A 53,572-nucleotide genomic window follows, 5' to 3' on the forward strand; every position below is an offset into this window, starting at 1 on the left:
ACGGCTTCGAGGAGCAGCGCGTTGATCAGGCGGATGACGGGCGCGTCGTCGCGCGTGTCGAGCAGGTCGTCCACGCTGGCGGCGCTGTCGGCAAGCGCGGCCAGGTCCATGTCGCCGAGATCGATGTCGGCGGCGGCGCCGGCACCCGAATAGGCGGCACTCAGCGCCGCGTCGAACTGGTCGTCGGCCACCGAGACGAAGCGCGCGGCGGGGGCGAGGCGCTGGACTTCGAGCAGGCCGTCGAGCGCGGCGCCCGCCTTGTGGACGCACTCCAGGCCGGCATCGGTGACGCGCAGCAGCACGCCGTTCCGGCGCGCAAAGCCATAGGGCAGCGTCGCGGGGGATTCGTCGGTGAGGATCAGCATCTCGTTCATCCGCCGAAATCCACGGTGGCGCTGACCCGGCCCGGCTCCGGGCGGCGCTGGAGGTCGACCCGCCGGATGCGCAGAGTGCTGGTCGCGGAAAGATCGGCGAGCCAGGCCATGACCGAATCATAGCTGCCATCGGCGATCGTCGCACGCGCACCGTCCGGGATCGGCGCGACGGTCGCGGCAAGGCCGAAGCCCCCCACGGAGCCGTTGATCACCTCGGCCGGCGAGCCCTGGCGGCGCTGGGGCTGGCTCGGCGAAAGCGTGCCCGCGGCGCGGATGCGCGCGGTGAGCGTCTCATAGGTGCGGATATCCTGCAGCGCCGAGGCTCGGGCGGCCTGGAGCGGCTTGACCACGCCATAGACCAGCACCAGCGCGGCGAGGAACAGGGCCAGGACGCCGAGCATGGCCTGCTCGCGGCGGCTGCGGCCGGTCCACCAGCCGTCGAAGCGGATCAGCGCGGCGTCGAGCGCCGGCATGCGGGCGAGAATCAGTCTCATGCGGCGCTCGCCGTAATGCGGATCGCGCCTTCGGGCGAGCGGACGACGCGTGCCCCTATCCCGGCAGCCTTGAGCGTCGCCTCGATCCGCGATGCCAGCTCCGTATCGGGCGAGGCGTCGAGATCGAGCGTGAGCAGCTTGCCCTCGAAGGTCATGGCCCGCACCGCGAACGCGCCGGCCAGCGGCCCGAGCGCCCCCGATACGCGCGTGACGAGCGGCACGAACGGCTGCGGCACCCGCGCACCGCCACCGGCCGGCAGCATGCCGGTGATCGAATTGGCGAGATCGTCGCCCAGCGCCACGCCGGGCGCGGCGAGCGAGGCCGTGGCGCGCGCCTCCGCCTCGCGCCGATCCGCGATGTTGCGCAGCATGATCACGTCGCCCAGCGCGATCACGGCATGCGCGGCGGCGCCGATCGCGGCGACCCAGACGAACTTGCGCCACAGGCCCGAGCGCGCGGTCTTGCGCACCGCATAGGCGCCCTGGCGCAGGTCGAGCGTGGCGACGGCCGCGCCCGCGCCGGGCCCGACGGCGGAAGGATCGAGCGTGGCCGCGCCCTTCTGCATGTCGTCGGGCAGGCGCTCGCCATAGCTGGTGACGCCCGGACGCCCGGCAGCTTCCCAGGCGGGGCGGAGCAAGTCGGCGGGAACTTCGAAGCCGGTTCCTTCCGCATCGCGCACCGCGGCGCGGCCGCCGGCCTGCGACACTGCCCAGCCTTCGGCCGGACGCGGCAGGGTCAGCACCTCGGGAACCATCGCGGCATGGCCGATGCCGGCCTCTTCGGCCTGGGCGATCCAGCGCGCCATCGCTTCGTGGCGGACCACGCCGACCAGATAGCGGCCCGGCGCGATCTGGCCGCCAAGCGCGAGATGCACCGAATCGACCGGCTCGGCGATTCGATCCTCGATAGCAAAGGGCAGGGCCGCGACGCGGCGCGCATGGCTGGGCAGCGGCAGATCGACCGCCAGCAGCCGCACCTGCCCGGTGGGGACGAGAATGGTTGCGGGCCAGTCCCGCGCGGCTATGATCAGGCGGTCACCCGCCAGCGTCCACACGCCCGCGGCGGGCGGCTCTGATGGGTCGGACGCACCCCTGGTGTTTGGGCTCATTGTCACATTTGCTTCATGGGCAGGACGCATGGGGCGGGGATGCGCATAGTTTTGAAACAGTTCCATGACATCGCACCTAAGGTGCATGACCGCAAGCACGCCGTTCCCGATGGCGAGGCCGGCCTGACGCTCATCGAGATGATGATCGTGCTGGTGATCATCGCGATCGTCGCCGGGCTCGTCGCCGCGAACGTGATGGGCCGGCCCGACGAGGCGAAGGTCACCGCCACCAAGAGCAACATCGCCACCATCTCGGGCGCGCTCAAGATGTACCGGCTCGACAATGGCGACTATCCCACCACCGAGCAGGGCCTGAAGGCGCTGGTCGAGAAGACCACCACGCCCCCGCTGCCCGCGAGCTTCCCGCAGGGCGGCTATCTCTCCGCGCCCGCGCTCGACGCCTGGGGCAAGCCGTACGAATATCGTTCGGAGGGCGGCACCTTCACGATCCGCTCGCTCGGCAAGGACGGCAAGCCGGGCGGCGAAGGCGTGGACGCCGATATCGAAGGCAAGGGCTGAACCGCATGCGGGGGGCCGACATCGCGATGCGTCGTCGCCCCTCCGACGAGGGCATGACGCTGATCGAGATGATGATCGTGCTGGCCATCATCGGCGTGATGGCGGGCGCCGTGGCGCTCGGCATGGGATCGGTGACGCGCGCGCCGAGCGTGGAGACCGAGGCGCGCCGGCTGGCGACGCGGCTCCAGGCCGCCGCGGACGACGCGATGCTCGCCGACAGGACGATCGCCTTCACCGTGCAGAAGAACGGCTATGGCTTCGCGGTGGTGAGCGCCGACGGCAAGGCCGTGCCGCGCACCGACGACGCGTTCGGCTTCCACAAGCTGCCGGGCGGCATGGTGATGACGCTCAACGTGAAGCCGCCGGTGGTGCTCGGCGTCGACGGCGCGGGCAAGCCGATGCAGGCGGTGATCGAGAGCGGGCAGCGGCGCTGGACCGTCGTCTATGACGGGATGACCGTGCGCGCGTTCCCGGTGGGGGCTTCGTGATGGCCGGGGCTGCGGAGCATGACGGGGATGCCGGCTTCTCCCTCATCGAAGCGCTGGTCGCGCTGGCCGTGCTCGCCATCGCCACGGTGGGCCTGATGCGCACGGTGGAATCGCACATCGATTCCACGCGGGCGATGGAGCGCCGCACCACTGCCATGTGGGTCGCCGAGAACCGGCTCGCCGAACTGGAGGCGCACGCGCCGGGCCGGGAGCAGGTGGAGATGATGGGCCAGCAATGGCGCGTCGCGGTCGCGCGGCGGCGGACCGACGATCCGGAGATCGAGCGCGTCCGCATCGAGGTATTCGCCGGCGCCGAGAAGAGCGCGCTTGCATCGCTCGACGGCTTCGTGGACGGACGCAAGCTGTAATGGCCGCCCTCACCCTCACGCCGCGCCAGGCGCGCATCGGGCTCAGCCTGTTCACCGGCGCGATGGTCGTCTCGGTGGCGGTGGCGCTCGCCGGCCTCACCTGGCGGATCGCCGGCCATGCCGGCACCGGGGCCATCACCGTGCCGACCGGCAGCAACGGCCCGGCCATGGCGCCGGACATCGCTGCGGCGGTGGCGCTCGCGCCGTTCGGCAAGGCGCCGGCTTCCGAGGCCGGCCAGGCGACCGGCCTGCCCCTGGAGCTGAAGGGCGTGATCGCGGCGAGCCCCAGCGCGCTTTCGACTGCCTTCATCTCGGTGAGCGGGCAGCCGCCCAAGACCTACAGGCCGGGCGACGCCATTGAAGGCGCGACGATCCAGGCGATCCTGCCCGACCGGGTGATCCTGGCCAGTGGCGGGCGGAGCGAATTCCTCGCCTTCCCCGATCCGACGCTGACGCCCGAACAGCGCCAGGCCGCCGCCGCCGGCCGGCCGCCGGCGCCAGCCGCCAACCCGGTGACCGCACCGGGCACGCCGCCGCCGGCCCGCATGCCGGGCGCCCCGCCCGCCCCCGCCGCCGCGCCGCCCCAGGCAACGGTGGCCGGCATCCTCCAGCGCTTCGACGCGACGCCCGTATCGGGCGGCTATCGCATCGGCGACAATGGCCCGCCGGGCATGGTGGCGGGCGACGTCATCCAGTCCGTCAACGGCACCTCGCTTTCCGACCCCACTGCCGCACAGGGCGCCTTCGCGGCGGCCCAGGCGAGCGGCTCCGCCCAGATCCAGGTCCTGCGCGACGGGAAGCGGCTGACGCTTACCCTGCCGCTCCGCTAGAAAGACTCCCCGTGAAGATTCGCTCCGCCATCGCCGCCCTCGCGCTCGCCGGGATCGCCCTCGACACGGTCGCCGTCGCCCAGACCGCACCCGGCTCCGCGCCCGCCCCGCAGGATGCCGGCACCGGCGACGTTGTGGTGAACATGCGCGGCGTCGAGATTTCCGACGTCGCCGACCAGATCTCGCGCATCACCGGCCGCACGCTGATCCTCGACCCGGCCGTGAAGGGCGTGGTGACCGTCACTTCCTCGACGCCGCTGTCGCCGTCGGGCGTGTGGGAATTGTTCCAGTCGGTGCTGCGCGCCAACGGCTTCGCGGCGGTGCGCTCGGGCCGGGCCTGGCGGATCGTGCCGGCCGCCAATGCGGTGCGCGACGGCGGCATCCCGAGCCGGGGCGTATCGGGCCAGGAACTGGTGACGCGGATGGTGCGGCTGCAGAACGTGCCGGCGGCGGACGTCGCCCGCGTGGTGCGCCCGCTGGTCGCGACCTTCGGCAGCGTCGAGCCGCTGAGCACGCCCAATGCCGTGGTGATCACCGACTATGCCGACAATGTCCGCCGCGTGGAGGCGATCGCCCGCCAGCTCGACGGCGGCAGCGGCGCGACCTTCTTCACGCTGGCGATGAAGAACGGCAACGCGGCCGACGTGGCCCAGTCGCTCCAGACGGTGCTGGGCGAAGGCACGCGCGTGGCGGCCGATGCGCGCAGCAACACGGTGATCGTGCGCGGCACGCCCGCCTCGGTCGCCGAGGCGCGCAAGATGCTGATCTCGCTCGACCAGCCGGGCGGCGCGACGCCGATCACCCGCATGTTCCGCCTGAACTATGCCGATGCCGAGACCGTGACCAACGTGCTGCGCGGCGTGCTCGGCCAGGGCGACAGCGCCGACAATCCGATCGCCACCAGCCTGGGCAATGGCAATGCCAATCCATTCGCGCGCCTGAGCCAGAACAGCCAGAACCTCTCGGCACTGCCCAACAGCGCGGCCTCGACCGGCGGCGGCATCGGCAGCGCGATGCAGAGCGCCAATACCAGCGGCACGACGATGCAGAGCGTGCAGACGCAGACGCCCAAGGGCTTCTCCACGCCGGACCTGACCGTGCAGCCGGCCCCCGAACTCAACGCGGTGGTGATCCGCGGCACGCCGGCGGCGATCGCCTCGATCGAGCCGCTGATCACCGATCTCGACGTGCGCCGCCCCCAGGTGCTGATCGAGGCGGCGATCGCGGAGATCACCGGCGACGATGCGGAAGCGCTGGGCGTGCAGATCGGCACCAGCGGCGCGGTGATCAACCAAGTCAAGGGCGTGGCGACGTCGTTCGACAAGGCGGGCGTGTCGCTCGGCCAGATCCTGACCGCGCTCAAGGTGCCGGCCGCCGGGGCGATCGGCACTGGCCTCAACGCCAATTTCGCGATCGGCAACGATTTCTCGGTGCTGGTCCAGGCGCTCGGCAGTTCGACCCGCGCGAATCTGCTCTCCACTCCGCAGCTCACCGTGCTCGACAATGTCGCCGGCGAGTTCGTCTCCGGCCAGAACGTGCCGTTCCTCACCGGCTCGATCCTGACCAATTCCTCGACCGTGAACCCGTACACCACGATCGAGCGCAAGGACGTGGGCATCACGCTGCGGGTGCTGCCGCGGATCAATGCCGGCGACACGATCCGGCTTCAGGTGAACCAGGAAGCGTCGTCGATCGCCGAGGCGCAGACCCAGGCGGCATCCGATCTCGTCACCAACCGCCGCGCGATCACCACCACGGTGCTCGCCGACAATGGCCAGACGATCGTGCTCGGCGGGCTGACCGCCGACGACTATACCGATGCGCGCCAGCAAGTACCGATCCTGGGCGACATCCCGATCGTGGGCGAGTTGTTCAAGAGCCGACGGGAATCGCACCAGAAGCGCACGCTGTTCATCTTCCTGAAGCCGACGATCCTGCGCGACGGCGCCGATGCGACGGCCGCGTCGAAGGACCGCTACAACCGGCTGCGGGCGGACGAGATCGCCAATTCCAAGCGCGGCAGCCTGTTGCTCGCGCCGCCGGCGCCGCGGCTGACGGTGGAGATCGACGGGATTTATTGAGGGGCCGCCGCCGCCGCACGGCAGCGCCCTGTCGGATCACTCTCTTCGTCCGCAAAAGGGGCAGCCTTCCCGATGATTCGCATCCTGATGCTTGCCCTGGCGCTTCCGATTTCGGCGGCCCCGAGGGGCGCGCCCCTGGCCGCCACGCCGGAGCGGGAGGGCGCGGTGCTACTGCGCGAGTTCATCTATCAGGCCGCGCCCTATCCGCAGAGCCATGCCTCGACGATCGTGCAGACCCCGGACGGCACGCTTGCCGCCGCCTGGTTCGGCGGCACGCACGAACGGAGTCCGGACGTCGAGATCTGGTTCGCGCGGCGCGGCGCAGGGGGCTGGGAAACGCCGAAATCGGTCGCCAACGGCATCCAGCCGGACGGCACCCGCCTGCCGACCTGGAACCCCGTCCTCTTCCAGGATCCGGCCGGGCCGCTGCACCTCTATTACAAGGCCGGCCCAAGCCCGCAGCGCTGGTGGGGCATGGTGATCACCTCCACCGACGGCGGGCGCAGCTGGGGCAAGGCGCAGCGGCTGCCGGCAGGCATCCTTGGCCCGATCAAGAACAAGCCGGTCATACTGGAGGACGGCGCCTGGCTTTCGCCGTCGAGCACCGAGGATGAAGGCAGCGGGCGCTGGAAGCTGCATTTCGAGCGCAGCGAGGACGCGGGCAAGCGCTGGTCGGCAACCGCCTCCGTCGACCCCGAGGCGCGTTTCGACGCCATCCAGCCCAGCATCCTGTTCCTGCCCGGCGGCAGGCTGGAGGCGATCGCCCGCACGCGCGAGGGCGTGCTGGCGGCGACCCAATCGGCCGACAACGGGAAGAGTTGGGGCAAGCTGTTCGCCGTCGACCTTCCCAATCCCAATTCGGGCACCGATGCCGTGACGCTCAAGGACGGGCGCCAGCTGATCGTCTATAATCACGCCGCCCAACGGCCCGAGACGCCCGGCTCCGGCAGGCGCTATCCGCTCAACATCGCGATATCGCGCGACGGCGTGCACTGGCGCCCGGCACTGACGCTGGAAACCGAGCCGCTGCCCGATGGCTATGCCTATCCGGCGGTGATCCAGTCGGCCGACGGGCTGGTGCACATCACCTATACCTGGAACCGGCAGCGGATCCGTCACGTCGTCGTCGATCCGGCGCGCCTGACGGACTAGGATGGAAACCCAAGCAAATATCTGATCTTTCGACGTCACCCCCGCCTGCGCAGGGATGACGGGGTTTGCCGATGAGCCTGGGCCCAGGGCGTGCTGGCGAGGCGCCCCCAGCCTCTCCCTTGCCGGGAGGGGAGCGGAAAGGGGATGGCCGCGGAATCTGCCCCGGTTCGCCACCGGGGCAGCACGCTTCATTCGTCGTCGCAACGCGGGTCCCATCGGCGGTCGACGCCGGAAAGGTCCTCCCGCAACGCCCCGGTATCGGTAAAGCGCCACGCACAATAGCCATATTGGAACCAGCGCCTGAAAGGAACCGCGCGGAACCCGGCCAGCTCCTCCCTGCTATGATGCCAGCGCGGGGGCAAAATCGCGAAGAACAGGTCATTGGCGACAAGCCCGCTTCGCATCTTCAGCGAAAGCCAGGCATGGCCAAGGCTGCCACGTTCCGCCACGCGATCCACCCTGGGATGCGTCAGCAGATATCGAAGCCCCTGTAATGCCTGGCCGAAGTTAAGCGTGGCGTGCTTGGCGTATTCCTCGATCCATTCGAACATCCGTCACCTCAAAGCCGAAATCGGAAAATCGCAGATTCGGGTTCGTGGCTCGGGACATGTTGCGGATCCTCGGCAATCGTCGATGCCATATTCTGCCGCAAAGCAGGCTGGCTGGAAACCACCGTTTCGCGCATTTCACGGCTCCGCCGCGCGGGGCGGCGATCGGGCGCTACGGGCCCGTTTCGCTCGGCGCGGCATCGCCCCCGCCCGGCTCGATCGGCAGGGGCACGCGCACCCGCTCGCTGCCGCGCGTGAAGAAGGCCGCGTCGATCGCCAGGCTGGCCAGGCTCCAGCCGTCGACGCTTTCCCCGATCCCGAGCGTGCGGGTCGCCCCGTCGCTCGCCTTGACCAGCGCCACCGCATCGACATTGAGCCGGCCGACGATGCCGACGAGCCGCGGCGCGTCGGCGGGCGCTTCGGCGGGCTCGGCAGCGCCGAACAGCGGCCGCTCATAGACGCGCGCCAGCGCCGGCATCGTGCCGGCCCCGATCGGCGCAGGGACGGGCGCGGCCCTGGGCGCTCTGCCGGCCTCGCCGGGCAGCAGCAGAACGGGCATGGCGATCGCCAACGCACCGGCGACGGCGAGCAGGATCCCCTCGGGGCGCAGCTTCATTGCCATGCCGCCACCACCTCTCCGATCAGTCGGATGCCGCCGCCCTCGGGGATCGGCTCGATCCGCCAGTTGCGCATCCGCATCAGCGGCCTGCCCCGCTCCAGCGCGTCGGCAAGCGCGATCACTGCCTTCTCCGCACCCGAGACGCGGATGCGCAGCGCGGCCACGCCGGCGGGGGCCTGGGCGACGCTCGCTTCCTCCACCAACACGCCGCCCGATCGGGCAAGGGCGCGGACCCGCGACAGGATCGCCCCCCGCCCCGCCGCCGCGTCTGCAGCGCGCAGGCCCAGCCCGGGCGCCAGCAGGGGCGGCGGGGATGCCGGCCGGGCCGCGAGCGCGGCGAGCCGGGCATGCTCGGCCCGCGCCGCGGCGAGATCGCCCAGCGCGCTGCCGGTGGCCGGCGCGAGCAGCAGCGCCACGCCCAGGCCGGCGATGCCGCCGACCGCCATCGGAGGCAGACGCCACCTCATTGCGCGTCCTCGCGCATCGAAACGATCATCGCCGCGTCGGTCCGCCGCTGGCTGGTGTTGCGCATGCCGGCGAGTTCGGGCGCACGGCGGATCGCGGCGCGCAGCGTATCGGGATCGGAGCCGGCGACGTCGAGTTCCAGCCCGCCATCGCGGGTCCGCTCGACTCGCGTGAGCCCGGCATCGGCGGGAAGCGCGCCGGCCAGCACCTCGAGCACCTGCCCCGGCGCGGCGCGGCCGGCGGCATTGGCGAGCGCGGTGCGCGCCGCCCGCGCGGTGGCTTCCGCCCCGAGCCGCGGCGCAAGTTGCGCCTGCAACCGGACTGTCGCGTTTCTTTCATGTTGCGCGAGCAAGGTGGCGCCCGCCAGGGTCAGCAGCGGCCCGGCGGCAAGCAACGCGCCGAATGCCGCCGCGGCATGCCAGCCGCGGGGCAGCGGCATCGCGCCAAGCGCCGCGGAAAGCCGATGCGACAGGCTTTGTGCCGGCGCGGGCGGCGGTGCGGGATCGGGCTCGGCGGGGTCCATGTCGCGTGCCTGCCTAGACGCTGCCGCCGGCCCGCGCAAAGCGTCATGGATCGGAAACATAAAAGTCACGCCTGCGAAACCGCAATCGCATGCTGGCGTCATGTCACGCTTCCAAGGACCGGCCAACCGGGTCGCCAGTGACTCGGCTGCTTGGGGGTTTCCATGACCAATCTGACCGAGACGGGCTTCGGCTATACCGATGGTGACGTCGACACCAACATTCACAACAACGGCCCGACGCTGAACGACCTCGCGGCCCAGCGCTACTCGCGTCGCGCGACGCTTCAGCGCGGCGGTGCGGCGATCGTCGCGGCCACCATGGGCGGCTCGGTCCTCGCCGCCTGCGACAGCAAGGTCACGGACACCGGTGCGGGCCCGACCGTGAACGCGGGCGCCGACGCGGCGACCACTTCGGGCCGCGTCGTCACCCTCACCGGCACCGCGACGGGCGGCAACGGCCTCACCACCGCCTGGAGCCAGATCAGCGGCCCGACCGTGACGCTGAACAGCGCCGCGAGCAACACCGCCAACTTCATCGCGCCGAGCGTGAGCGCCGCCACCCCGCTGGTGTTCCAGTTCGCCGCCGCCGACGCCGCCGGCAAGCCGACGACCGCGCGCACCACGATCACCGTCAGCCCGGCCGCGCTCGGCTTCACCGCCGTCGCGAAGAACAAGAACGACGTCGTCACCGTTCCGGCCGGCTACACCGTGCAGATCGGCGCCCGCCTGGGCGACCCGATCGTCGGCGGCGCCGCGGCCTACAAGAATGACGGCACCGACACCGGGTACGCGAACCGCATCGGCGACCATGGCGACGCGCTGTTCTGGTTCGGCCTGGGCACTTCGGGCGCCCGCGACGACACCAGCTCGACCCGCGGCCTGATCGTGCAGAACCACGAGAACATCAACCAGCAATATCTCCATCCGAACGGCCCGACCTCCACCGGCGGTGTCCGTCCCGAGGCGGAGGCGATCAAGGAGATCGAGTGCCACGGCGTTTCGGTCGTCGAATATTCGCAGGCCGCCAACGGCACCTGGTCGTTCTCCGCCACTTCGACTCTCAACCGCCGCGTCACGCCGAACACCCCCATGGTGTTCAACGGCCCGGTCAAGGGTTCGGACCTGCTCAAGACCCCCTATTCGCCGACCGGCGTGGCGGGCCGCGGCACGATCAACAACTGCGCCAATGGCTACACGCCCTGGGCGACGCTGCTGACCTGCGAAGAGAATTGGGCCGGCTATTTCCGCCGTTCGGGCGACAATGCCGCCCGCACCGCCAAGGAAGTCACTTCGCTCAGCCGCTATGGCGTGACGAGCAGCTCGGGCAGCTATGGCTGGTCGACAGTGACCGCCGCCGACACGGCGAACACCACTTTCCGCCGCTGGGATGCCCGCGCGACCGCAGCGGATGCGCTTACCGACTATCGCAACGAGCCGAACCAGTTCGGCTGGGTGGTCGAGATCGATCCGTACAACCCGTCGGCCGCGCCTCGCAAGCGCACCGCGCTGGGCCGCATGGGCCATGAGGGCTGCTGGCCGGGCGCGTTCGTCGCCGGCCGCAAGCCGGCCTGGTACATGGGCGACGACGCGCGCCGCGAATATCTGTACAAGTTCGTCTCCAGCACCGCCTGGGCGGCCGCGGATGCGAATGCGACCGATCGTCTGGCGATCGGCGACAAGTATCTCGATGCCGGCACGCTCTATGTCGCCAAGTTCAACGCGGACGGCACCGGCACCTGGCTGCCGCTGGTGTTCGGCCAGAACGGCATCGATGCGTCGAGCACCGTCTATCCGTTCGCGAACCAGGCGGACGTACTGGTCAACACCCGTCTGGCCGCGGACGTGGCCGGCGCCACGCCGATGGACCGCCCGGAATGGACCGCGGTGAACCCGGTGACCGGCGAAGTCTATCTGACCCTGACCAACAACAACGCCGCCAACCGTCCGCTCAACGGCACCGACGCCGCCAATCCGCGCCACTATAACGACCCCTATGGCGCGGCGCAGACGGCGCAGTACGGCAACCCCAACGGCCACATCATCCGCCTGAAGGAAGCCAATACCGAAGCCGCCAGCTTCACCTGGGACATCTATGCCTTTGGTGCGGGCGCGGACCTCAATGCGACCAACATCAACCTGTCGGGCCTGACCGCGGACAACGACTTCTCGAGCCCGGACGGCCTGTGGTTCGGCCGCGCGAGCAACGCCTCGGGCCTGGTGAAGCCGCTGATGTGGATCCAGACCGACGACGGCGCCTATACCGACGTCACCAACTGCATGATGCTGGCGGCCCAGCCGGGCACCGTCGGCGACGGCGGCGCGCGTACGATCACCAATACGGGCTCCGGCGGCGCCACGGCGACCCAGGCGACCCGCATCGGCGCGGCGCCGGGCGCGAACCTGAAGCGCTTCCTGGTCGGCCCGGTCGAGTGCGAGATCACCGGCGTGGACACCACGCCGGACGGCCGCACCATGTTCGTCGGCATCCAGCATCCCGGCGAGAATGGCGCGCCTGCGACGCCGTCGAGCCATTGGCCGGACAGCCAGGCGACCGGCACTGCCGGCGCCACGATCCGCCCGCGCTCGGCGATCGTGATCATCACCAAGAATGACGGCGGCCTAGTGGGCCTCTGATCTTCACGGATCGGTGAAACAGAGAGGGAGGCTCCCGCGAGGGGGCCTCCCTTCTTGCTGCCGGCGCCGGCGCGATCCGGCGCACCCTATCCGCTCGGGGCCGTATCCGCCGCGCCCGAAAGAATCCGGTCGCAAAGCGGCAGCAGCAGCGCACACACCGCCGCGCCGTCACGCTGTTCGTTGCGCAGGCTGGAAAAGGTCGCAAAGCTGGTGAGCGTGAACAGCAGGTCGACCATATCCGCCTTCGCCTGCCCCGCGGCCACGCCCTGGCGATCGACCAGAACGCCCAGCAAGGCACGCCGCCGCGCGTTGCGGGCGGCCAGGGCAGCGCCCAGCTCGGCATCCTGGGCCGCCGCCGCGAAGATGCCGCCAAGCCCGTCGTGCGCCATCCAGAAATCGCAGAAGGTGCGAACCACCCCGGCGAGCGCCCCGCGCGGCTCCGGCATCGCCATCGCATCGGCCAGGCTGGCCAGATTGCCTTGCTCGGCAACCGCATCGAACGCGGCCTCGAGCAACCCGTTGCGCGAGCCGAACTGGTTATAGACCGTCAGCCGGGTGACCCCCGCCGCCTTGGCTACGGCGTCGAGCGACAACATGTGCCCACCGGGCTCGCGCAGGATGGCCAGCGCGGCCGCCACCAGGCGCGCACGAGTCTCCGCCGCCTTCGCGTCGCGTTTCTCGGTCGCATAGGGCCTTGACGATTTGCCGGGAATATTCACTATACATCCTGTATATCTAATCTGAGTCGAGCCCCCCGCTCCGGAGCTTCGCACATGCAAATCTTGCTGATCCTGACCATCGCTGTCCATGTCCTGTCGTCGATCTTCTGGGCAGGATCGACGTTCGTCCTCGCCAGGAATGGCGGCCAGGGCGCTACCGGGCTGATCCGCCCGCAAACCGGTGCCGCAAGCGCCTCGATCCTGTCGGGGCTGCTGCTCTGGCATCTGCTCCACCAGGGAAGCTTCCAACGGGTCGAACAGGTCCTCGCGACGGGCGCGGCCGCCGCCATCCTCGCCTTTCTCATCCAGCTCGCCCTGGTCCGGCCGGCGTTGCGATCCGGAGAAGCGCCACGGCGCATCGCCGGCGGCTATCGCGCATCCGCCGCGCTGCTCGTCGTCACCATCGTCTGCATGGCCGTGTCCCGTTACGTCTGAAGGAAGCCGCAATGCCCGATATTCCCCTTTTCCCCGACCTCGCCGGCAAGACCGCGCTGATCACCGGCGGCTCCGGCGGGATCGGCGCCGAGACGGCGCGCTGGTTCGCGCACAACGGCGCCCGGGTTACGATCGCGGGGCGCGACCGGGCGCGGCTCGACGGCGTCCATGCCTCGCTCGCCGCCATTTCGCCGGGGCACGCGGCGATCGCGCTCGATTGCACCAGTGCCGACCAGCTCGAGGCGGCCCGCGCCGCGCTGATCGCGCGACAAGGCGGCCTCGACATCCTGGTCGCCTTCGCCGGCGGCGGCACGAGCCGGCCCGCGCCCATCGAGCAGGTGACCGAGAGCGACTGGCAGTCGAGCCTGGACCATAATGTCACCGCGACGTTCCTGACATTGCGCACCTTCGCGCCGGACCTGCGGAAGAGCGGGCGCGGTGCCGCGGTGACGATGGCTTCCACTGCCGGCCGGGCACCGTCCGCGGCGCCGCTCGGTTATGGCGTCGCGAAGGCGGGGATTATCCTGCTCACCCGGCAACTCGCCCAGGACCTGGGTCCCGATGGCGTGCGGGTGAACTGCATATCCCCGTCGGCAGTGCTGACTGATCGCACGGCGGAACGGATGCCGCCTGCCGTGCGCCAGGAAATCGCCGATGCCCATCCGCTGCGGCGGCTCGGCACGCCCGCCGACGTCGCCGCGGCGACGCTGTTCCTGGCATCGGAAAGCGCCGGCTGGCTGACCGGCGCGACGCTCGACATCGCCGGCGGCCGGCTGATGCACTGATCGCCGGTCCTCCCCACCGAAAGGCATTTGCGACATGGGCTTCGAACTCAACCACGCCATCGTCCGCTGCACCGACAAGGCCGGGGCGGCGCAATTCTTCGCCGACCTGATCGGCGCTGCGCCCGCATACCCTCTGGGACCGTTCGCGGCCGTACGAGTCAACGACCGGTTGACGCTCGACTTCCATGACGAGGGCGCCTTCGTGTTCGGCCATTTCGCCTTCATGGTCGAGGACCCGGACCTCGACGCGATCCTGGAGCGCGTCCTGGCGCGTGACGTGCCGTTCGGATCCGGGCCGTTCGCCCGCGACCGGAGGATCAACCGCCACAATCGCGGACGCGGCGTCTATGTCTGGGACGGCGACGGCAACAGCTACGAATTCTTCACCACCGATCCGCTGGGCTGACGGTTCGAGCCCGACGACCGGTGGACACCTTCAACCGCAAGCACGGCGGCCGGCGGCCCTTGCGTCCGGGGAGTGCATGCTTGCCTGGGCAAGCAATGGCAGAAGCGGCGCGCACACTAGGGTCAAACCTCGATCAAGACTTTGATTTCTTTCGTCATCCCCGCCTACGCGGGGATGACGGGTTCGCTGATGAGTCCTGACCCCAGGCGCCGCCCCATCCGGCGCGCCGCGGCTGCGGCCCCCTCGCCCTCACCGATCCGTGCGGCTGATGATCTTCGCGACGCCGTTCTTCGGAATGCCGATCATATAGTTCAGCCCGCCCTTGCAGGTGACGCGCCAGGTCGGCACGCCGTCCTGGTCGGCGATGCGGGTCGCGCCGTCGACATGCTCGCAGGGCAAGGGCGCATCCTGGAGCGCGCGGATGAAGGTGGCCCCGCGCTGGGCGTCGTTCTGGGCCAGCACCGCGGCGCTGTAGTTGGTCTCGGCGGCATTGCCGGCAGCAACCTCGTCCGCCGCATTGAGCGGTTCGGCATTCACGGCATCCTTGGCGGTGAGATTGACGCTGCTCGAGCCGCCCCCGCAACCGGCAAGCGCAAGCGCGGCGAGCATCGGTACGATAATCCGCATCGCGGTTTCTCCCAGAAAAAGCGGTCCCGCAATCAATGCGGGACCGTAACCAAGGTTCCTAGCGCTGATATGCCTTGGGCAGTGCGCCGTCCTTCGGATCGAGATAGCGCTGGCGCAGGCGCGTCCAGCGATTCTCCAGCGGCTGCTCGACGCCGTCGATGAACACGTTCACCGCCGACGTACCGATCTCGAGCGGATCGCCGTCCCAGATCACCACGTCGCCGCGACGGCCGGGCTTGAGCGAGCCGAATTCGCCGCCCAGGCCAAGCGCCTCGGCCGGCCGGGAGCTGATCGCCGCAAAGGCCGCGCCCCAATCGAGACCGGTGGCGCCCGGCACCCTGGTCAGCGCGACGAGGTTGCCGGCATATTGCTTTTCCCAGCGCGCCTGCCGGGCCTCGTCCTGGTTGATCGTACCGATCGCCACGACCACGCCCGCCGCCGCCATGCGGCCGATGTTCGACTGGCTCGCGGCGAGTTGCTCGAAGCTTTCGGGCAAATCGTTGAGCGCGGTGGCGATCACCGGAACGCCGGCCGCCGCGATCTGCGGCGCGACGGTCCAGCCCTCGGTCGCGCCGACGAACACCAGCTTGAGCCCCGGCATTTCCTTGCGGAGCTGGAGGAGCACCAGCATGTCGGACGCGCGCTCGACATGGACGAGCAGCGGCATGCGGCCCTGCACCACCGGCACCAGCGCCTCGGCATCGGCGCGGGTGAGGAAGGCATCCTTGCCGCGATCGACATAGCTGCCGGGCGCGCGGATATAGTCGCGCACTTCGAACAGCACGTTCCTGAGCGCGGCATAGGCCGCCGGCCGGCTGCCGCCCGCGGCACGCGCGCCGCTCTCGCCCCATTCCATGAACTGGAAGGCGCGCGGCTTGCTGACCGCGTCCATGTCCGCCCCCAGGTCGATGATCGCGCCCTGGCCTGCGAAGATCGAGCCGGAATTGTCGGGCGCGACCACGGCGCGGGTGATGCCCTCGGCCCGGTTGATCGCGATCGGGCTCGACTTGGGGTTCACCGCCGGAGCCACGTCGATCGCGGCGTGGAAGCCGACATTGCCGGGACCGGTGTCGTTCGTCTGGTCGACGCCGTCGACCTCGACGATGCCCAGGCGCGTGAAGCCGGCGAAGATGCCGGGCGAGACCCATTTGCCGCCCGCATCGATCACCCGGATGCCGGCGGGCACGGCGACGCCGGTGCCGGCGGCGACGACCTTGCCGTCGCGGATCACGACGGTGCCGCCCTCGACCGGCTGGCCGCCATCGCCGATCACGAGCCTGGCGTTGGTGATCGCCACGGTCTGGGCCGCGGCGGGAGCGGCGAGGAAAGCCATCGGGGCAAGCGCCGCGGTGGCGGCGAGAAGGAGCTTCCTGGTCATCACTTCACATCCCCCTCGCCCGGCTGGCCGAGCTCGAAATCGGAAACCGGCCGGCGCTTCGGATCCTTGGCGTCGTACAGCAGCGCGCCATCGACCCAGACCATCTCGGGCCGGGTGTAGACGCTGAACGGATTGCCGTTCCACAGCACCACGTCCGCCATCTTGCCGGGCTTGAGGCTGCCGGTCTTGTCGGCGATGCCCAGCGCCCTGGCCGGGTTGATCGCCAGCCAGGTCCAGGCATGTTCCTCGCTGATGTGCATGCCCGCCTTGATCCCCGAGGCCCGGGCCTTGGCGACTTCCTGGTTGAGCCGCTGGATGCCGTTGGCGTCGTCCGAATGGATCATCGCGCAGGCGCCTTCCTTGTCGAGGATGGCGAGGTTCTCCGGCACCGCGTCATAGGCTTCCATCTTGAAGCCGTACCAATCGGCCCAGACGGCGGCACAGGTGTTGTTGGCCTTGAGCAGATCGGCGATCTTGTACGCCTCGACCGCGTGGTGGAAGGCCGAGACATGGTAGCCGAACTCCTTGGCCATATCCATGACGACGGCCATCTCGTCGGCGCGGTAGCAATGGTTCTGGACGAGGATCTCGCCCTCCAGCACGCCGCGCAGCGTGTCCATGGCAAGGTCGCGGCCAGGCGCCTCGCCGCCCTTCTCCTCATATTTGTCCCAGCGGCGCTTATATTCCACCGCGCGCGCCCAGGTCTGCCGGTCGACCGCGACATTGCCCATCCGGGTGGAGGGCATGCGGCCCTTCGAGCCATAGACGCGCTTGGGGTTCTCGCCACAGGCCATCTTCAGGCCATAGGGCGCGCCGGGGAACTTCATCCCCTGCATGGTGCGGGCATACACGTTCTTCACCACCACCGAGCGGCCGCCCATCAGATTGGCCGAGCCGGGAAGGATCTGCAGCGTGGTGACGCCCCCGTTCGCGAGCGCGCGACCGAAGCCGGGGTCCTGCGGCCAGACGCTGTGTTCGGCCCAGACCTCGGCAGTGACCGGGCCGGTCATCTCGTTGCCGTCCGAATTGGCCTGCACGCCGGGCGAGGGATAGTCGCCCAGATGGCTGTGGATGTCGATCACGCCGGGCGTGACATATTTGCCCTGCCCGTCGATCACCGTCGCGCCGGCGGCATCGAGATTCTGGCCGACCGCGACGATCTTGCCGTCGCGGAACAGCACCTGCCCGCGATCGATCCGCCCGCCCTCGCCATCGAGCACGGTGACGTTGGTCAACAGCGTCGGCGCGCCGGGATAGGCACGATAGGTCGAGGGGAAGGGATCGTGGCTATAGCCCTTGCCCTTGCCGGGGCCGCTCGCCGCCGGGGCGGGATCGGATGCGGCGCTCTGCGCCCGGGTGCCGCCGGAATCGCAGGCCGCGAGACCCGCCAGCGCACCAAAGATGATTAACGTCCGGATCAAGCGAATCCTCCCCCTTGCGTAATGATCGAGTGATCGCGCAGGTGCTATCCAGTTGGCAAGCCGTCCTTCCTCGCAAAGAAACTGAACCACTCTGGACTATCCCCATTTTCTCTTGGGCTTGATTGGTGTTATTGACAGTTCCCGGAAGGGGAAGGTGCATCGTTGCGCTCCGCAATTGACCCCACCGAGCCATCATGGGTGGCAGCACCCGTGAATCGACGAGTCGCGCTTGCGCTCGCCTTTTTCGGGCTGGCCTGCAGCCTGGCGGCTTTCGCGGGCTGGCTCCTCCACTTTCCGGCCCTGCGCGGGTTCGGCCTGAACGATTTCCCGATCTGGCCCTGGACCGCGATCGGATATATCGGCCTGTCGCTCGGCTTCCTGGCTTCCTTTCTGGGCCGGCGGCGGCTGGCAATCAACTTCCTGGCGGTCCCGCTCACCATCGCTCTCGTCGCGCTGTTCGAGCGCTGGACCGAGATCGACCTCGGCGTCGACCGGCTGCTCTTCCCGGCCCAGCTCGACGAATTCAGCTTCAGCTTCCCGGGGCGGGTGGGCATCAATCCGGCCGCGGTGTTCCTCGTGCTCGGCCTCGCCGGGCTGGGACAATGCGTGCACGACCTGGTGGCGAAGGAGATGCGCAGCCTGGTCGCGATGATCGCGCTGGGGCTCGCCGCGGCGGCGGCGATCATCATCCTGTTCTCGCGCGCCGGCGCGGGCCCGGCCCTGCCGCTGCTCACGACCTCGCTGCCCGCGGCGATCGTCTCGATCTCGCTGGCGCTGGCCGCGATCACCTGGAACAGCGGCTTCGGCTGGATGCGCGACCTGGCGCGCGATCCCGACAATCGCCGCATGCTGCAGATCCTGCTGCCCGCCGCGCTGATCCTGCCCGTGCTGCCCGCCATGCTGGAACTGGTGCTCGCGCGGCGGATGGTGTTCACCGCCGCCCCCGGCCAGCTCCTCGCGATGCTCGGCAACGTGCTGATCGTCGGCACGATCGCCTATTGGGCCGTCACGCGCGTCGCACGCGAGCAATCGGTACAGGTGGAGCTGAGCGAGGCCATCGACGTCACTACCATGGCGCTCACTTCGCCCGACGGGCGGATCGTCCACTGGTCCGAAGGCGCGGCCCGGTTGTTCGGATGGAGCGAGGAGGAAGCCCGCGGGCAGAACAAATATCTCCTGCTCCGCTCGCGCTGCGAGAGCGCCGAGACCACCCTGCCCCGCCGCCCGCAGGACGAAACCCAGGAACTGGTGGAGACGACGCGCGACGGGCGCGAGATCGCCATTCTCGAGCGGGTCCACCGTGTCGAGATCGCCGGTCGCGATCCGGTGATCATCCACAAGATGACCGACATCTCCGACCGCGCCCGCGCCGTGGCCGAGCTGCGCGAGAGCGAGGAGCGGCTGGCGATCGCCACCGCGACGCACGAAGTGGGCGTGTTCGAATGGGAAGTCGCCACGGGTCGGCTCGCCTGGGCACCGGGCGCGGAAGAGCGGCTGGGGCTGGTTCCCGGCACCGTCACCAGCTTCGACAGCTGGCGCGACCAGATCGAGCCCGAGGATGCCGAACGCGTGATGGAGACGATCGAGGGCGCCGTCGCCGATCGCGCGCCCCGCTTCAGCTTCCGCTATCGCTTCAAGAAGCGCAACGGATCGGTGCGCGCGGTGGAAGGGTCGTCGCGCGCCTTCTACGATGCCGAGGGCAACCTGGTCCGCACCATCGGCGCCATGCTCGACATCACCGAACGCGAGGAGCGCGAGGCGGCGCTGCGCCGCCGCGAGGCACAGTTGCGCTCGATCATCGAGACCGTGCCCGAGGCGATGCTGGCGGTGGACGAGGAAGGCACGATCCGCGTGTTCAGCACTGCCGCGGAAGCCCTGTGGGACTATCGCGCCCATGAGGTGCTGGGCCATAATTTCGCGATGCTCACGCCCTATCCCCGCGACGAGGAGCCGGAATCGGAGACGCGGCTGGGCGCCTTTCTCAAGGCGGGCAAGCCGCTGGAACAGGGCCAGACGATCGCCGCCGCCGGCCTGACCCGCGGCGGCGATCGCTTCCCGATGGAGATCCGCGGCGGCGTCGCCCAGATCGACGGGCATCTGCTCTATACCCTCTTCGCCCGCAACCTGAGCGAGCAGTTCGCCGCCGAGGAGCGGCTGAGCGAACTCAATGCCGAGCTCGCCCATGTCGGCCGCCAATCGGCGATGAGCGAGCTCGCCGCCGACATGGCGCACGAGCTCAACCAGCCGCTCGCCGCCACCTCCAACTTCCTCGCTGCGGCGCGGATGCTGCTCGACAAGGGCGAGGAATTCGAGCGGGTCGGCGAATTGCTGCGCATGGCCAATGAACAGACGCTGCGCGCGGGAGAGATCATCCGCCGCCTGCGCAGCTTTACCATGCGCGGCGAAGTGGATCTGCGCATCATGCCGCTGGGGCCGACAATTCGTGACGCAGCCGATCTGGTCCTCATTGGCACCAGCCAGTTCAACATCCGGCTGACCTACGATCTGGATCCCGAAATACCCTGTGTCTTCGCGGATCGCGTACAAGTGCAGCAAGTTGTTGTTAATCTTTTGCGCAATTCCATAGACGTTCTTCGCCAACAGGGAGGCAACGATCGCCGGATTATCGTACGATCGCGCAAGTCTACCAAAGATATGATTGCAATAGAAATCGTCGATAGTGGGCCAGGCATACCGGAACCAATGCTCGACCAACTCTTTTCCCGTTTCACGACAACGAAGAAAGAAGGCGCAGGAATGGGTATTGGACTTTCCATCAGCAAGCGTATCATTGAGGCCCATGGTGGGGTCCTGAGTGCCGAAAATCGGCCCGAAGGGGGCGCGGTTTTCCGCTTCACGCTACCCACGACGGAACAGGGTGGAGAGTAGATGACAAAAACGGTCTATATCGTGGACGACGACGATGCCGTCCGGGCCTCTTTGCACAGCCTCCTTTCGCTTCGCTCCGATCTGGTGATCCGGGCCTTCCGGTCGGGTGACATCTTCCTGGAATCGCTGCCGGATCTCGATCCGGGCGTCCTGCTGCTCGATTTCCACATGCCGGGCTCGACCGGGCTCGACGTGCTCAACGCGGTGACGAGCGATCCGCGCTTCGTGGCGATCATCCTCACCGGCCAGGGCAATGTCGGCCTGGCGGTGCAGGCAATGAAGGCCGGCGCGCTCGATTTCATCGAAAAGCCCTATGAGGCAGAGTTCCTGATGACCGCGATCGACCTCGCCTTTTCGCGGCTCGAGGAGGGTAGCGAGGCGGCGACGCGCGTAAATGCCGCGGAATCCAAGATCGGCAAGCTCTCGCCGCGCGAGAAGGACGTGCTCAAGGGGCTGATCGAGGGACGATCGAACAAGATCATCGCCTATGAACTCGACATCAGCCCGCGCACGGTGGAGATCTATCGCGCCAACCTGATGGAGAAGCTGGAAGTGCGCAGCCTTTCCGAAGCGCTGCGCATCGCCTTTGCCGCCGGGATGTTCCCCAAGAGCTAGCGCGCATAGTCAGCGCTCGGGATAGCCCCAGCCGGGCAACATCGCTTCGATCACGCTGGCGGGATCGTCGCGCGGGATGCGCGGCGGATATGCCGCGTCCGCGGCCGCACCCCCGATCACCGCAATGGCGCGCCAGCGCGGATCGGCGCGCAGCGCGGCCTCACCGCCGGGACGTGCGGCAAGCGCAGCTTCGTCGATGATCAGGACCGGGCTCCGGGCCAGCCAGCGCGCGACCCGCGGATCATCCAGATTGTCGATGGTGACGAGATCGGCGCCGGCCATCGACAGGCGGGCGATCAGCGTGCTGCGGAGGCCCATTTCACGCGCGACGAGCACCAACAGTGGGAACCTCGGGCTCACTTGGCCCTCCTGCAACTTGCGACCCGGACTTACCGCCCGCGGGTGATCGGATGTATGCGCGACCATGCAGGTCCTGCCATCCGTGGCTTCTACCTAAATGTCGGACCGCAAAGGCGGATCAGAACGAAAAGGCGAGATCGGCATGCGCAAACCGGGTGTCGCCGGTGCGCGGCGCATTGGGCGCATCGTGCAGGAAACGCCCCTTGGCGAGCCAGGCTGCGCCAAGTTCGAGGCGCAGTTCCCGCGGCACCAGCCAGCGGCGCCCGCGCAGCTCGAACTGGGTGCCGCCGAAGCGGCCCGCGCGGCCGGCGCGATCGGTCACGCCGGTCGCGGAGAAGCTGTCGATGGCAGAAGCGAGCCAGGCGCCGCGCACCGATGCCATGAGGTCGAGCCGCTTCGAGGGCCGCGCCTCGAAGCGGATGCCCGGCGACACGATATTCGCCCGGCCCAGCGCACCATAGAGCGAGAGCGGGCCGAAATCGGCGCGGCGAGCGCCGTAGAGCGTGTCGAAACGCGTGAACGTGTCGGGGTTGGCCGTCTCGCCGCTGGCATAGTCGAAGAGCGCAGCCACGCGCGGTGCCCAGCTGCCGCCGAAGGTCCAGCCCATCTCGGCATGCACGAAGCCGGCGCGGACGCGAAGATCGCGCACGTCGGTCACCGCGGCGGTAGCGCGGGCCAGGCCGCGCTGGAGCGCGGTTTCCACTTCATAGTCCAGCGCATCCTGTGCCGGCGCCTGGCGCAGCCGCACGCCGAAAGTCACCAGGCGGCGGTTGCGCGTCGGATGCGTGGCGCGATCATGCTCGATCAGGCGAAAGGCATAGGTCTCGAAGCCGGTCCTGCCGAACAGCCTGGCAAGCATGGCGTTGCCGCCGAAGAACTCGATATTCTCGGTCGCCCGGTCGAGCTGGACCTTGTTGTCGTAAATGTCCTCCGGCGTGTCGGGCAGCGCAGTGAACGGACGCGTCCAGAACAGGAAGAGCTGGTTGTGCCTTTCGTCCTGCATCTCGAGCTTCGCGCCGAGATAGGTGGGCACGCCATTGGGGAAATCGGTGCGCCCCACCAGGCGGCTCGCGCCGATGTCCATCGCGAATTTGCCTGCGGTGAGTTGCATGCCCCTCGCGGGCCGCCAGGCGAGATAGGCCTGGACCGGCTCGAGGTCGTTGATTTCGTTGGTGCGCACCGAGCTCCGGTCGCGCTCGCCATATCCACGCGCGTCGACCAATTCGCCGCCCAGCGTGAAACCGCCGATCTCGGCCTTCGCCGCCAGCATGGAGCGGAACGAGAGGAAGCTGTCATGTTCCGGCGTGTTCGGGCGGAACTGCCCGCCGATCGTCTCGGCGCGGGCGCGCAGGCTGCCGTTCACGCTCAGCTTCACCCTGTCCTGCGCCAACGCCGGGGCGGCGGCGAGCGGCAGGATCGCCGCACAGGCGACGGGGATGCGAACGGAACGGGCCACGGGACACTCCGGAAATGGTTACCCGGTCAATTATAGGATGATTTGCAAACTCCGGTCCGCTCGCAGTGCCCGTGCGACCTCGGGAGGGCGAGGAGTTAGTCCTATAATGGTGCCACTTTCCTGCCGGGCAGGACACCCTCCCCGATCGCGGCGCCTACAATGGAACCGCCGGAAAACAACGAAAGATCAAGAATGTTCGGCACGATCAAGCAGCTGGCCCTTCGCAAGGAAGATGCCGGTGGGCGTCGCCATTCTCGGCACCCGGGCCCTCGGCCCGGGCGTCGGCGACTATGTTGCCAGCAGGGCAGGAACCCCGCCTGGGCGTCGTTCTGATGCCGCCGCTCCTCATCGAATTTTAGTCGAGACGGGCTCTCGTCGAGAGCCTGTCTCTTTGCAGGAGAAGTACGAGATGCTCGCAAAGTTGAAGATTCCAACCAAGATATTGGGGCTCGTCGCCATAATCGCCGCCGTGGGGATGGGCGTCGCACTGTTCGGATCGAACGCGCTCCTGCGCATCGACCGGAGCTATTCGGAGATGATCGAGAACCAGATGCCCGTGGCAACCGAGCTGGCACGCGCCAATCGCCGCGCATCGGACATCGCCTATGCCGGCTATCGCGCGCTTTCCTATGACGGCGCTTCGAAGATGGCCCAGGAGGCCGGCAAGGCGGAGCAGGGCAATTTCGAGACGGCCAACAAGCTGCTCGACAATGCCGAACAGCTCCAGCCTTCGCTGAAGCCGCAGCTCGACAGGTTCCGCAGCCAGATCGCCAAGATCCACGAGCTTGCGGCGCAGGCGGTCGTGCTCGGCCAGCGCAACGAAAATGACGGCGCCAAGGCATTGCTCGCCAAGGTGGATCCGCTGATCATCGACCTTTCCGCGCAGATGGTGAAGTTCAACGACAATGTGGTCGCCAACGGCAAGGCCCGATCGAACGAGCTTACCGAGAACAGCTATTCCACCATCTACACGATGCTGGTCGTCAGCCTCGTCTCGATCCTGACCGCGATGGGCTTCAGCTATTTCGTCTCGCGTTCGGGCATCACCCTGCCGCTCGCGCGCCTGCAGGAGGCGATGCTCGCGCTCGCCGGCGGCAACAACCGCGTCGAAGTGCCGGGCACCGATCGCGGCGACGAACTGGGCGCGATGGCAAAGACCGTGCTGGTCTTCCGCGACACCGCCCAGGCGCAGGAAGCCGCCGCCGCCGCCAAGGCCATTGCCGACGCCGAGCAGAAGATGGTGGTCGACACGCTCGGCGAGAATCTCGGGGAAGTCGCCAGGGGAGACCTGACCGCGGAGATCGCCCGGGAGTTCCCGGCCGACTATGCCACCCTCAAGACCAACTTCAACGCAGCGCTGACCAGCCTGCGCACGCTGATCGGCTCGGTGATGGAATCGACGTCGACGATCCATACCGGCTCGAGCGAGATCGCCCAGGCCTCGGAAGACTTGGCCCGCCGCACCGAAGCCAATGCCGCCAGCCTGGAGGAGACCTCCGCCGCCGTCACCCAGATGGACGAGCGGTTGAAGACGATGGCGGCCTCGGCCGGCCGCACGGTAGCGCGCGCCGACGGCGCGATCTCGACCGTATCGGGCGGCCGCGCGATCGCCGACGAGGCGGTGCAGGCGATGACGCGCGTCAGCGACAGCGCCAAGGGCATCGACAGCGTGATCGAGGGCCTGGACAAGATCGCCTTCCAGACGCGGGTGCTCGCGATGAACGCCGCGGTGGAAGCGGGTCGCGCCGGCGAGGCGGGACGCGGCTTCGCGGTGGTCGCCGACCTGGTCTCGGCGCTGGCGATGCGGGCGGAGGAAGAGGCCGGTCGCGCCCGCGACCAGCTGACCGCCACCCAGACCGATATCGTCGCCGCGGTGGCGATGGTCGAGAAGGTCGACGGCGCGCTGGCCGATATCTCGAGCGACGTCGGCGAGGTGCACACGTTGCTCGCCGAGATGGCGACGGACAATGCCGCGCAATCGACGGCGATCACCCAGATCAGCACCGCCATCGGGTCGATGGACCAGGCGACCCAGCAGAATGCCGCGATGGTCGAGGAAACCTCCGCCGCCGCGCGCAACCTGAACACTGAGGTGAGCACGCTCTCCGAGCAGGCCGGCCGCTTCACCGTGGGCAACGCCGCCGCCGTGCGCCCGGCCATGCGCCCGGCCCCGATGCCTGCCACCCGCGCACCGAAACCGGCCTCGAAAAAGGCCTATGTCTCGCCGGTAAAGGCCCTGGCCACTAACGGCGCGATCGAGACCAGCGGGGACTGGGCTTCGTTCTGAGGCCCGGCTCCAGCTGCGCGAACGGGGCGTCCCGGCTTCGGCCGGGGCGCCCTTTCCCTGCGGCCCCCGCATCCTGGCGGGCACCGGTGCCGCTCATTCGAGCATGCGCTTCCCGATCGCCGCCACGAAGGCATCGAGATCGGTGGTGCCGGCATTGCTCAGGATGATGACCGTCAGATCGCTGTCCAGGAACCGGTAGAGCTGGCTCTGCGTGCCCATGATATGGCCCGGACGCTTTGCGACGCGATGCGTCGTGCCGCCGGCCCTTGTGTCATACACCCAGAGGCCGAGGCCATAGCGGTCGAGCCCGGCTGCGGTCATCTGGTCGAGCATCGGCCGGCCGATCAGCCGGCCGTCGAACAGCGCATTGGAAAAGCGCAGCAGGTCGCCCACGCTCGAATAGAGCGCGCCGGCGGCATACCAGTTCTCGGGATAGACCGGCATGTCATGCTGCAGCGTTCGGCGATCGGCGCCGAGCGAATAGGCATTGGCCAGGTTGGGAACGACGTCCTGGTGGCGCATCATTCCGCTGTGGCGCATCTGCAGCGGAAGCAGGATGCGCTCGCCCAGCACGACGCCGAACGGCTTCCCATAGGCCTGTTCGATGATCTTCCCGAGGATGATGTAATCGGCATTGTTGTAGTCGAAGACCTTGCCCGGCGCGTTGACGAGCGGATCGCTGCAGAACTTCCGAAGCAGATCGTCGCTGCTGTAGGGCGTCTGATAGAGCGGCAGCCGGTCGTGCCGGACGGCGTCCTCGATCTGGGCCCGGATGGCCTGCCGCTCGTCCTCGATATTGGGAATGACGTCGATGTTCCGCAGCCCGGACGTGTGGTTGAGAAGCTGGCGGACCGTCACCCTCGTTGCCGCTTCGCCACGATAGTCGGGAAGATAGGTGCCGACCGTCCGGTCGAGGTCCAGCCGCCGCTGCTCCGCGAGCTGGAGAATGAGCGTCGAGGTGAAGAGCTTGGTGATCGAGGCGACCCAATAGACGGTGTGGTCCGCGTTCGGCACATTGTGCTCGCGGTCGGCCAGGCCGAAGCTGCGTTCGAAGGCCACCCGGCCGCCCTTCTGCACCAGGATCGTGCCGCTGAAGCCATGTTCCGCGGCATAGCCGGCAATGAAATCCCCGGGCGATTGCCCGGCCGGGGACCGGGCAACGGCCGGGGTCGGCGGAGCCTGTTGCGCGCCGGCGGACGAAGCGAGCGCAGCGGCCAGGCCGATCGTCATCACCAACGAGCGAAGGAACAGGTGCACGCGATCTCCCGCATTGTTTCCGGCAGCCCCGTCGCCATCATGGCAATGACCCCCGTCGGCGCGCAAGCGCATGGTTCGGCACTTGTGCCGCGAGGTTGCGCGAACATTGCGCCCAAGTCCCCTCTCCCGCCTATGCCGGCAGCATGAACCGCAGCATCGCCGCGCTCGCAACTCCGATCAGGACGGTAGGCAGCAGCGGCAGCCTCGTGGCGGCGAACAGCGTCGCGACGAGTGCGATCAGATCCGCGGAGCGCCCGGCGGCGAAGGCCGGCGCGATCACCGAAACAAGGACGCAACCGGGTGCGGCATCCATCACCGCCGTCATGCGCGGAGACAATATGCGGTCGCCGAGCAGCAGATAACCGCCGATCCGGGTAGCATAGGTCACGATCGCCATCAGCAGGATCGCCCCCAGGGTGGCGGGGTCGGGCATCATGGCCGCGCCCAGGCGCAAGCGGCCAGGACGCCCGCAACCGCACCCGCCGGCACATACCAGGCACCGGGCACGAGCAGGTAGACGGCAATGGCGACGGCAAGGCTCACCGCCCAGGGCATTGCGGCGCGCACACTCTTCCACATGCCCCGCAGCAGGACGAGGAACACGGCCGGAAACGCCATGTCGAAGCCATAGCGCGTGATGTCGCCCAGCACCGGGCCGAGGAGCGCGCCCAGTGCGGTAAAGACCACCCAGGTGGCGTAGAGCCCGATCGAGACGCCGAGATAATAAGCGAGGCTGAACGGTTGCGACCGACCCGCCCTTGCCCCCAGCCTGGCATCCGCGAGCCCCATCGCCCAGCTTTCATCGCACATGAAGAACAGCGCCGGCAGCACCTGCCGGCGGGGCAGATGGCGCAGATAGGGCGCGAACGCCGCCCCCATCAGCAGGTGACGGCAATTGACCAGCATCGTCACGCCCCCGATCAGGAGGAGGTGCGGCGGCGAAGTCCATAGCCCGATCGCGGCGAACTCGGATCCGCCGCCGAAGTTCAGCCCCGTGAGGATCGGCACTTCCAGGGCGCCGAGCCCCTTGGCCGATGCCTGCGCGCCCAGCACGAGCGCGAACGGTATGAATCCGATCATCACGGGCAGCGATGCCCGCAAGCCCCGCGCCAGTTCGGCGCGGCGCTCTGGTACCGGCATCGACCTGCCCTGCGTCATTCCCGTCATGGCTGCCCTTCGGATTGCGGAACTATTTGCAGGCAGTTGTATATGCCGCTTCAAGGCGCATTAGGTTGCGAACTTTCGCGATATTCGGCGGCATCTCAGCATTTATGATTACATATTCTCATGGATATGGAATATTCCGCCAATGAAGCTCGATCGTATCGACCGCCGCATTCTGATGGCGTTGCAGCGTAACGGGCGCCTGACGAACGTGGAGCTGGCGCAGGAAGTCGGACTGTCGCCATCGCCCTGTCTGCGGCGCGTGCGGCTGCTGGAGGAATCCGGCGTCATCGAACGCTATGTCGCGCTGCTCGACGCGGAGCGGATCGGCTTTGGCATGTCCCTGTTCGTCCGGGTCTGGCTCAAGAGCCAGGACGAGGAGACCGTGCAGCACTTCATCGCCAGCATCCGGCCGCTCGGCGAAGTCGTCGAATGCCATCTGATGGCCGGCGACTGCGATTTTCTGCTCCGCGTGGTCGCCGCGGACCTGACGGCCTTTCGGCGATTCCAGGCCGAAAGGCTGGCGCGCATCCCCTGTGTGCTAAGCCTGAAGACCGACATTCCGATGCAGAAGGTGAAACTGACTTCCGAACTGCCGCTGTCGACGGACTAGCCTTGCGGACCGGAGGAAGCCGGGCCCTGTCGCGTACGACGGAAAGGGGCGCCGCGGCTCTCGCCGGGGCGCCCCTTTCCGTCGATGCCGGGGAAGGATCAGGCGGCCGCGCGTTGCGGGCCGCGCAGCCCGTCCATGATCATGCGGTTCACTTCGATCAACTCGCGGATCCGCTCGCGGCCGGCGATCACGTCGCTGGTGAAACGGTCCACCCACAAGGCAAGGGAAATGATCTGCGCGCGCAGCTCATGCGGCAGGCCATTGCCCGCAATGCCGCAATCGGTCGAGAAGGCGTCCCACATCTGGCGGTTGCGATGCAGCGGCGGCATCAGCAGCGCGCCCTTCAACCCGCGCTCTTCCGCATCCATCATCTCGCCGGTGATCTCGCCCAACAGCCTGAGCTCTGCCGAGCGCGGCGTTTCAGCCCGGGTACGGGCAGCCTGATAGGCACTAAGGGTCATGCTCGCTCCATTTGCTTGACCCTTCATTCTAGGACGATTGCGACCGTTCCGGGTGCGAACATCCTATAAGATTGGTGCGCCCTGTCGAATTGCGGGCGCGCATCCGGGGAAAATCATTGGCCAACGCAATCCTTCCGCACGCGCTGCCGTCGGCACTGGACGCTTATCCGGGGGTGACCCTGCTCTCGCTCGACTGTTTCGACACGCTGTTGTGGCGCGACGTGCACGCCCCGCGCGACCTGTTCGGCGCGCTCGGCGAAGCCAACCTCCTCCAGCGCGGCTGGGCCGAGCAGACCGCGCGGAGCACCGCCGCCGTCCGCCACCGCCGCAACGAAGTCCATATCGACGAGATCTATGCCGAGCTGATGCCCAATGCGAGCGCCGCCGAGCGCGCCGCCGCGGTGCGGGACGAGCTCGCCGCCGAAGCACGCCACTGCTTCGCCTTCGCGCCCACCGTGGCGCTGATGCGCGCAGCCAGGGCGAAGGGCATCGAGACGATCATCGTCTCCGACACCTATCTCGACGAGAAGCAGCTGCGCAGCCTGATCGCCGCCGCCGCGGGCGCGGAAATCGCCGGGCTGATCGGCCGCATCTTCTGCTCGTCGCATTACGGCAAGGCCAAGGGCGAAGGCCTGTACGGCCCGGTTCTCAAGGCGCTCGGGACCGCGCCCGAGCAGATCCTGCACATCGGCGACAACAAGAAGGCGGACGTCGACGGCGTCGCGCCGTTCGGCGTGAACACGCTGCACCTCAAGCAGTTCACCGACGGCAGCGAGCAGCGCATCCGCCTGGAGGGCGCGATCAGCAACATCTTCCACGCGACCGAGGCCGGCGTGGCGATTACCCACCAGCCGCACCGCGCGACGATCGCCGCCATCGAGCCGCAGCTGGGCGATGCCGCCGAAGTGCTCGGCTTCACCACGCTGGGGCCCGTGCTGAACGGGTTCGACCGCTGGCTGGACGACGAGGCCGCGGCGCTGCGGGCGCAGCATGGCGGCACGGTGCACGCCGTGTTCCTGATGCGCGACGGCCATTTGCCGCAGCTTGTCCACGAGGCGCGCGGCGGCACCGGCCATGCCGTGGAGATCAGCCGCTTCACCGGCACCGCCGCCGCGCTGGCCACGCCGGGCGCGGTCGATCGCTATCTCCAGCGCGAGATCTGCGGCGACCTGAGCGCGGTGGCGAAGCAGCTGCTGCTGCCGGCCGCCGAAGCGGCCAGGCTGGTCAAGGACAATCCCCGCCCCGGCGCCTTCCTCAAGGCGATTCAGGACCCGCAGCGCATGCGCCGCATCACCCAGGCGTCGCGCAGCTTCGCCGACCGGCTGATCGCGCATGTCCGCAAGGCCGTGAACCCGGCCAGAGGCGACACGCTGATGCTGGTCGACCTGGGCTATAACGGCTCGGTCCAGAACGATGTCGAGCCGCTGCTCGCCCGCGAGCTGGGCGTGAAGGTCGCCGGCCGCTACCTGCTGCTGCGCGAACAGTCGCGTAGCGGCTTCGACAAGAAGGGCTTTATCGGCCACGACGATTATGACTGCGCCGCGCTCGAGGCGCTGTGCTCGAACGTCGCCGTGCTCGAGCAGCTCTGCACCGCCGCCCAGGGATCGGTGATCGACTATGAGAAGGACGGCACTGCCATCCGCCGCGGCAGCTCGATCAAGTCGCGCCAGTCGGACGTGCGCGACCGGGTGCAGGCGGGCTGCCTGCGCTTCGTGCGCGACGAAGGCAGCGTGACGATCCGCGCAGTGCCGCCCGCGCACGAGGCGATCCTGTGGCGGCGCGGCGCGGCGAGCGTGCTCGGCCGGCTGATGTACGTGCCGCTCGAAGCCGAGCTCGCGGTGCTCGGCGCGTTCGAGCACGACATCAACCTGGGCGTCGACAACACCGTCTCGCTGTTCGATCCCGCCATCGCCCGGCGCGGGCTGCGCCAGCGCGGCCTGTTCTACATGAAGGGCGCCGAGCGCATGTATCTGCCGGCGGAGCTGCACGGCGAGGGGCTGGCGCTCAAGCTCAGCCTGCTGGCGCAGCGCCGCTTCGCGATGCCCCTCAAATACCGGGACTTCGTCGACACCTCGATCGCGCTGCCGCTGATCGTCGCCGACGGCAACCAGGTCTCGACCGGCACGGTGACCGCCACGCCGACGCATGACGGCTATTATCTCGCCCCCATCCCGATCGGCGACAGCCGCTTCTCGGTGGGCGTGCAGTTCGGCCAGCTCTTCGACTATGTGCAGGTGGAGAGCGTGAGCTTCATGCCCGTCGACCGCTTCCTGAGCGACAGGCCGCATCCGGACGGCAGTCAGGAAATGGATGCGCTGCCCTCGCTCGAAGGCATGGAGCAGGTCGCGCCCCATCTCTTCCGCTGCGAGAACGCGTTCGCCTTCATGATGGTCCCGCCGCCGCCGCGCCAGGGAGACCGGCAGATGATGCTGGCCGTGGCCTTCCGCCCCATCGCCGCGCGCCAGCCGGCCGCACCCGCGCCTTCCAACGCCATGCTCCAGGGAGCCATCGCATGAGCCTGCTGATCCACTCCATGTCCGAATTCTCGGACATCATCCTCCACGGGCTCCAGATCGCGGGCGCCCGCAACATCGCCGAAGTAGGCGCCGAGTTCGGCGGCATGTCGCAGCAGCTGGCCGCCTATGCGCGCGTGGCCGGCGGCAGCCTGACCAGCATCGACCCGGCGCCCAAGGCCGAGTTCCTGGCCTGGGCCCGCCAGACGCCGGAGGTGCGCCACATCGCCGAGCCCAGCCATGACGCGATGCCGAAGCTTTCGGACATCGACGCCTGGGTGATCGACGGCGACCATAATTACTACACGGTGATCAACGAACTGCGCATCGCCGACCAGATCGCGCGGCGCGACGGCAGGCCGCTGCTGGCGCTCCTGCACGACGTCTCGTGGCCGTGCGCCCGCCGCGACTGCTATTATGCGCCCGACCGGATTCCCGAAGAGCATCGCCACCCGCACAGCTTCGAAGGCGGCGTCTCGCTCGGCCAGCCCGGCTGCCTGCCCGATCGCGGCTTCCGCGGCGCGGGCAACTTCGCCTGGGCGCTGCACGAAGGCGGCCCGCGCAACGGCGTGCTGACCGCGGTGGAGGATTTCCGGGCCGAGGCGCAGACCGAGGCGCGTCCGCTCGCCTGGGCGCACGTGCCCGCGGTGTTCGGCCTGGGCGTGCTGTTCGACAGCTCGGCGCCCTGGGCTCCCGCCCTCGCCGAGATGATCGTGCCCTGGCACAACAACAAGCTGCTCGCCGCGCTCGAGGCGAACCGGCTGCGCAACTATCTGGCGGTCATCGACTGGCAGGATCGCACCGCCGAGGCGGCCTGAGCAATTTGCCGGCGCGGCAACACCGGCCGGCAAATCCTTCCTATAATTCTGGAAACAACAGGGACATCGGGCGAACCGCCATGCTCAACGGCATCGGATTCATCATCATTCTCGTCTGCGTCTTCGGCAGCTTCATCATGTCGGGCGGCAAGTTCGAGATCATCGCGCATGCGCTGCCGCACGAGATGATGGCGATCGCGGGCGCCGCGATCGGCGCCTTCATCGTCGCCAACTCGATGGCGACGATCAAGAAGGCCGGCACGGGCATCATGCGCGCGTTCAAGGGCGGCAAGTGGAAGGCGCAGGACTATAAGGACCTGCTCACCTTGATGTTCACCGTGCTCTCCACCTTCAAGAAGGGGGGCGCCACCGCGCTCGAGCCGCATCTGGACCAGCCGGAGGAGAGCAACCTCTTCACGCCCTATCCGCGCCTGCTCAAGGACCATCACCTGGTCGAGTTCATCTGCGACTATCTGCGCATGATGACGGTCAACTTCGAGGATCCGCATCAGATCGAGGCCGCGATGGACGCGGATATCGAGAAGCATCACCACGAAGAGGCCGGCCCGCAGCACGCGCTGCAGATCATGGCCGACGGCCTGCCCGCGCTCGGCATCGTCGCCGCCGTGCTCGGCGTCATCAAGACCATGGGCTCGATCGACCAGCCGACCGAGATCCTGGGCGCGATGATCGGCGGCGCGCTGGTCGGCACCTTCCTGGGCGTGTTGCTGAGCTACTGCGTGGTCGGTCCCCTCGCCGCCAAGCTGCTCGAGACGCTCGAGGCCGACGGCAAGCCCTATTCGATCGTGAAGACGGCGATCGTCGCCTATGCCCAGAACCAGCCGGTCCAGGTGGCGATCGAGATCGCCCGCCGCATGACCCCCTCGGCCTATGCGCCGAGCTTCCAGCAACTCGAAACCGCACTTGACGAGGCCAAGAATGGACCAGTCCCAGTCGCTGCCGCTGCCTGACGCCGAGGAGCGCGCGCTGCGCCTTCCCGTCCACGGTACCACCGTCACGGCCGAAGACCTGCGCGTGCGCCTGGTGCTCGCCGCCGACCTGGACGACGCGATCGAGATCGACGCGTCCGAGGTCGAGAGCGTCGGCCAGGCGGTGCTCCAGCTGCTCGTCGCCGCGCGCGCCGAGGCGGCCGCGGGCGGCCAGGAGTTCCGTATCGCCAATCCCAGCCCCGCATTCGTCGATCGCGTGCAGCGCTGCCACCTGGCCGCGACGATCGGCCTCGAGACCGGAGACGCCCAGTGAGCAAGTTGATCCTTACCGTCGACGATTCGGCGAGCATGCGCATGCTGCTCAAGACGTCGCTGACCGCGCAGGGCTTCCGCATCGAGAGCGCCAATGACGGCGAGCACGGGCTGGAGCGCATGCACGAAGTGCAGCCCGACCTGCTGATCACCGACATCAACATGCCCAAGATGGACGGGTTCGAGTTGATCGAAGCGGTGCGCGCGGTCTCCGGTTTCCGCGGCACGCCGATCCTGGTGCTGTCGACCGAATTCTCGGACGAGAAGAAGGCGCGCGCCCGTGAGGCCGGCGCCACCGGCTGGATCACCAAGCCGTTCGAGGCGACCAAGCTGGGGGCGGCCATCCGCCGCGTGTGCCCGTGAGCGACGAATTCGACGATATCCAGGCGATCTTCTTCGAGGAATGCGCCGAGGGGCTGACCACCGCCGAGCAGGGGCTGTCGGCCATGCAGGCGGGCGACGTGTCGGCCGAGGTGATCGCCGGCGTGTTCCGCGCGGTCCATTCGATCAAGGGCGGTGCCGGCGCGTTCGGCCATGCCGATCTCACTGCGTTCGCGCACAAGTTCGAGAACGTCCTCGACGAGGTGCGCGGCGGCAAGATCCCGCCGAGCCCCGGCGTGGTCAAGGTGATGCTGAGCGCCTTCGACATCCTGACCGACCATGTCGAATCCGCCAAGGGCCTGGCGCCCCGCCCGGCCGACCAGGCCGCGCTGGCCACGCTCGAGCAGGTTCTCGCCAACAAGGGTGCCGATGACGGCGGGCCCGTCGCCGCGCCGGCCGCCGCCGCCGAGGTGCCGGCCGGCGAAGCGGACGCGTTCGGCTTCGTGCCCATGGCCGTCTCGCTCGACGATTTCGACGCGCCCGCCGAGCTGCCGGCCGCCGACGCCGCCTGGATCGTCACCTTCAAGCCGTCGCGCGCCGCGCTGGCCAATGCCGGCGAGCCGTTGCTGATCATCCGCGAGCTGGAGAGCCTGGGCGGAGAGGTCGTCGCGGTCGACACCTCGACGGTGCCGCCGCTGCGCGATCTCGACCCCGAGGACGCCTATCTCACCTGGACGCTCCGCGTTCCGGGCGAAGTGGCTGAGGGCGACATCAACGATTGCTTCGATTTCGTCGCCCCGGATTCGATCGTCGAGGTCCGCCGCGACGAGGCGGCAGCCGCACCCCTGGCCGAAGCCGCACCGGCGGCCGACGAATTCGGCTTCGTGCCGGTATCCGCCGGCATCGAGGACTTCGCGGCGGAGATGCAGCGCGTCGTCGAGACGATCGCCGCTGCCTCGCCCGCGATCGGCAGCGTCGAGACGCCCGCCATCGCCCCCAAGGCGGGCAGCGAGGCGCAACAGACGATCCGCGTCGATCTGGGCAAGCTGGACCTGCTGCTCAACCTGGTCGGCGAGCTGGTGATCCGCAACTCGATCCTGGCCGACCGGCTGTCGCCGGCCGATCGCCAGCGCGTGGAGCTGCCGGAGCTGGCGCGCCTGACGCGCCAGATCCAGGACAACGTCATGTCGCTGCGCGCGCAGCCGATCAAACAGGCCTTCAGCCGCGTGCCGCGCATGCTGCGCGACCTTTCGGTGGAGACCGGCAAGCAGATCCTGCTCGAGACGGTGGGCGAGACCACCGAAGTCGACAAGGGCGTGATCGAGAAGATCGGCGATCCGCTGACGCACATGATCCGCAACGCTGCCGACCATGGTCTGGAAAGCGCCGAGGAGCGCATCGCCGCGGGCAAGAACCCCGCGGGCACGATCAAGCTCTCGGCCGAGCAGCGCGGTGCCCGCATCTTCGTGCGGGTGCAGGACGATGGCCGCGGCATCAACCGCGAGAAGGTTCGCGCCAAGGCCGTCGAAAGAGGCATCATCAGCGGCGACGCGCAGCTGTCGAACGAAGAGATCGACCAGCTGATCTGTGCGCCGGGCTTCTCGACCGCCGACACGATCTCGAACATCTCGGGCCGCGGCGTCGGCATGGACGTGGTCCGCTCGAACGTCGAGGCGCTGGGCGGCCGCGTGGAGATCCACTCGGTTCCGGGCGAAGGCACCACCTTCACGATGATCCTGCCGCTCACCCTGGCGATCCTGGACGGCATGATCGTCCGCCTCGCCGGCCAGCGCTTCGTGCTGCCGCTCGCGCATGTGCTCGAGACGGTGCAGCCCGAGCCGGGCCAGGTGAAGCGCACCTCGCCCGACAGCGAAGTGATCGACATGCGCGGCGAATATGTCCCCGTGAAGCGCGCCACCGAGATCTTCGGCCTCAACGACGACCGCGCGATCGAGGACAGCCTGGTCGTGATCGTCGAGAACGAAGGCTCGGGCAAGGTCGGCCTGGTGGTCGATACCATCGACGATCGCCGCGAAGTGGTGATCAAGAGCCTCGACCAGAATCTCCATCCGATCCGCGGCCTGGGCGGCGCCACCATCCTCGGCGACGGCTCGATCGCGCTCATCCTCGACATCGAGGCGCTCGTCGCCTCCACCAATCGCTTCACCCCGAAAGGACTGGCAGCATGACCACCACCAACGACAACGCCGGCACCGACCGCAAGATCGTCACCTTCTCGCTTGCCCAGCAGACCTTCGGGATCGACATGCGGGCGCTGATCGAGATCCGCGAATGGGACGAGCCGACGCCGCTTCCCAACGTCCCGGGCTTCATCAAGGGCGTGACCAACCTGCGCGGCAACGTGGTGCCTGTCGTCGGCCTGGCCGAGCGGCTGGGCTGGGAACCGAGCGCGATCCATGCGCGCTCGTGCATCCTCGTCGTCCATATCGCGGGCAAGCAGGCCGGCTTCCTGGTCGACGAAGTCAACGACATCGTCGCGATCGGCGAAACCGAGATCCAGCCGGCCCCCGAGGTCGAGACGATCGAGCCGAGCGTCATCGCCGGCCTGGTGCGCATCGCGACCCGCCAGAAGGACGGCACCCGGGACGAGAAGGGCACCATGGTGCTGCTGCTCGACCTCGACGCGCTGAGCCTGACCAAGCATCTGGACATCGCAGCGTGACCGCCGCCGGGGGCGCCCTGGCGCCTGCCGGCGTCGCCACGGCCATGACGGGCAGCAATGCGGAGCTCACGCCCCGCGACTTCGCTGCCATCGCCGCGATCATGCACGAGGATGCGCGCATCGCACTGAGCGCGGCGAAGACCACGCTCGTCCAGTCGCGCCTGGGGCGCCGGCTGCGCGAGCATGGCCTGGCCAGGTTCTCCGACTATGTCGCGCTCGTGCAGGGCGATCCGGCGGAACGCCATGCGATGGTGGTGGCGCTGACCACCAATCACACGCATTTCTTCCGCGAGCCGCATCACTTCGATCATTTTCGCGAGGCCGTGCTGCCGGCGCTCAAGCGCAAGCAGGGCCCGGTGCGGATCTGGTCGGCGGGCTGCTCGTCGGGCGAGGAAGTCTACACCATCGCCATGTGCCTGCTGGGGCCGGACCGCGCGGCCGCCGCGTGGCTGCGCAATGCCGATGTCCGCCTGCTGGCGACCGACATCGCTCCCCATGTGGTGGAATCGGTGAAGCGCGGCGTCTATGCCGACAGCGTCGCCGAAGCGGTGCCCGAGCCCTGGCGCAGCCAGTGGATGAAGCCCGTCCAGGGCGGCTTCCAGATGGCGGACGAGGCGCGCGCGCTGGTGACGGCCAGGGTGCTCAACCTGTTCGAGCCCTGGCCGCTCCGCGCCGCCTATGACGTGATCTTCTGCCGCAACGTGATGATCTATTTCGGCGATCCCGCGAAGGAAGAGCTGGAGGCGGGTTTCGTCAACCAGCTCTCCCCCGGCGGCCACCTGTACATCGGGCATTCCGAGCGGCTGATCGGCCCGGCGGCAAGCCAGATGCGCTCGTGCGGGCACACCATCTACCAGAAGCCGGAGGCGCATTGATGGCACCCGTACGTACGCTGATCGTCGACGACAGCGCCTCGATGCGCGCGACGCTCAACCGCATGCTTTCCGTCGATCCGGCGATCGAAGTCGTCGGCATGGCGCCCGAGCCCTTCGCGGCGCGGGAGATGATCAAGTCGCTCAACCCCGACGTGCTGACGCTCGACGTCGAGATGCCGGGGATGGACGGGCTGTCGTTCCTCGAGCGGATCATGCGCCTTCGGCCGATGCCGGTGGTGATGTGCTCGACGCTGACCGCGCGCGGGGCGGAAGTGACGATCGAGGCGCTCCGCCTGGGCGCGGTCGACTATGTCACCAAGCCCAGCGGCACGCCCGAGGACATCGAGCGCGACGCGGTGCTGCTCTGCGAGAAGGTGAAGGCCGCCGCCCGCTCGGTCGCCCGCGCCGGCCCGCAGCGCCTGCCCGCCCAGCCCGCGCTTGCGGCAGGCAGCGTCGGCGAGCGGATCATCGCGATCGGCTCGTCCACCGGCGGCGTCGAGGCGCTGTTCTCGCTGCTGCCGGCCCTGCCCGAGAATTGCCCGCCGGTGCTGGTCGTCCAGCACATGCCGGCCGCCTTCACGCACAATTTCGCGGAGCGGCTGAACGGCGAATGCCGGGTGCATGTGGTGGAAGCTACGGATGGCGCGCCGGTGCTGCCGGGAACCGTCTATATTGCTCCTGGGGGGCAGCGCCACATGGAGCTGCGCGGCGGCGTCCGCGGCCATGTCAGGCTGCGCGACGGCGATCCGGTCTCCGGCCACCGGCCGTCGGTGGACATGCTGTTCAACTCGGTGGCGCCGCTCGGCAAAGCCGCGGTCGGCGTGATCCTCACCGGCATGGGGGCCGACGGCGCCCAGGGCATGCTGGCGATGCGCCAGGCCGGTGCCCGCACGCTGGGCCAGAGCAGGGAGACCTGCGTGGTCTGGGGAATGCCGCGCTCGGCAAAGGAGCTGGGCGCGGTGGAACAAGAAGTTGGTTTGTCTGGCATGCCTGAGGCGATCCTCAAGGCCTGCCGCGAGAAGATTGGGAGCGTCTGATGCCTGCTGCTGCAGCGATCAAGGTGATGGTCGTCGACGACCAGACCAGCATGCGCGCGATGATCCGTCGCGCGCTGCAGGATCTCGGGTTCAAGGACGTGCGGGACAAGCCGAGCGCCCAGGAGGCGCTGGCGGCGGTCAAGAGCGACCGCGTGCATCTGATCATCTCCGACTACAACATGCCGGAGATGGACGGCCTCCAGTTCCTGGAGGCGGTGCGCACCGATGCGGTGATCGGCAAGACGGTGTTCATCATGCTCACCGGCTCGTCGGACAAGGAGATCGTCCAGAAGGCCGCGGCGCTGGGCGTGAACAACTATGTCGTGAAACCGTTCGCGCCGGCCGCGCTGAAGGAGAAGATCGAGCGCGTCTTCGGCGAGCTCACCTGATGCGCCGGCTCGCCATCGTCCAGGGCGAGCATGCCGTGGTGGCCGAGCCCGGGGTGGTCGTCTCCACCCTGCTCGGCAGCTGCGTCGCCGCATGCCTGTTCGATCCGGTCGCCCGGGTCGGCGGCATGAACCATTTCCTCCTAGGCGAGCCCGGCGCGGACCAGCGCGTGGGCGCCTCGGAAATGGCGCGCTACGGCGTGCATGCGATGGAGCTGCTGATCAACGCGATGATGCAGAAGGGCGCGGTGCGCGGCCGGCTGATGGCGCATCTCTACGGGGGTGCCAACATCGTCTCGGGGCTGGGTTCTATCGGTTCCTCGAACGCCGACTTCGCCCGCCGCTTCATGGAGACCGAGGGGATCGCGGTGGGGCATACCGATCTGGGGGGCACCAGCGCCCGCAAGATCGAGTTCCTTCCCCATGAAGGCCGCAGCCGCTGCGTCAAGGTTACGGACCGCGTGCCCGAGCGCCCGCCGGTCCCCGTTCACGCCCCGACCTCCGGCGGCGATCTGGAGCTGTTCTGATGTCCTGCATGCCCGTTCCCGCGCAGCTCCCCCCCGCACGGGCGATCTCCGGCTTCGATCCCTTCTCGGCGACGCTGCACAATGTGATCGCCGGCGAGATCCGCGAGATGCGCGCCAAGCTGGAGGCGCTTGCCGAAGTGCTTGTCGGCGACGCGCATTTCGCCAGCTCCTACCTCGAGCAGCTCCAGGACTTCGACTATCTCATCCAGCATGCCGACGAGTGCGTGAACCTGCTCGAGCGGATCGCGCGCGGCGAGGATTCGCTCTCGGCGATCGGCCATATCCGCCTGGGCGCAGTGCAGCAGCGCATGCGCGACGCGCTCGGGGGCGCCTGACCATGCCTGCGCCCGGCGCCAATGATCGCCCGATCGTCATCAAGCGGGTCAAGAAGGTCGCGGCCGGCCATCATGGCGGCGCCTGGAAGGTTGCGTACGCCGACTTTGTCACCGCGATGATGGCCTTCTTCATGCTGCTGTGGCTGATCGCCAATCCGGACAAGCAGCGGCTGAAGGGCCTTGCCGCCTATTTCTCGCCGACCATCTCGGACACCTCGCCTTCGACGCCGGTAATGGGCACGTCCGAGGGCGCGGGCGGCCAGGCGCGCCGCTCGTCGAACGACAGCAGCCGCGCGAACGGCACGCCGACTTCCGAGGCCGCCACCAACGGCGCGGCGCGCGGCGGCACCGCCGATGTGCCCGACACCTCGATGCGCGTGCTCGCCAGCGAGCTGCAGATCGCGCTCGACGCCGTGCCGCAGGACCAGGCGCGCAAGAACGTGGCGATCGAGCCGGAGCGCGCGGGCATGCGGATCACGCTGATGGACACCGACAAGCAATCGATGTTCCGCCCCGGCACCGCCGAGCTCAATCCCTTCGCGCGCGCGCTGCTCGCCAAGACCGCGGCCAAGCTTGCCCAGGCGGGCGGGCAGATCGCGATCGAGGGCCATACCGACGCGACCGGCGGCGGCCAGAGCGATGCGAACTGGCAGCTGTCGGGCGCGCGCGCGCTCGCCGCGCGCCAGGCGATGATCGCTTCGGGCATGACGCCGGATCGCCTTGCCGAGGTCGTCGCCATGGGCGGCACGCGTCCGGTCTTCCCCGACCAGCCCGACCGGGCGGAGAACCGCCGCATCACCATCGTCCTGAAGGCCGAGGCACCCTCGCTTCCGACCGACAGCAGCTTCAAGTTCTGAGTGTCGCCGCCATGAAGAAGATCCTGTTCCTGGCCATCGTGCTGCTCTCCGGGCTCGGCCTGGGGGGCGCCGCCGCGTTCGGCACGCTGGTGGTGCTGGGCCCCCGCCCCGCCCACGCCGCCACGGCCCCCGCCCAGGCGGAAGTCGAGACCGCGTTCGTCCAGGTGGACAAGCTGCTCGCGCCGCTGGTCTCGCCCGAAGACGGGCGGCTCACCGGCTATGTCCAGTTCCAGTTCAACCTCGAAGTGCCCCGCGACAAGTCCGGCGAGGTGGCCAAGCGGCTGCCGCTGCTGCTGCATGCGATCAACATGCGCACCTTCAGGACGCCGATGGCGGCCGGCAAGGACGGGCTGCTGCCCAGTCTCGAGCAGTTCCGCAAGATCGTGGAAGCCTCCGCTCCGGAAGCGTTCGGCGCCGGCGTGGTGCGCAAGGTGGCGATCACCCAGGCGACCCCTGCGTAAAATACGTATTTTGCGTCAAGTCGGACCACCCCGGCCGGCGATCCCCCTATAAAAAACAGAGGTCACGCAATTTCGCCGAGGACATAGTGGAACCCAACGCCGCCATCGCAAGCGAGAACCGCGACGAGTGGATCGAACGCGCGCCGCGGACGGTGGCTACGCTCCTTGTCGGCAAGCTGCGCCATGAGGGCAATCCCGGCCAGCTTTGCCGGGTGCGCAACCTCTCCGAACGCGGCATGCAGATCGATACGATCGCGTCGCTGCTGCCCGATATGCGGATCACCGTCGAGCTGCGTGGCGGCGCGCTGTTGAACGGCGCGATCGCCTGGACCGGGGGAGGCCGCGCCGGCGTGCGGTTCGATACGCCCGCCGACGTGAACGCCATTCTCGGCAAGCCCCAGCCCGAGGCAGCCACGGTGCGCCCGCGCTCGCCGCGCTTCGCCGCCGACATCCCCGCGCGGATCAGCTCGTTCGGCCGCCCGATCGACGTGGTCGTCGCCGACCTCTCGCAGGGCGGCGCCTGCCTGCGCCTGCAACGGCCGCTGCGCGACGACACCGAAGTGATCCTGATGATTCCTGGCCTGCCCTCGCGCCGCTGCACCACGCGCTGGAGCAACGAGGAGTTCACCGGCGTCGCCTTCCACGACCCCATTTCCTATGCCGAACTCTCGGCCTGGCTGGACAGCCCCGCCGCACGGGGCTGACCGCCCGTCACGGCAGCGCGAGACGCTTCGACACGACCGACATCGCCCTGGCGGAAGAACGGCGGAGCCGCGCCGGGCGCGTTGGCAGGGGCCGTCCCGGAATTAGCAGGGACCGTGCCAGAATACGCCGTGGCCGACTTCCGAATAGCATCCGTCGAACATCGGCAGATCGCGCCGGCTCCGGGCGACATGATATCCCCAACCGCCATCGAAATAGGGCTTGATGACGATGTCGACGCCCCATTCGTGCACCGTGACCCGTTCGGGATGCAGGCTCGCGATGACAGGCGGCAATTGGCTCTCCGGCACGCGGGCATAATGTACCGGGGGTCTCGCCGGATGCGTTGCCATCAAGGTCTGGGCTTCGGCCTCGATCGCCTTCAGCCTCACCGGATCGGAAATGGGCCAGGGCCAGCGCGCCAGCAGCACCGGGATCGCCAGGGCCGCCAGAACAGCCAGGACGACGAGCGTGACGAGGCAGCCTCTCCGGCGATTCATGCGCGAAGCTAACCGCCGCCATTCGGGTCCACAAGCAGATAGGGGCGGACGCCCCCCGGCATCCGCCCCCTCCCCCGTCCCTGACGGCTTCGCTACTGGGCGAAGCTCTTGACCAGCGATCCGGCGACCAGCGCCCAGCCATCCACCAGCACGAAGAAGATGATCTTCATCGGCAGGGATATCGTGGGTGGCGGCAGCATCATCATGCCCATCGCCATCAGCACCGCCGACACCGCCAGGTCGATCACCAGGAACGGCAGCAGCAGCAGGAAACCGATCTCGAAGGCGCGCCGCAGCTCCGAGATCATGAAGGCCGGCGCCAGCGTGGTCAGCGGCGTCTCGGCGCGGTTCTGGATCTTCTTGCCCCCCAGGTCGGCGAACAGCTTGAGATCGCTGTCGCGCACCTGGCCGAGCATGAACTTGCGGAAGGGCTCGGCCGTCCGCTCGAAGGCCTGGCTCTCGGTGATCCTGCCCTTGGTATAGGGGTCGACGCCCTGGCTCCATGCCTTCTCGAAGGTGGGCGCCATCACGAAGAAGCTCAGGAACAGCGCCAGGCTGATGATCACCGGATTGGGCGGCACGCCTTGCGCGCCGATGCCGGTGCGCAGCAACGAGAGCGCCACCACCATGCGCGTGAAGCTGGTCACGGTCATCAGCAGGCCCGGGGCCAGGCTGAGCACCGTCAGCATCAGCACCAGCTGGATCGCCTTGGCCGAGAGCGCGCCGTCCGCGCCGCCGATGTTGATCGTCGTGCCCTTGGCTTGGGCATAGGCCTCGGCCGGCATGAGGATCAGGGCGGCAAGGGCCGCCGCGAGCAGCCTATGCATCGAGCGCGGCCCGCACCGCGGCGCGGTTCCACCGCGTGGTGTTGCGCTGCTCGCGGACGCGCTTCGGCGCGCGCGGCGGATGGGCATTGCGCGCGGCGGCGGCAGTCGCGGCCCGGGCGGCAACGGCCCGGGGCAGCTCGGCCAGCCTGGGAAGATCGACCAGCCGGGCGAAATTGGCACCGAGCGCGGCGATATCCTCGGCGAGGTTGGCCGCCGGCATGGGCTCCGCGGCCGGCTCGGGCACAGACGGCTCGGGCGCGACGATGCCGCTCTCGATGGTCGCCTGCCCCTCGGGGCCGAACATCACGAGATGCTCCATCCCGTCGCGGCGGATCAGCGCCACCGAGCGCTTGCCGTCGACCGACAGGCGCTCGACGATCTCGATCCGCTTGCGGCGCGTGCTGGTCACGCGGCCGGGCAGCTTCAGATCATAGCGCTTCACGAACCACAGCGCGCCGGCGAGCATGCCGAGCACCATCCCGAGCGCACCCAGCGTGCGCAGCGTCGACAGGATGTCCATCAGTTGCGCTGCTTCTTCACGAGTTCGGTGATTTCGAGCGACATCACTTCGCCATCGACCAGGACCACGCCCTTCGCGACGAGCTCGTCGTTCACATATACGAGCGAGGGATCGTCCTGGCTGCTTTCCAGCGGGATCATCGCGCCGCGGCTCATCTGCAGGACCTGGCGGATCGGCACATTGGCCGAGCCCAGCACGATCGACATATCGACCATAATTCCGTCGAGCACTGACATGCGTGTTCCTTTCAGGAGGACTTATAGGAACCTTTTTTCCGCGCTCGGCGCCCGCCCCGGCAATTTTTGCCTACAATGGAGGAAACGGCCCGTCGGGCCTGCTTGGAAGGACGATCATGGACCTCAAGACCTCGCTCGGCATCTCCGCCTCGGGCCTGCGCGCGCAATCGCTGCGCATGCGCGTCATCGCGGAAAACCTGGCGAACCAGGACTCGGTGTCGGATACGCCGGGCGGCAATCCCTATCGCCGCCGCGTCGCCAGCTTCCAGTCCGAGGTCGACCGCTCGACCGGCGGCCTGGGCGTCAAGGTCAAGGCGATCGAGAACGACAAGTCGGACTTCGTGAAGGTCTATCAGCCCGGCCATCCGGCCGCGGACAAGGACGGCTATGTCATGAAGCCCAACGTCAACGGCCTGATCGAGACGGCCGACATGAAGGCGGCGCAGCGCAGCTACGAAGCCAATCTCAATGCCATCGAGGCCGCCAAGAGCCTGACGATGCGCACCATCGACCTCCTCAAGTAAAGGATATTCGGAATGTCCATCGGCGCACTTGATGCGATGTCGGCCTATGGCCGCGTCGCCGGCCTTGGCGGCAACAGCAAGACGGATCCTGTAAAGACCGGCGGCAGCGCCGGCGGCTTCGGCGCGATGGTGGAGGACATGGTCACCGGCACCGCGGACCAGCTGCGCACCGCCGAAAAGACATCGGCCCAGCAGGTCGCCGGCAAGGGCGACCTGATCGACGTGGTCACCGCGATCGGCGCCGCCGAGACCGCGCTCGACACCATGGTGGCCGTGCGCGACCGAGTGGTGAACGCCTATTCCGACATCATGCGGATGCAGATCTAACTGCGCTCTGTGTTCCTTGCGGCTCCCCGGCAAAGGCCGGGGCCCAGTATCGGGCTGGTTGGTTGGATGGGGAAATGACCCTCTCAATGGACATTGCAACTGGGCCCCGGCCTTCGCCGGGGAGCGGCCCTTTCCCTCCCGCGAACCGCTTTCGGGGCTGAACGATGCTGCCGTCCCAGGTCCTCGCCCTGGCGCAGAGCGCGCTGATGCTGGTGCTCACCATCGCAGGTCCGCTGCTGCTGACCTCGCTGATCGTGGGCACCGTCATCGGCCTGCTCCAGGCGCTGACGCAGATTCAGGAAACCACGCTCACCTTCGTCCCCAAGCTGCTCGCCATGGGGCTGGTGCTGCTGCTCATGCTGCCAACGATCGGACAGGCGCTGAACGACTTCATGACCAGGATCGGCAGCCTGATCGTGACCGCCGGATGACGCTGCCCCCCGACCTGGCGCTGCAAGCCTCGGCCTTCTTCATCGTCTTCGCCCGGGTGGGCGCGGTGCTGATGCTGCTGCCGGTGTTCGGCGACGACGCGATCCCCGGCCGCATCCGGCTGATGATCGCCTTCGCCCTCTCGGCTACCATGTATGGCCTGGTCGGCGCCCCTGCCCGCGTGGCGGTGGAAGCCGGCGCGGCGCTGCCCGCGGTGCTCGTCGCCGAGCTGATGACGGGCCTGGCCATGGGCATGATCGTCAAGATCCTGTTCCTCGCCGTCTCGATGGCGGGTTCGGTGATCTCGACCCAGATCGGCCTCTCCTCCGCGGTCATCTTCGATCCCGCGCAGAGCAGCGCGGCGCCCCAGCTCTCCAAGTTCGTCGCCATGGCGGCGGCGCTGGTGTGCATGGGCATGCAGGTCCATCACCTGTGGCTGGGCGCGATCGTCCACAGCTATCAGAGCTTCCCCGTGGGCGGGCTGCCGCCGGCGCATGATTTCGCCATGCTCGCGGTCGAGGCGATCGGCCGCTCGATGACGCTCGGCCTGAGCCTCGCCGCTCCGCTTCTCATCTATGGCATCGTCTTCAACGTCGCGCTCGGCCTCGCCGCGCGCGTGGCCCCGGCGATCCAGGTCTTCTTCATCGCCCAGCCGCTCAACCTGCTGCTCGGCATCAGCCTCGCCGCCGCCACGCTCGGCACCATGCTCACCTTCTTCGCCCGCGCCATGGGCGACGCGATGCAGGGAGGCTGGTGATGTCGGGCGATACCGACCAGGACGACAAGACTCACGATCCGACGGACAAGAAGCTCGAGGACGCGCGCGCGAAAGGCGATGTGCCGATGGCGCCCGAGATGCGCCACGCGGCGATCTTCGTCGGCATGCTCGTGGTGATGGGCGGCCTGGGCACCTACACGCTGCAGCTGCTGGGCACGCTCTTCGTGCGGCTATGGGGCAGCGCCGACGATTTCCGGATGGAGCCGCAGGGCGCCGAGAGCTTCGTGACCGGCGTGATGCGCGCCAGCGCCTTCGCGCTGCTGCCGATCCTGGGCACGTTGTTCGGCATCGCGCTGCTGGGCGGCATCCTCCAGGGCCGGCCGATGCTCAGCTGGAGCCGGGTGAAGCCCAAATGGTCGAAGCTCAATCCCGCGAGCGGCGCCAAGCGGATGTTCGGCAAGATGGCGCTGATGGAATTCGCCAAGACGCTCGCCAAGCTCTGCCTGGTCGGCGGCGTGGCGGCGTATCTCGCATGGCCGCATGCCGCCGCGATCGATGCGATGGTGGGCGCCGACCTTCAGCAGGTGGGCAGCGCCACGCACGGCATCGTCTATTCGATGCTCCGCCCGATCGCGATGCTGGTAGGCGCGCTCGCCCTGTTCGACTTCGTCTGGCAGCGCCGCGCATTCCTGCAGCGGATGCGCATGAGCCTCCAGGAGATCAAGGACGAGCACAAGCAGAGCGAGGGCGATCCGCACATCAAGGCCAAGGTCCGCCAGATCCAGATGCAGCGCTCGCGCGGCCGCATGATGCAGAACGTGCCCAAGGCCAGCGTGGTGATCACCAACCCGACGCACTATGCCGTGGCGCTGCACTATGACCATGGCCAGATGGCGGCGCCGGTGGTGGTCGCCAAGGGCGTCGACGGGATCGCGCTCAAGATCCGCGAGATCGCGGGCGAGCACGGCATCCCGCTGGTGGAGAACCGCCCCCTTGCCCGCGCGCTCTATGCCAGCGCCGAGATCGATCGTCCGATCCCGGTGGAACATTATGCCGCGGTCGCCGAAGTGATCAGCTATGTGCTGAAGATCGCGAAGAAGAGGCGCTGAGCGCCCCTTCCCCGCGATACTTCAGAGTTCCTCAGAACTTCAGGCGCGCGCCCGCCGAGAGCACGATGGCATGGGCGTCGCGCAGCTCGCCATCGGTAAGGATCGGCGTCTGCGCGGCGGTGCCGGCATAGGCGGCGGTGACGCGGTCGATCGGGGCGTCGGCGAAGCTGACATAATTCGCCGCCAGGTCGAACGAGAGCTTCTTGTTCGCCGCGAGACTGCCGCCCACGCCGAAGTTCCAGCGGTTCGAATCCGGCACCCGGGCATCGCGCTCGCCATCCTGGGTCGGCGTGGTCGCGCGCTGGACGCCGGCACGCAGCGTCACCTTGGGCGACACGGCATAGTCGATCCCGCCGGCATAGCTCCAGCTGGCGCGGTAGTTCTCGGGGATCGCCTGGTTGACCGGCGCGCCCAGGCGGATCGCGTCGAACTTGTCCCAGCCATAGCGGATCACCTGCGCGTTCAGGGTCAGCTTGTCGGTTGCCGCGAAGCGGGCGCCGGCGATCGCCTGGGACGGCGTGTAGAATTTCGCCTCGACGCCCGAGAGCTGCATGTTCGACGTCGCCAGCGGGCCGACCAGGCCCGAGACGGTAAGGTCGCCCTTCAGCGTGTGCTCGATCGCCGACTTGTAGCTGAGGCCCAGGGTGAAGCGGCGCGAATGCAGCTGCACGCCGGCGGTCCAGCCGAGATCCCAGCCATCGCCCTTCAATTCCTGATGTCCGTCCGGCAGCACCGCCGCCAGATTGGGCAGCGCGTTGCCGAGGCTGGCATCGGTATATTCGATGTTGAGCCCGGCGCCGACGCGCAGCCAGTCGGTCACCGCCACGCCGATGCTCGGCTGGATGTCGACCGTGCGCAGCTGGGTCCGGGCGGCGCTGTAGCGCGCCCAGCTGTCCGCCGGATAATCGGTGGTGAAGCTGTAGGGCGAGGTGATCGAGACGCCGAGCGCAATGCGGTCGTTCAGCGGCACGGCGATCGCGCCCGAGGGGAGCACGCCGTTGTTGATCGGATTGCGAGTGACGCCGTTGCCGCCCACCGGCGCCGGCGGCTGCCCCGGGCGGACGATCAGCGTGCCCCTGTCGGCAACCTCGCCGCGCGGCAGGATGACGGAGGCGGAAAGCGTGGCGTCGCCACTCTCGATGCCGCCGATCGCGGCAGGGTTCCACCAGATCGAAGCGGAGCCGGTATCGGCGGCCTCGCCCGAGAAGGCACGGCCGGCGCCGCGGGCGGATTGCTCCTGGAGATAGAAGGCCTGGGCATGGGCAGCCTGGGAGAAGCCGAGCAGCGCGATCAGCGCGCTGCCGGCGGCGAGCGAATATCTGAAGGGGGACATCGGGGTAATCCTTGTACGCGTACGGATACTGAGAACTCGGAAACGCGCGTCAGCGCACGCGGGTCCAGGTCTGGGTGCGGCAGAAGGGCTTGAACACGCAGCCGCGCAGGTTGAGCTGGTCGTTGCCGGAGAGGGTGATCTCGGCGCTGTAGGTCTTGCCGTCCTCGGCATTGTAGATCTTGCCGCCGTACCAGCCGCCATTCTGCTGGCTGAAGCCGGAGAGGATCTGCAGGCCCATCAGCTTGCGTGTGCGCAGTGCCGCGTTGCCGTTGTTGCCGTCGGCCAGGTTCGGGTTGGTGCGCAACTTGTCCGACCCGACGATCTTGCCGCAGATCGACGCGCCGCATCGGGTGATCTCGACGATACCGTTATGGACGGGGGTCTTCCAGCGGCCGACCACGGCATCGGCCGGCTGGAGCGCGGGGGCCGCTGCGACGGCAAGCCCCATAAGCAAAGCCAACATAGGCATACTCTCCTCGAGGGGATTCCATGCCGCGCTCTGCCGGCTGGTCATGGAAGGAACGGCATCGCCCTTTCGAACGCGAAACCGGTGGCGCCTCCCTAGGTTCCAAAAATCCGGTATGCAATTGCGTTCGGATTTGAAACTTAAAAACCGAGGATGCCGTAAGGGAATGAAAGGCGCGGATCAGGCCTTGAGATCGAGCTTGGCCAGCTCGACTCGGACGCGCAGCTCGATGTCGGAGAGGATCGCGGCGAGCGCGGGATCGTCGGTGCGCTCGAAGGTCTCGGACCATTCGACGATCGCCGTGAGCCGCGCCGGGCTGACCACTCCGGCGACCAGCTCGCGGTGGAGCTGATCGAGCATGTCGATGCCGCGCTGGGCGTCGACTGCCTGTTTGCGGCGGCGCTCGATCGCGGGATCGGCGGCGGCGAGCGTGACGAGCATCGCGACCGAGGGGTTGAGCGCCTGCGCCGCATTGGCCCCGGGATGCAGGGGCGCGGGCGCCGCGGGGGCTTCCCCCTCGCCCACCGAGAAGCCGGACGCGACCTTGGGCAGCGCCGCCATCAGGCTGTGCAGCAAGGGTGCCTGCAGGTTCTCGATCCGCACGAAATCTCGTCCCCTGGGCCCGCATGGCCCGTCTTCTATCCTATAAGAGAATTATCGGAAATTTTCCACTTCCAGGGGTTATATGCTGCGCTTCGCCGCTCCCATGATCGCCCTGCTCCTGAGCCTGGGCCTCGCACCGGCCGCAACGGCCCAGACGCGGATCAAGGACGTCGTCAACGTCGAGAATGTCCGCGACAACCAGCTCGTGGGCTATGGCCTGGTCGTCGGTCTGGCCGGCACGGGCGATCGCCTGCGCAACACGCCGTTCACCGAGGAATCGATGCAGGCGATGCTCGAGCGGATGGGCGTGAACATTCGCGGGACCGAGATGAAGACGCAGAACGTCGCCGCCGTCTCGATCACCGCGACGATGCCGCCCTTCGCCCGCTCGGGTTCGCGGATCGACGTCCAGGTCTCGGCGCTGGGCGACGCGACCAGCCTGCAGGGCGGGACGCTGATCGTCTCGTCGCTGCGCGGCCTCGATGGCGAGATCTATGCGGTGGCGCAGGGCAATGTCGCGGTCTCCGGCTTCAAGGGCCAGGGCGCCGCCGCCAGCGTGAGCCGCGGCGTGACCACCTCGGCCCGCATCGCCGGCGGCGCGATCATCGAGCGCGAGGTGCCCTATTCGCTCCTCTCGGCCAATGGCCTGAAGCTGGCGCTCAAGAACCCCGACTTCGCCACCGCCGACCGCATCGCCGGCGCGATCAACGCGAAATATCCGGGCAGCGCCGCGGTACTGGACCCGGCGACCGTGCAGCTCACGGCGGGTTCGAATTTCGTCGGCAACGTGATCGACCTGGTCACCCGCATCGGCGAGCTGTCGGTCAAGGTCGACCAGCCGGCGCGCGTGGTGATCAACGAGGCTTCGGGCACCGTCGTCATGAACGCCGACGTCCGCATCACGCCGGTGGCGATCGCCCAGGGCGGCCTGACCATCACCGTGACCGAGAGCCCCCAGGTCTCGCAACCCGCGCCGTTCTCGAACGGCCAGACCACGGTGGTGCCGCGCACCAACGTGCAGGTGAACGACGGCAACGGCGCCAGCCTGGCGATGGTCGACGGCGCCAGCCTGCAGACGCTGGTGAGCGGGCTCAACACGCTGGGCGTCTCCCCGCGCGACCTGATCACCATCCTCCAGGCGATCAAGAGCGCCGGCGCGCTCCAGGCCGATATCGAGGTGCAATGATGCGCGACGTGACTTCCCCCACCGGGTCCCAGGCCCCGGCCGTCCCGGCCAATCCGAAGCTCGATGCCAGGAACCGCGAGACCGCGAAGAATTTCGAGGCGGTGTTCCTCGGCCAGATGACCCAGCTGATGCTCGAGAGCGTGCAGCAGGGCGACGGGGAATTCTCCGGCGGCCATGGCGAGGAAATGTTCCGCGGCATCATGGCCGAGAAGCTGGGCAACGCGATGGCCGCCAAGGGCGGCATCGGCCTGGCGCCGGTGGTGCTCGACCAGATCATCAAGCTCCAACAGGGTAACAAGTAAATGACCGAGCAGCTCATCGACGCCATGGTGTCCCTCACCCATATTATGGAGGAGGAGAGCGATCGGCTGGGCCGGGCCCCCTATTTCCCCGAACTGCCCGAGATCGCCCAGGCCAAGCTGCGCCTTACCGGCCGGATCGAGGCCGAGGTGGCGCGGATGAAGCGGGAGGCGCCCGACGACTGGGCCGAGCGGCTCGACCCCGAAACGCGCGAGACGCTGGCCGAGGCCAGCCGCGGCCTGCGCGACGCCTCGGCCGTCAATGCGCGGATCCTCGCGCGCCAGATCGAGCTCTCGGTCGAGATGATGGGCGCGATCGCCGCCGAGGCCCAGCGCCTGACCGGCAGCCGCAGCATGACCTATGGCGCCTGTGGCGGCCTGGGCGGGATGGACGCCCCGGCGCCGATCTCGATCAACGCCCGGCTCTGAGATCTCCCGCGCGGGGCGCCGGTTTCGCGCGGCCGGAGTGTCGGAAGTTTAGGCAAGCGCGCGCACTCCAACATCTCCGACAAGTCAGAGAGCAGCCGGATTCTCGGCCCGGGGAGCGAAGCAGGCGAAATCCTACATTGCAATCTTTAGCCCTCTCCCGCTTGCGGGAGAGGGTTGGGTGAGGGTGTGTCAGGCGTCGCAGGCGATGTCGCCAATTTGAGGCGTATCGCCTCGACGACGCCATCGAAATTCTCGACCAGATCGCTGTTCCAGAAGCGCATCACCACATAGCCCTGGGCTTCAAGATAGGGCCGTGCGGCGCCTATCGCCTTCTTCGCTGTGCTGACTGCCGTCCAGTTCGACGACCAACCGCTTTTCCACGCACAGGAAATCGACGACGAATGTGCCGATGGTCGCCTGGAACCGGAACTTGTGGTTCTCGAGCTGCCGGTTTCGCAGTGCGGACCATAGCTTGCGTTCAACGCCGGTCGCTTCCCTGCGAAGGCGGCGCGCATGGGGATTGGTGGGACGTATCGCCGGCATTCGGGCAGAGTAACCCACCTCACACCCTCACCCAACCCTCTCCCGCACGCGGGAGAGGGCTAAGGAGAAGGAAGGAACCTACCCGCTCTTCCCGACCGCCGTCTTCAGCATGCTCAGCTGCTTGCGGTAGAGATTGGTCATCGCAGTGAAATCCGCCTGGACCTGGCCGAGCTTGAGCAGCTGGTCCTCGAGCGTGACGTTGTTGCCGTCGGGCTTGGTCTCGCTGATGTCCTTGTCGAGCACGATGCCGGCGCCGGCCGGCTGGATCGCGCCCAGGCCCTTCATGCCGGCGGTCAGTTCGACGCGCGGCTTGGCGACGCGGATGCTGCCGGTGCCCGCGCTGCCCAGCAGGTCGGAGAAATCGGCGTCCTCCACCATGCGCGCCTTGAAGCCCGGCGTCTCGCTGTTGGCGATGTTCTGGGCGATCACGCGCTGACGATCGGAGAGCGTCTCCATCTGGCGGCGGATGCCGGAGAGGATCGGGGGCATGTCCATGATCAGAATCCGTAGGTGGAGGGCGTGGAGCTGTTCAGGCGCGCGAGCGCCGCCTGATAATTTGCGAGCTGGGCGTTCACGATCGCGGTGCTCTCCTTGCCGGTCGCGGCATTCTTCTTGCTGCCGTCGATCATCTTCGCCTTGGTGTCGTCCCAATAGAGCGCGCGATAGGCGGTCTGCGACATCGAGATCGCGTCCTTGATCTTGCCGAGCGCGGTCTTGGCCATGTCCGCCGTGGACAGGCTGAGCCCCTCGCCCAGATCGAGGCCGAAGCTGCCGCCCGGACGAACCTTGGGCGCATTGCTCGATACCGGCGCCTGGGTCGCGATGCGCTGCGGCTCCATGCCAAGCTTGGCGAGCGCGTCGCTGTCGCCCGTGCCTGCCAGAAGCTGCAACTGATGCCCCGACTTCATGGTGATGCGCAGCTGCTGGACGCCGTCGACCGCGGTGGCGGTGACGCTTGCCTTGGACGCGCCGAGCATGCCCTGCATGCGCGTGGCGATCGACTGGAGCGTGTCGTCGGCAAGGATGGTCAGCTTGCGGACCGCGCCATCATCGGCCTTGAACGAGAAATAGTCGCCTGCCTTCAGCCCGGTCTGCGTCGTTACCTTGCTCGAGGCGACCGCGTTGATCGTTCCGCGCCCATAGCCGAGCGCCGAGACCGCGCTGGCGCCGCCCGTGTCGGCGGCGATGCGGACCGGCTCGGTGCGCAGCAGCGCCTGGCCGAACTGGGTGGTGTTCTGCACCGCACCGGTCGACGCGTCGATGCGCGCGACGAAGCCGTCGGTCGGTCCGCGGCGGGTTGCCGCCAGGTCGCCGGTGGTGCGGCCGCCGGCATAGAGCTCGCCGTTCATGAAGGCGATGCTGTCGACCTGATCGTCGGCCGAGGAGCCGAGATAGGTGGTGCTGGCGCTCGACAGGCCGGCATCGATCCGCGTGACGAAGCCGTCGCGATTGCCGCTGATGCCGTTGACCTGGCTGCCCGAAAGCGCGGTCGAGGTCGCGCCGCCCACGGCGATCGTGCCGTCATCGGCTACCGCGATCACGCGGGCATCGGCAGTGCCGAGGCTGAGGCTGCCCATATCGGTGGCCAGCGACGAACCCTGGAACTTGCGGAGCTCCGCAGTGCCGTCGTGCGAGACGAGCGCCAGGACATTGCCGTCGTCGTCGACCG

At 68.2% G+C, this 53,572-nt stretch carries 65 protein-coding genes (2 of these 65 only partly in view); 37 read left to right on the forward strand and 28 right to left on the reverse strand.

Features of this window, described 5'->3' with window-relative positions:
* The 3 genes in view from gspE to gspL are tightly spaced (each overlapping or abutting the next) and all read right to left on the reverse strand, a layout consistent with a single transcriptional unit that may run on beyond the window.
* Positions 1-374, reverse strand: the start of a protein-coding gene (gene gspE / locus BGP17_RS01290; protein ID WP_286710757.1) for a type II secretion system ATPase GspE. 1,111 nt of this gene lie to the left of the window's left edge; the window shows 374 of its 1,485 coding nt (coding positions 1-374); the start codon lies at positions 372-374; its stop codon lies beyond the left edge, outside the window.
* Positions 371-868 (reverse strand): type II secretion system protein M, encoded by a 498-nt coding sequence (locus tag BGP17_RS01295; RefSeq protein WP_286710758.1) that lies wholly within the window; start codon positions 866-868, stop codon positions 371-373. The genes gspE and BGP17_RS01295 overlap by 4 nt, the downstream gene beginning before the upstream one ends.
* Positions 865-1,977 carry a type II secretion system protein GspL gene (gene gspL, locus BGP17_RS01300; RefSeq protein ID WP_286710759.1) on the reverse strand — a complete coding sequence of 371 codons (1,113 nt, stop codon included), beginning with the start codon at positions 1,975-1,977 and terminating at the stop codon, positions 865-867. Before gspL ends, BGP17_RS01295 begins: the two co-directional genes overlap by 4 nt.
* Before the next feature lie 81 nt (positions 1,978-2,058).
* Between gspL and gspG the strand changes: the two genes are divergently transcribed.
* From gspG to BGP17_RS01330, 6 genes are all read left to right on the forward strand, one after another.
* Positions 2,059-2,496: a type II secretion system major pseudopilin GspG gene (gene gspG / locus BGP17_RS01305; protein WP_286710760.1), complete on the forward strand. Its 438-nt coding sequence runs from the start codon at positions 2,059-2,061 to the stop codon at positions 2,494-2,496.
* A 5-nt stretch (positions 2,497-2,501) separates the two neighbouring features.
* Entirely contained in the window at positions 2,502-2,984 is a 483-nt protein-coding gene (locus BGP17_RS01310; RefSeq protein WP_286710761.1) for a prepilin-type N-terminal cleavage/methylation domain-containing protein, read from the forward strand.
* Positions 2,984-3,352 carry a type II secretion system minor pseudopilin GspI gene (gene gspI, locus BGP17_RS01315; RefSeq protein ID WP_167300829.1) on the forward strand — a complete coding sequence of 123 codons (369 nt, stop codon included), beginning with the start codon at positions 2,984-2,986 and terminating at the stop codon, positions 3,350-3,352. The genes BGP17_RS01310 and gspI overlap by 1 nt, the downstream gene beginning before the upstream one ends.
* Positions 3,352-4,182, forward strand: coding sequence for a type II secretion system protein N (locus BGP17_RS01320; RefSeq protein ID WP_286710762.1), 831 nt, complete (start codon positions 3,352-3,354; stop codon positions 4,180-4,182). The genes gspI and BGP17_RS01320 overlap by 1 nt, the downstream gene beginning before the upstream one ends.
* 11 nt (positions 4,183-4,193) lie before the next feature.
* Positions 4,194-6,263: a type II secretion system secretin GspD gene (gspD, locus tag BGP17_RS01325; protein ID WP_286710763.1), complete on the forward strand. Its 2,070-nt coding sequence runs from the start codon at positions 4,194-4,196 to the stop codon at positions 6,261-6,263.
* A 72-nt stretch (positions 6,264-6,335) separates the two neighbouring features.
* Positions 6,336-7,415, forward strand: a complete 1,080-nt coding sequence (locus BGP17_RS01330) for a sialidase family protein (RefSeq protein ID WP_286710764.1) — start codon at positions 6,336-6,338, stop codon at positions 7,413-7,415.
* A 188-nt stretch (positions 7,416-7,603) separates the two neighbouring features.
* Here the strand turns inward: BGP17_RS01330 and BGP17_RS01335 are convergent, their stop codons facing one another.
* The 4 genes from BGP17_RS01335 to BGP17_RS01350 all read right to left on the reverse strand — a co-directional run bounded on the left by BGP17_RS01335 (position 7,604) and on the right by BGP17_RS01350 (position 9,570).
* Positions 7,604-7,966, reverse strand: a complete 363-nt coding sequence (locus BGP17_RS01335; protein WP_167300831.1) for a hypothetical protein — start codon at positions 7,964-7,966, stop codon at positions 7,604-7,606.
* 169 nt (positions 7,967-8,135) lie between these two features.
* Positions 8,136-8,585, reverse strand: coding sequence for a hypothetical protein (locus BGP17_RS01340; protein WP_286710765.1), 450 nt, complete (start codon positions 8,583-8,585; stop codon positions 8,136-8,138).
* Positions 8,576-9,049 (reverse strand): hypothetical protein, encoded by a 474-nt coding sequence (locus tag BGP17_RS01345; protein ID WP_286710766.1) that lies wholly within the window; start codon positions 9,047-9,049, stop codon positions 8,576-8,578. The genes BGP17_RS01340 and BGP17_RS01345 overlap by 10 nt, the downstream gene beginning before the upstream one ends.
* The gene (locus BGP17_RS01350; RefSeq protein WP_286710767.1) at positions 9,046-9,570 is read right to left on the reverse strand and encodes a hypothetical protein; all 525 of its coding nucleotides are present in this window, start codon (positions 9,568-9,570) and stop codon (positions 9,046-9,048) included. Before BGP17_RS01350 ends, BGP17_RS01345 begins: the two co-directional genes overlap by 4 nt.
* Positions 9,571-9,732: 162 nt before the next feature.
* Between BGP17_RS01350 and BGP17_RS01355 the strand changes: the two genes are divergently transcribed.
* Positions 9,733-12,204 (forward strand): PhoX family protein, encoded by a 2,472-nt coding sequence (locus BGP17_RS01355; protein WP_286710768.1) that lies wholly within the window; start codon positions 9,733-9,735, stop codon positions 12,202-12,204.
* Positions 12,205-12,290: 86 nt separating this feature from the next.
* Here BGP17_RS01355 and BGP17_RS01360 read toward each other — a convergent pair whose 3' ends face one another.
* Positions 12,291-12,923: a TetR/AcrR family transcriptional regulator gene (locus tag BGP17_RS01360; RefSeq protein WP_208413696.1), complete on the reverse strand. Its 633-nt coding sequence runs from the start codon at positions 12,921-12,923 to the stop codon at positions 12,291-12,293.
* 54 nt (positions 12,924-12,977) lie between these two features.
* Between BGP17_RS01360 and BGP17_RS01365 the strand changes: the two genes are divergently transcribed.
* Genes BGP17_RS01365 through BGP17_RS01375 form a run of 3 tightly spaced genes read left to right on the forward strand, consistent with a single transcriptional unit; the run spans position 12,978 to position 14,549 of the window.
* Positions 12,978-13,358 carry a hypothetical protein gene (locus BGP17_RS01365; protein WP_167300836.1) on the forward strand — a complete coding sequence of 127 codons (381 nt, stop codon included), beginning with the start codon at positions 12,978-12,980 and terminating at the stop codon, positions 13,356-13,358.
* 11 nt (positions 13,359-13,369) lie between these two features.
* Positions 13,370-14,143, forward strand: a complete 774-nt coding sequence (locus BGP17_RS01370; protein WP_167300837.1) for an SDR family NAD(P)-dependent oxidoreductase — start codon at positions 13,370-13,372, stop codon at positions 14,141-14,143.
* Between the two features lie 34 nt (positions 14,144-14,177).
* A complete protein-coding gene (locus BGP17_RS01375) occupies positions 14,178-14,549 on the forward strand; it encodes a VOC family protein (RefSeq protein ID WP_286710769.1) in 372 nt (123 codons plus the stop codon).
* 249 nt (positions 14,550-14,798) lie between these two features.
* Here BGP17_RS01375 and BGP17_RS01380 read toward each other — a convergent pair whose 3' ends face one another.
* From BGP17_RS01380 to BGP17_RS01390, 3 genes are read right to left on the reverse strand one after another with little or no spacing between them, the layout of a single operon-like run.
* A complete protein-coding gene (locus BGP17_RS01380; RefSeq protein ID WP_286710770.1) occupies positions 14,799-15,176 on the reverse strand; it encodes a hypothetical protein in 378 nt (125 codons plus the stop codon).
* A gap of 58 nt (positions 15,177-15,234) precedes the next feature.
* Positions 15,235-16,554 carry an amidohydrolase family protein gene (locus BGP17_RS01385; protein ID WP_167300840.1) on the reverse strand — a complete coding sequence of 440 codons (1,320 nt, stop codon included), beginning with the start codon at positions 16,552-16,554 and terminating at the stop codon, positions 15,235-15,237.
* Positions 16,554-17,975: an amidohydrolase gene (locus BGP17_RS01390; protein WP_286710771.1), complete on the reverse strand. Its 1,422-nt coding sequence runs from the start codon at positions 17,973-17,975 to the stop codon at positions 16,554-16,556. The genes BGP17_RS01385 and BGP17_RS01390 overlap by 1 nt, the downstream gene beginning before the upstream one ends.
* Positions 17,976-18,173: 198 nt before the next feature.
* Here BGP17_RS01390 and BGP17_RS01395 point away from each other — a divergent pair, with 198 nt between their 5' ends.
* Together BGP17_RS01395 and BGP17_RS01400 are read left to right on the forward strand one after the other, a co-directional pair.
* A complete protein-coding gene (locus BGP17_RS01395; RefSeq protein WP_286710772.1) occupies positions 18,174-20,864 on the forward strand; it encodes a PAS domain-containing sensor histidine kinase in 2,691 nt (896 codons plus the stop codon).
* Positions 20,865-21,479, forward strand: a complete 615-nt coding sequence (locus BGP17_RS01400) for a response regulator transcription factor (RefSeq protein WP_167300842.1) — start codon at positions 20,865-20,867, stop codon at positions 21,477-21,479.
* A gap of 9 nt (positions 21,480-21,488) precedes the next feature.
* Here the strand turns inward: BGP17_RS01400 and BGP17_RS01405 are convergent, their stop codons facing one another.
* Both BGP17_RS01405 and BGP17_RS01410 read right to left on the reverse strand, forming a co-directional pair.
* Positions 21,489-21,839, reverse strand: coding sequence for a hypothetical protein (locus tag BGP17_RS01405; RefSeq protein WP_286710773.1), 351 nt, complete (start codon positions 21,837-21,839; stop codon positions 21,489-21,491).
* A gap of 118 nt (positions 21,840-21,957) precedes the next feature.
* On the reverse strand, positions 21,958-23,295 hold the full coding sequence (locus BGP17_RS01410; protein WP_286710774.1) for an alginate export family protein: 1,338 nt from the start codon (positions 23,293-23,295) through the stop codon (positions 21,958-21,960).
* 421 nt (positions 23,296-23,716) lie between these two features.
* Between BGP17_RS01410 and BGP17_RS01415 the strand changes: the two genes are divergently transcribed.
* On the forward strand, positions 23,717-25,582 hold the full coding sequence (locus BGP17_RS01415) for a HAMP domain-containing methyl-accepting chemotaxis protein (RefSeq protein ID WP_286710775.1): 1,866 nt from the start codon (positions 23,717-23,719) through the stop codon (positions 25,580-25,582).
* Positions 25,583-25,675: 93 nt separating this feature from the next.
* Here BGP17_RS01415 and BGP17_RS01420 read toward each other — a convergent pair whose 3' ends face one another.
* The 3 genes from BGP17_RS01420 to BGP17_RS01430 all read right to left on the reverse strand — a co-directional run bounded on the left by BGP17_RS01420 (position 25,676) and on the right by BGP17_RS01430 (position 28,006).
* Positions 25,676-26,839 (reverse strand): serine hydrolase domain-containing protein, encoded by a 1,164-nt coding sequence (locus tag BGP17_RS01420; RefSeq protein WP_286710776.1) that lies wholly within the window; start codon positions 26,837-26,839, stop codon positions 25,676-25,678.
* Between the two features lie 130 nt (positions 26,840-26,969).
* The gene (locus BGP17_RS01425; protein ID WP_167300847.1) at positions 26,970-27,272 is read right to left on the reverse strand and encodes an AzlD family protein; all 303 of its coding nucleotides are present in this window, start codon (positions 27,270-27,272) and stop codon (positions 26,970-26,972) included.
* Positions 27,272-28,006: an AzlC family ABC transporter permease gene (locus BGP17_RS01430; RefSeq protein WP_286710777.1), complete on the reverse strand. Its 735-nt coding sequence runs from the start codon at positions 28,004-28,006 to the stop codon at positions 27,272-27,274. Before BGP17_RS01430 ends, BGP17_RS01425 begins: the two co-directional genes overlap by 1 nt.
* A gap of 142 nt (positions 28,007-28,148) precedes the next feature.
* Here BGP17_RS01430 and BGP17_RS01435 point away from each other — a divergent pair, with 142 nt between their 5' ends.
* Positions 28,149-28,616, forward strand: a complete 468-nt coding sequence (locus BGP17_RS01435) for an Lrp/AsnC family transcriptional regulator (RefSeq protein WP_286710778.1) — start codon at positions 28,149-28,151, stop codon at positions 28,614-28,616.
* Between the two features lie 98 nt (positions 28,617-28,714).
* Here the strand turns inward: BGP17_RS01435 and flaF are convergent, their stop codons facing one another.
* The gene (flaF, locus tag BGP17_RS01440; protein WP_167300849.1) at positions 28,715-29,077 is read right to left on the reverse strand and encodes a flagellar biosynthesis regulator FlaF; all 363 of its coding nucleotides are present in this window, start codon (positions 29,075-29,077) and stop codon (positions 28,715-28,717) included.
* Between the two features lie 116 nt (positions 29,078-29,193).
* On the opposite strand from flaF, the gene BGP17_RS01445 reads away from it, so the two are divergent.
* From BGP17_RS01445 to BGP17_RS01515, 15 genes are all read left to right on the forward strand, one after another.
* Positions 29,194-31,593: an HAD family hydrolase gene (locus BGP17_RS01445; protein ID WP_286710779.1), complete on the forward strand. Its 2,400-nt coding sequence runs from the start codon at positions 29,194-29,196 to the stop codon at positions 31,591-31,593.
* On the forward strand, positions 31,590-32,408 hold the full coding sequence (locus tag BGP17_RS01450; protein WP_286710780.1) for a class I SAM-dependent methyltransferase: 819 nt from the start codon (positions 31,590-31,592) through the stop codon (positions 32,406-32,408). The genes BGP17_RS01445 and BGP17_RS01450 overlap by 4 nt, the downstream gene beginning before the upstream one ends.
* Positions 32,409-32,488: 80 nt before the next feature.
* Positions 32,489-33,379, forward strand: a complete 891-nt coding sequence (gene motA, locus BGP17_RS01455) for a flagellar motor stator protein MotA (RefSeq protein WP_167300852.1) — start codon at positions 32,489-32,491, stop codon at positions 33,377-33,379.
* Positions 33,348-33,671 carry an STAS domain-containing protein gene (locus BGP17_RS01460; RefSeq protein ID WP_086130166.1) on the forward strand — a complete coding sequence of 108 codons (324 nt, stop codon included), beginning with the start codon at positions 33,348-33,350 and terminating at the stop codon, positions 33,669-33,671. The genes motA and BGP17_RS01460 overlap by 32 nt, the downstream gene beginning before the upstream one ends.
* Entirely contained in the window at positions 33,668-34,033 is a 366-nt protein-coding gene (locus BGP17_RS01465; RefSeq protein WP_137863394.1) for a response regulator, read from the forward strand. The genes BGP17_RS01460 and BGP17_RS01465 overlap by 4 nt, the downstream gene beginning before the upstream one ends.
* Positions 34,030-36,180, forward strand: coding sequence for a chemotaxis protein CheA (locus BGP17_RS01470; RefSeq protein ID WP_286710781.1), 2,151 nt, complete (start codon positions 34,030-34,032; stop codon positions 36,178-36,180). The genes BGP17_RS01465 and BGP17_RS01470 overlap by 4 nt, the downstream gene beginning before the upstream one ends.
* Positions 36,177-36,674 (forward strand): chemotaxis protein CheW, encoded by a 498-nt coding sequence (locus BGP17_RS01475; RefSeq protein ID WP_086130164.1) that lies wholly within the window; start codon positions 36,177-36,179, stop codon positions 36,672-36,674. The genes BGP17_RS01470 and BGP17_RS01475 overlap by 4 nt, the downstream gene beginning before the upstream one ends.
* Entirely contained in the window at positions 36,671-37,549 is an 879-nt protein-coding gene (locus BGP17_RS01480; protein ID WP_286710782.1) for a CheR family methyltransferase, read from the forward strand. The genes BGP17_RS01475 and BGP17_RS01480 overlap by 4 nt, the downstream gene beginning before the upstream one ends.
* Entirely contained in the window at positions 37,549-38,586 is a 1,038-nt protein-coding gene (locus tag BGP17_RS01485) for a protein-glutamate methylesterase/protein-glutamine glutaminase (protein WP_167300855.1), read from the forward strand. Before BGP17_RS01480 ends, BGP17_RS01485 begins: the two co-directional genes overlap by 1 nt.
* Complete coding sequence (locus BGP17_RS01490; protein WP_179188181.1) at positions 38,586-38,975, forward strand: response regulator; 390 nt, start codon at positions 38,586-38,588, stop codon at positions 38,973-38,975. Before BGP17_RS01485 ends, BGP17_RS01490 begins: the two co-directional genes overlap by 1 nt.
* A complete protein-coding gene (locus BGP17_RS01495) occupies positions 38,975-39,499 on the forward strand; it encodes a chemotaxis protein CheD (RefSeq protein ID WP_286710783.1) in 525 nt (174 codons plus the stop codon). Before BGP17_RS01490 ends, BGP17_RS01495 begins: the two co-directional genes overlap by 1 nt.
* Positions 39,499-39,834 (forward strand): hypothetical protein, encoded by a 336-nt coding sequence (locus tag BGP17_RS01500; protein ID WP_167300857.1) that lies wholly within the window; start codon positions 39,499-39,501, stop codon positions 39,832-39,834. Before BGP17_RS01495 ends, BGP17_RS01500 begins: the two co-directional genes overlap by 1 nt.
* Positions 39,835-39,836: 2 nt before the next feature.
* Entirely contained in the window at positions 39,837-40,691 is an 855-nt protein-coding gene (locus BGP17_RS01505; RefSeq protein ID WP_286710784.1) for a flagellar motor protein MotB, read from the forward strand.
* 11 nt (positions 40,692-40,702) lie between these two features.
* Positions 40,703-41,152: a hypothetical protein gene (locus BGP17_RS01510; RefSeq protein WP_286710785.1), complete on the forward strand. Its 450-nt coding sequence runs from the start codon at positions 40,703-40,705 to the stop codon at positions 41,150-41,152.
* A gap of 86 nt (positions 41,153-41,238) precedes the next feature.
* Positions 41,239-41,856, forward strand: a complete 618-nt coding sequence (locus BGP17_RS01515; protein ID WP_286710786.1) for a PilZ domain-containing protein — start codon at positions 41,239-41,241, stop codon at positions 41,854-41,856.
* Positions 41,857-41,958: 102 nt separating this feature from the next.
* Here the strand turns inward: BGP17_RS01515 and BGP17_RS01520 are convergent, their stop codons facing one another.
* From BGP17_RS01520 to BGP17_RS01535, 4 genes are all read right to left on the reverse strand, one after another.
* Positions 41,959-42,354 (reverse strand): hypothetical protein, encoded by a 396-nt coding sequence (locus BGP17_RS01520; RefSeq protein WP_286710787.1) that lies wholly within the window; start codon positions 42,352-42,354, stop codon positions 41,959-41,961.
* A gap of 92 nt (positions 42,355-42,446) precedes the next feature.
* Entirely contained in the window at positions 42,447-43,181 is a 735-nt protein-coding gene (fliP, locus tag BGP17_RS01525) for a flagellar type III secretion system pore protein FliP (protein WP_167300862.1), read from the reverse strand.
* Complete coding sequence (locus BGP17_RS01530; protein WP_167300863.1) at positions 43,174-43,701, reverse strand: flagellar biosynthetic protein FliO; 528 nt, start codon at positions 43,699-43,701, stop codon at positions 43,174-43,176. Before BGP17_RS01530 ends, fliP begins: the two co-directional genes overlap by 8 nt.
* Positions 43,701-43,937 (reverse strand): FliM/FliN family flagellar motor switch protein, encoded by a 237-nt coding sequence (locus BGP17_RS01535; RefSeq protein WP_086130154.1) that lies wholly within the window; start codon positions 43,935-43,937, stop codon positions 43,701-43,703. Before BGP17_RS01535 ends, BGP17_RS01530 begins: the two co-directional genes overlap by 1 nt.
* Positions 43,938-44,053: 116 nt before the next feature.
* On the opposite strand from BGP17_RS01535, the gene flgC reads away from it, so the two are divergent.
* The 5 genes from flgC (at position 44,054) to flhB (ending at position 47,044) form a co-directional block, all read left to right on the forward strand.
* Positions 44,054-44,461, forward strand: coding sequence for a flagellar basal body rod protein FlgC (flgC, locus tag BGP17_RS01540; RefSeq protein ID WP_167300864.1), 408 nt, complete (start codon positions 44,054-44,056; stop codon positions 44,459-44,461).
* A 12-nt stretch (positions 44,462-44,473) separates the two neighbouring features.
* On the forward strand, positions 44,474-44,788 hold the full coding sequence (fliE, locus tag BGP17_RS01545; RefSeq protein WP_286710788.1) for a flagellar hook-basal body complex protein FliE: 315 nt from the start codon (positions 44,474-44,476) through the stop codon (positions 44,786-44,788).
* 164 nt (positions 44,789-44,952) lie between these two features.
* A complete protein-coding gene (locus BGP17_RS01550) occupies positions 44,953-45,219 on the forward strand; it encodes a flagellar biosynthetic protein FliQ (protein ID WP_086130151.1) in 267 nt (88 codons plus the stop codon).
* On the forward strand, positions 45,216-45,974 hold the full coding sequence (gene fliR, locus BGP17_RS01555) for a flagellar biosynthetic protein FliR (protein WP_167300866.1): 759 nt from the start codon (positions 45,216-45,218) through the stop codon (positions 45,972-45,974). Before BGP17_RS01550 ends, fliR begins: the two co-directional genes overlap by 4 nt.
* Entirely contained in the window at positions 45,974-47,044 is a 1,071-nt protein-coding gene (flhB, locus tag BGP17_RS01560; protein WP_286710789.1) for a flagellar biosynthesis protein FlhB, read from the forward strand. The genes fliR and flhB overlap by 1 nt, the downstream gene beginning before the upstream one ends.
* 31 nt (positions 47,045-47,075) lie before the next feature.
* On the opposite strand, the gene BGP17_RS01565 is transcribed toward flhB, so the two are convergent.
* From BGP17_RS01565 to BGP17_RS01575, 3 genes are all read right to left on the reverse strand, one after another.
* Positions 47,076-48,377 carry an OmpP1/FadL family transporter gene (locus BGP17_RS01565; protein WP_167300868.1) on the reverse strand — a complete coding sequence of 434 codons (1,302 nt, stop codon included), beginning with the start codon at positions 48,375-48,377 and terminating at the stop codon, positions 47,076-47,078.
* Positions 48,378-48,426: 49 nt separating this feature from the next.
* Complete coding sequence (locus BGP17_RS01570) at positions 48,427-48,840, reverse strand: DUF2147 domain-containing protein (protein ID WP_167300869.1); 414 nt, start codon at positions 48,838-48,840, stop codon at positions 48,427-48,429.
* A 183-nt stretch (positions 48,841-49,023) separates the two neighbouring features.
* Positions 49,024-49,446 (reverse strand): flagellar assembly protein FliX, encoded by a 423-nt coding sequence (locus BGP17_RS01575; RefSeq protein WP_167300870.1) that lies wholly within the window; start codon positions 49,444-49,446, stop codon positions 49,024-49,026.
* A gap of 103 nt (positions 49,447-49,549) precedes the next feature.
* On the opposite strand from BGP17_RS01575, the gene BGP17_RS01580 reads away from it, so the two are divergent.
* From BGP17_RS01580 to BGP17_RS01590, 3 genes are read left to right on the forward strand one after another with little or no spacing between them, the layout of a single operon-like run.
* On the forward strand, positions 49,550-50,632 hold the full coding sequence (locus tag BGP17_RS01580; RefSeq protein WP_286710790.1) for a flagellar basal body P-ring protein FlgI: 1,083 nt from the start codon (positions 49,550-49,552) through the stop codon (positions 50,630-50,632).
* Entirely contained in the window at positions 50,632-50,934 is a 303-nt protein-coding gene (locus BGP17_RS01585) for a rod-binding protein (protein ID WP_286710804.1), read from the forward strand. The genes BGP17_RS01580 and BGP17_RS01585 overlap by 1 nt, the downstream gene beginning before the upstream one ends.
* Positions 50,935-51,360 carry a flagellar protein FlgN gene (locus BGP17_RS01590; protein WP_286710791.1) on the forward strand — a complete coding sequence of 142 codons (426 nt, stop codon included), beginning with the start codon at positions 50,935-50,937 and terminating at the stop codon, positions 51,358-51,360.
* Between the two features lie 146 nt (positions 51,361-51,506).
* Here BGP17_RS01590 and BGP17_RS23855 read toward each other — a convergent pair whose 3' ends face one another.
* From BGP17_RS23855 to BGP17_RS01605, 4 genes are all read right to left on the reverse strand, one after another.
* Positions 51,507-51,641, reverse strand: coding sequence for a putative endonuclease domain-containing protein (locus BGP17_RS23855; RefSeq protein ID WP_353681856.1), 135 nt, complete (start codon positions 51,639-51,641; stop codon positions 51,507-51,509).
* A gap of 19 nt (positions 51,642-51,660) precedes the next feature.
* On the reverse strand, positions 51,661-51,903 hold the full coding sequence (locus BGP17_RS01595) for an endonuclease domain-containing protein (protein ID WP_286710792.1): 243 nt from the start codon (positions 51,901-51,903) through the stop codon (positions 51,661-51,663).
* A 78-nt stretch (positions 51,904-51,981) separates the two neighbouring features.
* A complete protein-coding gene (locus tag BGP17_RS01600) occupies positions 51,982-52,398 on the reverse strand; it encodes a flagellar basal body protein (protein ID WP_167300874.1) in 417 nt (138 codons plus the stop codon).
* 2 nt (positions 52,399-52,400) lie between these two features.
* A protein-coding gene (locus BGP17_RS01605; protein WP_353681857.1) for a hypothetical protein crosses the window boundary here: on the reverse strand, positions 52,401-53,572 show its 3' end. 1,579 nt of this gene lie beyond the right edge of the window; the window shows 1,172 of its 2,751 coding nt (coding positions 1,580-2,751); its start codon lies beyond the right edge, outside the window; the stop codon is at positions 52,401-52,403.

Source organism: Sphingomonas sp. 67-41 (assembly GCF_001899725.1).
Taxonomy (GTDB): Bacteria; Pseudomonadota; Alphaproteobacteria; order Sphingomonadales; family Sphingomonadaceae; genus Sphingomonas; species Sphingomonas leidyi.

Excerpts from the sequence above, each read along its gene's own strand:
- BGP17_RS01295 (WP_286710758.1), bottom strand. The coding sequence starts at position 868 with ATGAGACTGATTCTCGCCCGCATGCCGGCGCTCGACGCCGCGCTGATC.
- gspL (WP_286710759.1), bottom strand. The coding sequence starts at position 1,977 with ATGAGCCCAAACACCAGGGGTGCGTCCGACCCATCAGAGCCGCCCGCC.
- BGP17_RS01310 (WP_286710761.1), top strand. The coding sequence starts at position 2,502 with ATGCGGGGGGCCGACATCGCGATGCGTCGTCGCCCCTCCGACGAGGGC.
- gspI (WP_167300829.1), top strand. The coding sequence starts at position 2,984 with ATGGCCGGGGCTGCGGAGCATGACGGGGATGCCGGCTTCTCCCTCATC.
- BGP17_RS01320 (WP_286710762.1), top strand. The coding sequence starts at position 3,352 with ATGGCCGCCCTCACCCTCACGCCGCGCCAGGCGCGCATCGGGCTCAGC.
- BGP17_RS01330 (WP_286710764.1), top strand. The coding sequence starts at position 6,336 with ATGATTCGCATCCTGATGCTTGCCCTGGCGCTTCCGATTTCGGCGGCC.
- BGP17_RS01335 (WP_167300831.1), bottom strand. The coding sequence starts at position 7,966 with ATGTTCGAATGGATCGAGGAATACGCCAAGCACGCCACGCTTAACTTC.
- BGP17_RS01340 (WP_286710765.1), bottom strand. The coding sequence starts at position 8,585 with ATGGCAATGAAGCTGCGCCCCGAGGGGATCCTGCTCGCCGTCGCCGGT.
- BGP17_RS01345 (WP_286710766.1), bottom strand. The coding sequence starts at position 9,049 with ATGAGGTGGCGTCTGCCTCCGATGGCGGTCGGCGGCATCGCCGGCCTG.
- BGP17_RS01350 (WP_286710767.1), bottom strand. The coding sequence starts at position 9,570 with ATGGACCCCGCCGAGCCCGATCCCGCACCGCCGCCCGCGCCGGCACAA.
- BGP17_RS01355 (WP_286710768.1), top strand. The coding sequence starts at position 9,733 with ATGACCAATCTGACCGAGACGGGCTTCGGCTATACCGATGGTGACGTC.
- BGP17_RS01365 (WP_167300836.1), top strand. The coding sequence starts at position 12,978 with ATGCAAATCTTGCTGATCCTGACCATCGCTGTCCATGTCCTGTCGTCG.
- BGP17_RS01370 (WP_167300837.1), top strand. The coding sequence starts at position 13,370 with ATGCCCGATATTCCCCTTTTCCCCGACCTCGCCGGCAAGACCGCGCTG.
- BGP17_RS01375 (WP_286710769.1), top strand. The coding sequence starts at position 14,178 with ATGGGCTTCGAACTCAACCACGCCATCGTCCGCTGCACCGACAAGGCC.
- BGP17_RS01380 (WP_286710770.1), bottom strand. The coding sequence starts at position 15,176 with ATGCGGATTATCGTACCGATGCTCGCCGCGCTTGCGCTTGCCGGTTGC.
- BGP17_RS01385 (WP_167300840.1), bottom strand. The coding sequence starts at position 16,554 with ATGACCAGGAAGCTCCTTCTCGCCGCCACCGCGGCGCTTGCCCCGATG.
- BGP17_RS01400 (WP_167300842.1), top strand. The coding sequence starts at position 20,865 with ATGACAAAAACGGTCTATATCGTGGACGACGACGATGCCGTCCGGGCC.
- BGP17_RS01425 (WP_167300847.1), bottom strand. The coding sequence starts at position 27,272 with ATGCCCGACCCCGCCACCCTGGGGGCGATCCTGCTGATGGCGATCGTG.
- BGP17_RS01430 (WP_286710777.1), bottom strand. The coding sequence starts at position 28,006 with ATGACGGGAATGACGCAGGGCAGGTCGATGCCGGTACCAGAGCGCCGC.
- BGP17_RS01435 (WP_286710778.1), top strand. The coding sequence starts at position 28,149 with ATGAAGCTCGATCGTATCGACCGCCGCATTCTGATGGCGTTGCAGCGT.
- flaF (WP_167300849.1), bottom strand. The coding sequence starts at position 29,077 with ATGACCCTTAGTGCCTATCAGGCTGCCCGTACCCGGGCTGAAACGCCG.
- BGP17_RS01450 (WP_286710780.1), top strand. The coding sequence starts at position 31,590 with ATGAGCCTGCTGATCCACTCCATGTCCGAATTCTCGGACATCATCCTC.
- motA (WP_167300852.1), top strand. The coding sequence starts at position 32,489 with ATGCTCAACGGCATCGGATTCATCATCATTCTCGTCTGCGTCTTCGGC.
- BGP17_RS01460 (WP_086130166.1), top strand. The coding sequence starts at position 33,348 with ATGGACCAGTCCCAGTCGCTGCCGCTGCCTGACGCCGAGGAGCGCGCG.
- BGP17_RS01475 (WP_086130164.1), top strand. The coding sequence starts at position 36,177 with ATGACCACCACCAACGACAACGCCGGCACCGACCGCAAGATCGTCACC.
- BGP17_RS01485 (WP_167300855.1), top strand. The coding sequence starts at position 37,549 with ATGGCACCCGTACGTACGCTGATCGTCGACGACAGCGCCTCGATGCGC.
- BGP17_RS01490 (WP_179188181.1), top strand. The coding sequence starts at position 38,586 with ATGCCTGCTGCTGCAGCGATCAAGGTGATGGTCGTCGACGACCAGACC.
- BGP17_RS01495 (WP_286710783.1), top strand. The coding sequence starts at position 38,975 with ATGCGCCGGCTCGCCATCGTCCAGGGCGAGCATGCCGTGGTGGCCGAG.
- BGP17_RS01500 (WP_167300857.1), top strand. The coding sequence starts at position 39,499 with ATGTCCTGCATGCCCGTTCCCGCGCAGCTCCCCCCCGCACGGGCGATC.
- BGP17_RS01505 (WP_286710784.1), top strand. The coding sequence starts at position 39,837 with ATGCCTGCGCCCGGCGCCAATGATCGCCCGATCGTCATCAAGCGGGTC.
- BGP17_RS01510 (WP_286710785.1), top strand. The coding sequence starts at position 40,703 with ATGAAGAAGATCCTGTTCCTGGCCATCGTGCTGCTCTCCGGGCTCGGC.
- BGP17_RS01520 (WP_286710787.1), bottom strand. The coding sequence starts at position 42,354 with ATGAATCGCCGGAGAGGCTGCCTCGTCACGCTCGTCGTCCTGGCTGTT.
- fliP (WP_167300862.1), bottom strand. The coding sequence starts at position 43,181 with ATGCATAGGCTGCTCGCGGCGGCCCTTGCCGCCCTGATCCTCATGCCG.
- BGP17_RS01530 (WP_167300863.1), bottom strand. The coding sequence starts at position 43,701 with ATGGACATCCTGTCGACGCTGCGCACGCTGGGTGCGCTCGGGATGGTG.
- BGP17_RS01535 (WP_086130154.1), bottom strand. The coding sequence starts at position 43,937 with ATGTCAGTGCTCGACGGAATTATGGTCGATATGTCGATCGTGCTGGGC.
- flgC (WP_167300864.1), top strand. The coding sequence starts at position 44,054 with ATGGACCTCAAGACCTCGCTCGGCATCTCCGCCTCGGGCCTGCGCGCG.
- fliE (WP_286710788.1), top strand. The coding sequence starts at position 44,474 with ATGTCCATCGGCGCACTTGATGCGATGTCGGCCTATGGCCGCGTCGCC.
- BGP17_RS01550 (WP_086130151.1), top strand. The coding sequence starts at position 44,953 with ATGCTGCCGTCCCAGGTCCTCGCCCTGGCGCAGAGCGCGCTGATGCTG.
- fliR (WP_167300866.1), top strand. The coding sequence starts at position 45,216 with ATGACGCTGCCCCCCGACCTGGCGCTGCAAGCCTCGGCCTTCTTCATC.
- flhB (WP_286710789.1), top strand. The coding sequence starts at position 45,974 with ATGTCGGGCGATACCGACCAGGACGACAAGACTCACGATCCGACGGAC.
- BGP17_RS01565 (WP_167300868.1), bottom strand. The coding sequence starts at position 48,377 with ATGTCCCCCTTCAGATATTCGCTCGCCGCCGGCAGCGCGCTGATCGCG.
- BGP17_RS01570 (WP_167300869.1), bottom strand. The coding sequence starts at position 48,840 with ATGTTGGCTTTGCTTATGGGGCTTGCCGTCGCAGCGGCCCCCGCGCTC.
- BGP17_RS01580 (WP_286710790.1), top strand. The coding sequence starts at position 49,550 with ATGATCGCCCTGCTCCTGAGCCTGGGCCTCGCACCGGCCGCAACGGCC.
- BGP17_RS01585 (WP_286710804.1), top strand. The coding sequence starts at position 50,632 with ATGCGCGACGTGACTTCCCCCACCGGGTCCCAGGCCCCGGCCGTCCCG.
- BGP17_RS01590 (WP_286710791.1), top strand. The coding sequence starts at position 50,935 with ATGACCGAGCAGCTCATCGACGCCATGGTGTCCCTCACCCATATTATG.
- BGP17_RS23855 (WP_353681856.1), bottom strand. The coding sequence starts at position 51,641 with ATGCGCTTCTGGAACAGCGATCTGGTCGAGAATTTCGATGGCGTCGTC.
- BGP17_RS01595 (WP_286710792.1), bottom strand. The coding sequence starts at position 51,903 with ATGCCGGCGATACGTCCCACCAATCCCCATGCGCGCCGCCTTCGCAGG.
- BGP17_RS01600 (WP_167300874.1), bottom strand. The coding sequence starts at position 52,398 with ATGGACATGCCCCCGATCCTCTCCGGCATCCGCCGCCAGATGGAGACG.